Source organism: Arthrobacter ipis (assembly GCF_014694315.1).
In the GTDB taxonomy this organism is placed as follows: domain Bacteria; phylum Actinomycetota; class Actinomycetes; order Actinomycetales; family Micrococcaceae; genus Arthrobacter; species Arthrobacter ipis.
In genome coordinates, this window is record NZ_JAAOXD010000001.1 from 767,222 (window position 1) to 823,105 (window position 55,884).

Annotated in this window: 52 protein-coding genes (2 of these 52 only partly in view); 22 read left to right on the plus strand and 30 right to left on the minus strand. The window is 66.9% G+C overall.

Annotated features, from left to right (window positions below; genetic code table 11):
• A protein-coding gene (locus tag G9E11_RS03680; RefSeq protein ID WP_190602998.1) for an aminotransferase-like domain-containing protein crosses the window boundary here: on the minus strand, positions 1-1,023 show its 5' portion. 273 nt of this gene lie to the left of the window's left edge; 1,023 of the gene's 1,296 nt are visible here — the first part of the coding sequence; its start codon is at positions 1,021-1,023; the stop codon falls past the left edge of the window.
• Between the two features lie 123 nt (positions 1,024-1,146).
• On the opposite strand from G9E11_RS03680, the gene G9E11_RS03685 reads away from it, so the two are divergent.
• A complete protein-coding gene (locus tag G9E11_RS03685; RefSeq protein WP_190603000.1) occupies positions 1,147-2,019 on the plus strand; it encodes an isocitrate lyase/PEP mutase family protein in 873 nt (290 codons plus the stop codon).
• Here G9E11_RS03685 and G9E11_RS20945 read toward each other — a convergent pair.
• Together G9E11_RS20945 and G9E11_RS03695 are read right to left on the minus strand one after the other, a co-directional pair.
• Positions 2,016-2,975: a GerMN domain-containing protein gene (locus tag G9E11_RS20945; protein ID WP_246468665.1), complete on the minus strand. Its 960-nt coding sequence runs from the start codon at positions 2,973-2,975 to the stop codon at positions 2,016-2,018. The genes G9E11_RS03685 and G9E11_RS20945 overlap by 4 nt on opposite strands.
• 213 nt (positions 2,976-3,188) lie before the next feature.
• Positions 3,189-3,755 carry an NAD(P)H-dependent oxidoreductase gene (locus G9E11_RS03695; RefSeq protein ID WP_190603002.1) on the minus strand — a complete coding sequence of 189 codons (567 nt, stop codon included), beginning with the start codon at positions 3,753-3,755 and terminating at the stop codon, positions 3,189-3,191.
• 125 nt (positions 3,756-3,880) lie between these two features.
• Here G9E11_RS03695 and G9E11_RS03700 point away from each other — a divergent pair, with 125 nt between their 5' ends.
• Positions 3,881-4,519, plus strand: a complete 639-nt coding sequence (locus G9E11_RS03700; RefSeq protein WP_190603004.1) for a TetR/AcrR family transcriptional regulator — start codon at positions 3,881-3,883, stop codon at positions 4,517-4,519.
• Positions 4,520-4,590: 71 nt separating this feature from the next.
• On the plus strand, positions 4,591-5,658 hold the full coding sequence (locus G9E11_RS03705; RefSeq protein WP_190603006.1) for a Gfo/Idh/MocA family protein: 1,068 nt from the start codon (positions 4,591-4,593) through the stop codon (positions 5,656-5,658).
• 151 nt (positions 5,659-5,809) lie between these two features.
• Here G9E11_RS03705 and ald read toward each other — a convergent pair whose 3' ends face one another.
• Positions 5,810-6,928 carry an alanine dehydrogenase gene (ald, locus tag G9E11_RS03710; RefSeq protein WP_190603008.1) on the minus strand — a complete coding sequence of 373 codons (1,119 nt, stop codon included), beginning with the start codon at positions 6,926-6,928 and terminating at the stop codon, positions 5,810-5,812.
• Positions 6,929-7,162: 234 nt separating this feature from the next.
• On the opposite strand from ald, the gene G9E11_RS03715 reads away from it, so the two are divergent.
• Positions 7,163-8,380 (plus strand): PucR family transcriptional regulator, encoded by a 1,218-nt coding sequence (locus G9E11_RS03715; protein ID WP_190603010.1) that lies wholly within the window; start codon positions 7,163-7,165, stop codon positions 8,378-8,380.
• Between the two features lie 73 nt (positions 8,381-8,453).
• Here the strand turns inward: G9E11_RS03715 and G9E11_RS03720 are convergent, their stop codons facing one another.
• The 4 genes from G9E11_RS03720 to G9E11_RS03735 all read right to left on the minus strand — a co-directional run bounded on the left by G9E11_RS03720 (position 8,454) and on the right by G9E11_RS03735 (position 10,904).
• Positions 8,454-8,732, minus strand: coding sequence for a hypothetical protein (locus G9E11_RS03720; RefSeq protein ID WP_190603012.1), 279 nt, complete (start codon positions 8,730-8,732; stop codon positions 8,454-8,456).
• Positions 8,733-8,851: 119 nt separating this feature from the next.
• Positions 8,852-9,571 (minus strand): PDC sensor domain-containing protein, encoded by a 720-nt coding sequence (locus tag G9E11_RS03725; protein ID WP_190603014.1) that lies wholly within the window; start codon positions 9,569-9,571, stop codon positions 8,852-8,854.
• A 1-nt stretch (position 9,572) separates the two neighbouring features.
• Entirely contained in the window at positions 9,573-10,349 is a 777-nt protein-coding gene (locus G9E11_RS03730; protein ID WP_190603016.1) for a FadR/GntR family transcriptional regulator, read from the minus strand.
• 129 nt (positions 10,350-10,478) lie between these two features.
• A complete protein-coding gene (locus tag G9E11_RS03735; RefSeq protein ID WP_190603018.1) occupies positions 10,479-10,904 on the minus strand; it encodes a helix-turn-helix domain-containing protein in 426 nt (141 codons plus the stop codon).
• A 48-nt stretch (positions 10,905-10,952) separates the two neighbouring features.
• Between G9E11_RS03735 and G9E11_RS03740 the strand changes: the two genes are divergently transcribed.
• Positions 10,953-11,789 carry an alpha/beta fold hydrolase gene (locus G9E11_RS03740; RefSeq protein WP_194717764.1) on the plus strand — a complete coding sequence of 279 codons (837 nt, stop codon included), beginning with the start codon at positions 10,953-10,955 and terminating at the stop codon, positions 11,787-11,789.
• Between the two features lie 97 nt (positions 11,790-11,886).
• On the opposite strand, the gene ptsP is transcribed toward G9E11_RS03740, so the two are convergent.
• Positions 11,887-13,572, minus strand: a complete 1,686-nt coding sequence (ptsP, locus tag G9E11_RS03745) for a phosphoenolpyruvate--protein phosphotransferase (RefSeq protein WP_190603020.1) — start codon at positions 13,570-13,572, stop codon at positions 11,887-11,889.
• Between the two features lie 163 nt (positions 13,573-13,735).
• On the opposite strand from ptsP, the gene G9E11_RS03750 reads away from it, so the two are divergent.
• Genes G9E11_RS03750 through G9E11_RS03760 form a run of 3 tightly spaced genes read left to right on the plus strand, consistent with a single transcriptional unit; the run spans position 13,736 to position 17,717 of the window.
• Positions 13,736-14,464, plus strand: a complete 729-nt coding sequence (locus tag G9E11_RS03750; protein WP_190603021.1) for a TetR/AcrR family transcriptional regulator — start codon at positions 13,736-13,738, stop codon at positions 14,462-14,464.
• A gap of 53 nt (positions 14,465-14,517) precedes the next feature.
• Positions 14,518-16,554, plus strand: coding sequence for a PTS mannitol transporter subunit IICBA (locus tag G9E11_RS03755; protein WP_190603023.1), 2,037 nt, complete (start codon positions 14,518-14,520; stop codon positions 16,552-16,554).
• The gene (locus G9E11_RS03760) at positions 16,554-17,717 is read left to right on the plus strand and encodes a mannitol-1-phosphate 5-dehydrogenase (protein WP_190603025.1); all 1,164 of its coding nucleotides are present in this window, start codon (positions 16,554-16,556) and stop codon (positions 17,715-17,717) included. The genes G9E11_RS03755 and G9E11_RS03760 overlap by 1 nt, the downstream gene beginning before the upstream one ends.
• Positions 17,718-18,016: 299 nt before the next feature.
• On the opposite strand, the gene G9E11_RS03765 is transcribed toward G9E11_RS03760, so the two are convergent.
• The gene (locus tag G9E11_RS03765; RefSeq protein ID WP_190603027.1) at positions 18,017-18,889 is read right to left on the minus strand and encodes an SDR family oxidoreductase; all 873 of its coding nucleotides are present in this window, start codon (positions 18,887-18,889) and stop codon (positions 18,017-18,019) included.
• A 97-nt stretch (positions 18,890-18,986) separates the two neighbouring features.
• Between G9E11_RS03765 and G9E11_RS03770 the strand changes: the two genes are divergently transcribed.
• The 3 genes from G9E11_RS03770 to G9E11_RS03780 all read left to right on the plus strand — a co-directional run bounded on the left by G9E11_RS03770 (position 18,987) and on the right by G9E11_RS03780 (position 21,226).
• Positions 18,987-19,367: a winged helix-turn-helix transcriptional regulator gene (locus tag G9E11_RS03770; RefSeq protein ID WP_190603029.1), complete on the plus strand. Its 381-nt coding sequence runs from the start codon at positions 18,987-18,989 to the stop codon at positions 19,365-19,367.
• Between the two features lie 131 nt (positions 19,368-19,498).
• Entirely contained in the window at positions 19,499-19,942 is a 444-nt protein-coding gene (locus G9E11_RS03775; protein ID WP_190603031.1) for a MarR family winged helix-turn-helix transcriptional regulator, read from the plus strand.
• Positions 19,943-19,999: 57 nt separating this feature from the next.
• Positions 20,000-21,226, plus strand: a complete 1,227-nt coding sequence (locus G9E11_RS03780) for an MFS transporter (RefSeq protein WP_190603033.1) — start codon at positions 20,000-20,002, stop codon at positions 21,224-21,226.
• 91 nt (positions 21,227-21,317) lie between these two features.
• On the opposite strand, the gene G9E11_RS03785 is transcribed toward G9E11_RS03780, so the two are convergent.
• The 4 genes from G9E11_RS03785 to G9E11_RS03800 form a co-directional block, all read right to left on the minus strand.
• Positions 21,318-22,754, minus strand: a complete 1,437-nt coding sequence (locus G9E11_RS03785) for a sugar porter family MFS transporter (RefSeq protein WP_190603035.1) — start codon at positions 22,752-22,754, stop codon at positions 21,318-21,320.
• A 266-nt stretch (positions 22,755-23,020) separates the two neighbouring features.
• Positions 23,021-24,673, minus strand: coding sequence for an MDR family MFS transporter (locus G9E11_RS03790; protein WP_190603036.1), 1,653 nt, complete (start codon positions 24,671-24,673; stop codon positions 23,021-23,023).
• Between the two features lie 90 nt (positions 24,674-24,763).
• Complete coding sequence (rraA, locus tag G9E11_RS03795; RefSeq protein ID WP_190603037.1) at positions 24,764-25,252, minus strand: ribonuclease E activity regulator RraA; 489 nt, start codon at positions 25,250-25,252, stop codon at positions 24,764-24,766.
• Between the two features lie 40 nt (positions 25,253-25,292).
• Positions 25,293-26,423 carry a thermonuclease family protein gene (locus tag G9E11_RS03800; RefSeq protein ID WP_190603038.1) on the minus strand — a complete coding sequence of 377 codons (1,131 nt, stop codon included), beginning with the start codon at positions 26,421-26,423 and terminating at the stop codon, positions 25,293-25,295.
• A 161-nt stretch (positions 26,424-26,584) separates the two neighbouring features.
• Between G9E11_RS03800 and G9E11_RS03805 the strand changes: the two genes are divergently transcribed.
• The 6 genes from G9E11_RS03805 to G9E11_RS03830 all read left to right on the plus strand — a co-directional run bounded on the left by G9E11_RS03805 (position 26,585) and on the right by G9E11_RS03830 (position 32,170).
• Positions 26,585-27,886, plus strand: a complete 1,302-nt coding sequence (locus G9E11_RS03805) for an MFS transporter (protein ID WP_190603040.1) — start codon at positions 26,585-26,587, stop codon at positions 27,884-27,886.
• A gap of 138 nt (positions 27,887-28,024) precedes the next feature.
• The gene (locus G9E11_RS03810; protein WP_246468667.1) at positions 28,025-28,606 is read left to right on the plus strand and encodes a TetR/AcrR family transcriptional regulator; all 582 of its coding nucleotides are present in this window, start codon (positions 28,025-28,027) and stop codon (positions 28,604-28,606) included.
• 289 nt (positions 28,607-28,895) lie between these two features.
• Positions 28,896-30,101: an NAD(P)-dependent malic enzyme gene (locus tag G9E11_RS03815; protein WP_190603041.1), complete on the plus strand. Its 1,206-nt coding sequence runs from the start codon at positions 28,896-28,898 to the stop codon at positions 30,099-30,101.
• Between the two features lie 155 nt (positions 30,102-30,256).
• The gene (locus tag G9E11_RS03820; protein ID WP_190603043.1) at positions 30,257-30,760 is read left to right on the plus strand and encodes a DUF456 domain-containing protein; all 504 of its coding nucleotides are present in this window, start codon (positions 30,257-30,259) and stop codon (positions 30,758-30,760) included.
• 26 nt (positions 30,761-30,786) lie between these two features.
• A complete protein-coding gene (locus G9E11_RS03825) occupies positions 30,787-31,749 on the plus strand; it encodes a hypothetical protein (RefSeq protein WP_190603044.1) in 963 nt (320 codons plus the stop codon).
• Between the two features lie 61 nt (positions 31,750-31,810).
• Complete coding sequence (locus tag G9E11_RS03830; protein ID WP_190603045.1) at positions 31,811-32,170, plus strand: nuclear transport factor 2 family protein; 360 nt, start codon at positions 31,811-31,813, stop codon at positions 32,168-32,170.
• Positions 32,171-32,222: 52 nt separating this feature from the next.
• Here the strand turns inward: G9E11_RS03830 and G9E11_RS03835 are convergent, their stop codons facing one another.
• Complete coding sequence (locus G9E11_RS03835) at positions 32,223-32,870, minus strand: LysE family translocator (RefSeq protein ID WP_190603046.1); 648 nt, start codon at positions 32,868-32,870, stop codon at positions 32,223-32,225.
• Between the two features lie 105 nt (positions 32,871-32,975).
• Between G9E11_RS03835 and G9E11_RS03840 the strand changes: the two genes are divergently transcribed.
• Positions 32,976-33,431, plus strand: coding sequence for an Lrp/AsnC family transcriptional regulator (locus G9E11_RS03840; protein ID WP_190603047.1), 456 nt, complete (start codon positions 32,976-32,978; stop codon positions 33,429-33,431).
• 120 nt (positions 33,432-33,551) lie between these two features.
• Here G9E11_RS03840 and G9E11_RS03845 read toward each other — a convergent pair whose 3' ends face one another.
• Together G9E11_RS03845 and G9E11_RS03850 are read right to left on the minus strand one after the other, a co-directional pair.
• Positions 33,552-36,269: an FG-GAP-like repeat-containing protein gene (locus G9E11_RS03845; RefSeq protein WP_190603048.1), complete on the minus strand. Its 2,718-nt coding sequence runs from the start codon at positions 36,267-36,269 to the stop codon at positions 33,552-33,554.
• A gap of 185 nt (positions 36,270-36,454) precedes the next feature.
• The gene (locus G9E11_RS03850) at positions 36,455-36,913 is read right to left on the minus strand and encodes an Lrp/AsnC family transcriptional regulator (RefSeq protein ID WP_190243046.1); all 459 of its coding nucleotides are present in this window, start codon (positions 36,911-36,913) and stop codon (positions 36,455-36,457) included.
• Between the two features lie 368 nt (positions 36,914-37,281).
• Between G9E11_RS03850 and gluQRS the strand changes: the two genes are divergently transcribed.
• Positions 37,282-38,163 carry a tRNA glutamyl-Q(34) synthetase GluQRS gene (gene gluQRS, locus G9E11_RS03855; RefSeq protein WP_190603049.1) on the plus strand — a complete coding sequence of 294 codons (882 nt, stop codon included), beginning with the start codon at positions 37,282-37,284 and terminating at the stop codon, positions 38,161-38,163.
• A 9-nt stretch (positions 38,164-38,172) separates the two neighbouring features.
• Here gluQRS and G9E11_RS03860 read toward each other — a convergent pair whose 3' ends face one another.
• The 7 genes from G9E11_RS03860 to G9E11_RS03890 form a co-directional block, all read right to left on the minus strand.
• Positions 38,173-39,423 carry a low temperature requirement protein A gene (locus G9E11_RS03860; RefSeq protein ID WP_190603050.1) on the minus strand — a complete coding sequence of 417 codons (1,251 nt, stop codon included), beginning with the start codon at positions 39,421-39,423 and terminating at the stop codon, positions 38,173-38,175.
• Between the two features lie 3 nt (positions 39,424-39,426).
• Positions 39,427-39,759 carry a hypothetical protein gene (locus G9E11_RS03865; protein ID WP_203219238.1) on the minus strand — a complete coding sequence of 111 codons (333 nt, stop codon included), beginning with the start codon at positions 39,757-39,759 and terminating at the stop codon, positions 39,427-39,429.
• Between the two features lie 138 nt (positions 39,760-39,897).
• Positions 39,898-41,214 (minus strand): ATP-binding protein, encoded by a 1,317-nt coding sequence (locus G9E11_RS03870; RefSeq protein WP_190603051.1) that lies wholly within the window; start codon positions 41,212-41,214, stop codon positions 39,898-39,900.
• Between the two features lie 109 nt (positions 41,215-41,323).
• Positions 41,324-41,848, minus strand: a complete 525-nt coding sequence (locus G9E11_RS03875) for a universal stress protein (RefSeq protein ID WP_190603053.1) — start codon at positions 41,846-41,848, stop codon at positions 41,324-41,326.
• Between the two features lie 66 nt (positions 41,849-41,914).
• Positions 41,915-43,285 carry an MBL fold metallo-hydrolase gene (locus G9E11_RS03880; protein ID WP_190603054.1) on the minus strand — a complete coding sequence of 457 codons (1,371 nt, stop codon included), beginning with the start codon at positions 43,283-43,285 and terminating at the stop codon, positions 41,915-41,917.
• Positions 43,286-43,510: 225 nt separating this feature from the next.
• On the minus strand, positions 43,511-44,887 hold the full coding sequence (locus G9E11_RS03885) for an FAD-binding oxidoreductase (RefSeq protein ID WP_190603055.1): 1,377 nt from the start codon (positions 44,885-44,887) through the stop codon (positions 43,511-43,513).
• 411 nt (positions 44,888-45,298) lie between these two features.
• Positions 45,299-45,544, minus strand: a complete 246-nt coding sequence (locus G9E11_RS03890) for a hypothetical protein (RefSeq protein WP_246468669.1) — start codon at positions 45,542-45,544, stop codon at positions 45,299-45,301.
• 111 nt (positions 45,545-45,655) lie between these two features.
• On the opposite strand from G9E11_RS03890, the gene G9E11_RS03895 reads away from it, so the two are divergent.
• Positions 45,656-46,138, plus strand: coding sequence for a pyridoxamine 5'-phosphate oxidase family protein (locus G9E11_RS03895; RefSeq protein WP_190603056.1), 483 nt, complete (start codon positions 45,656-45,658; stop codon positions 46,136-46,138).
• A 28-nt stretch (positions 46,139-46,166) separates the two neighbouring features.
• On the opposite strand, the gene G9E11_RS03900 is transcribed toward G9E11_RS03895, so the two are convergent.
• The 3 genes from G9E11_RS03900 to G9E11_RS03910 are packed head-to-tail and all read right to left on the minus strand — an operon-like array spanning position 46,167 to position 49,529.
• Positions 46,167-47,018, minus strand: a complete 852-nt coding sequence (locus G9E11_RS03900) for a transglutaminase family protein (RefSeq protein ID WP_190603057.1) — start codon at positions 47,016-47,018, stop codon at positions 46,167-46,169.
• Positions 47,015-47,941, minus strand: a complete 927-nt coding sequence (locus G9E11_RS03905; RefSeq protein ID WP_111904779.1) for an alpha-E domain-containing protein — start codon at positions 47,939-47,941, stop codon at positions 47,015-47,017. The genes G9E11_RS03900 and G9E11_RS03905 overlap by 4 nt, the downstream gene beginning before the upstream one ends.
• Positions 47,934-49,529, minus strand: a complete 1,596-nt coding sequence (locus G9E11_RS03910) for a circularly permuted type 2 ATP-grasp protein (protein WP_190603058.1) — start codon at positions 49,527-49,529, stop codon at positions 47,934-47,936. Before G9E11_RS03910 ends, G9E11_RS03905 begins: the two co-directional genes overlap by 8 nt.
• 156 nt (positions 49,530-49,685) lie before the next feature.
• Here G9E11_RS03910 and G9E11_RS03915 point away from each other — a divergent pair, with 156 nt between their 5' ends.
• Both G9E11_RS03915 and pepN read left to right on the plus strand, forming a co-directional pair.
• Positions 49,686-50,708: a YeiH family protein gene (locus G9E11_RS03915; RefSeq protein WP_190603059.1), complete on the plus strand. Its 1,023-nt coding sequence runs from the start codon at positions 49,686-49,688 to the stop codon at positions 50,706-50,708.
• Positions 50,709-50,783: 75 nt separating this feature from the next.
• Entirely contained in the window at positions 50,784-53,429 is a 2,646-nt protein-coding gene (gene pepN / locus G9E11_RS03920; protein ID WP_190603061.1) for an aminopeptidase N, read from the plus strand.
• A 48-nt stretch (positions 53,430-53,477) separates the two neighbouring features.
• On the opposite strand, the gene G9E11_RS03925 is transcribed toward pepN, so the two are convergent.
• From G9E11_RS03925 to G9E11_RS03935, 3 genes are all read right to left on the minus strand, one after another.
• A complete protein-coding gene (locus G9E11_RS03925; protein ID WP_190603062.1) occupies positions 53,478-54,572 on the minus strand; it encodes a lipoate-protein ligase LplAB in 1,095 nt (364 codons plus the stop codon).
• Positions 54,573-54,654: 82 nt separating this feature from the next.
• Positions 54,655-54,912 (minus strand): type B 50S ribosomal protein L31, encoded by a 258-nt coding sequence (locus G9E11_RS03930; protein WP_102973586.1) that lies wholly within the window; start codon positions 54,910-54,912, stop codon positions 54,655-54,657.
• A gap of 166 nt (positions 54,913-55,078) precedes the next feature.
• On the minus strand, positions 55,079-55,884 hold the 3' portion of the coding sequence (locus tag G9E11_RS03935) for a TrmH family RNA methyltransferase (RefSeq protein WP_190603064.1). It continues 4 nt past the right edge of the window; 806 of the gene's 810 nt are visible here — the last part of the coding sequence; its start codon lies beyond the right edge, outside the window; its stop codon occupies positions 55,079-55,081.

Below are 55,884 nucleotides of genomic sequence, written 5' to 3' on the forward strand. Positions count from 1 at the left end.
CAAAGCCGTGAGCATCGCGTGGCACCGCTCGGCATACAGCCCGCGGTACGTCTCGATCTGGCCCGTCCAGTCGTAGTCCCGGAGGTAGGCCGAGACCAGCATCTGGTTCAGTGTGGGCGGGCAGAGTGTCACTGCCTCGGAGGCCAGGTAGTAACGGCGCTGCAGGTGGGCCGGAACCAGGGCCCAGCCGATGCGCAGTCCCGGGGCAAAGATCTTCGAAAACGATCCCATGTAGATGACGTCGTCAGGGTTTTCTGCGCGCAGCGGGGCCAGCGGCTTGCCGTCGAACCTCAGCAGGCCGTAAGGGTTGTCCTCCAGCACCAAAATGTTGGCGCGGCGGCAGATGTCCACGATCTGCTGCCGGCGCTCCTGGGCCAGCGTGATGCCCGACGGGTTGTTGAAGTTGGGGATGGTGTAGAGGAACTTGATATTTTTCCCGGCGGTCTGGAGCGCCGCGATCCTGGCCTCGAGAAGATCAGGCACCAGGCCGTCGTCGTCCATGGGCACAGCCTCCACCTGGACCTGGTACGCCTCGAAGGTGTTCAGCGCCCCCACATAGGTGGGTTCCTCCACCAGGGCCACGTCGCCAGGGTCGCAGAACACCTTGGTGGCCACGTCCTGGGCGGACTGCGAACCCGCGGTGATCACCACGTTCTCCGGCCGGGCGTCCAGGATGCCTTCGGCGGCCATGACTTCGCAGATCTGCGTGCGCAGTTCCTCAGTTCCCTGGCCCCCGCCGTATTGCAGCGCCGTGAGGCCGTCCTCGGCGATGATCCGCGCGGCCGTCTTGGCAAGCTTCTCGAGGGGCAGGGACTGCAGATAGGGGCTGCCGCCGGCCAGCGAGACCAGCCCCGGCCGCATGGAGATGTCGAAGACATCCCGGACCGCCGACTGCTTGATGTTCGCGGCGCGCTCGGAGAAGAGTTCGTCGTGGCGGTGGGCTGACGTCGCGGCCCGCTCGATGGCGTCGATGGCTTCGGGGGGAAGGACGGCTGCGGCGGCGTCGAGTGTCTCGTGGGTCACAGTCCCAGAGTACAGCCATACGTTGCTGGTTAGGCAACAGCTGTTGACCAGCATTTTGAGGGATTCGGAACTGGGGCCGCGGGGCGCCTTTACCTCCGGCGGACCAGGGCATGGAATGGAGCCATGACGTCACTCGAGCCCCAGCACGCATCGTCCCAGGCCGCCAAGGCCGACGCCTTCCGCCAGCTGCATGGGGGCGGTGCTGTTCCGCTGGTGCTCGTGAACGTGTGGGATGCCGCGTCGGCCCGGCTTGTGGAGAAGGCCGGGGCGCGGGCCATTGCCACCTCGAGTTCGGCCATCTCCTGGAGCCTGGGGTACCCCGATGGCAGCCACGTGCCGCCGGGCCTGGCGTTCGACGCGCTCCGCAGGATCACCGCGGCCACGAGTCTCCCGGTCACGGCGGATATCGAAGCCGGGTATGCGGGTGCGGACGGCGCTTTCGACGACGGGCTGCTCCGGCAGACCGTCACGGCGGTGCTGGAGGCCGGCGCTGTGGGCGTGAACATCGAAGACTCGGGCGGGATGCGTCTCACTGACGCCGATGAGCAGGCCCGCCGGATCAGTCTGGTCCGCAGCATCGCGGCCGGGTCCGGCGTGAACCTGTTCATCAATGCCCGGACGGACACGTACCTTTCCGGGCAGTTCGGGGACGCGGCGTTCGAGGAAACGCTGGAGCGGGCCAAACGCTGTCTTGCCGCAGGGGCCGACGGAATCTTCGTTCCCGGAGTGACGGACCTCCACATCCTGCATGAGCTCAGCAGGCGGATACCGGCGCCTGTGAATGCACTTGCCGGCCTGGGATCGGCGTCGGTCGGCGAACTGCACGACGCCGGTGTGCGGCGGGTCAGCATCGGCGGCAATGCTGCGAAGGCGGCGTACGCAACGGTCTCCCGGGTGGCCGCCGAAATTCTGGGCGACGGCAACTGGTCGGAACTCGCCGGTTCGCCGAGCCACAGTGACATGGACGCGCTGTTCTCGCGGCAAAACGAGGGCTAGCGGAGGCCGAGAACTTCGGCCAGCGGCACGCCGTTGACGTAGATTTCCGCCCGGACGGCACCCACGGCCGTGACGGCTGTATGGGTGAGCTGTGCCTCGATCCGGGGAAGATCGCAGACGCCGCCCGGCTGCACTGCGCCGGTGAGGTTCACCACCACGGTGGTGCCGTCGAGGTAGCCGGACACGTACTGGAGAGAGGATGCTGCCAGCGCGTTGTACAGACCGCTCGCGGGCGGTGCGCCCGGGCCGGACAGCAGCCTGCTCATGGCGGCCTGCAGTGGCTCGCTGACGGATGAGTCGGCCTGGTGCACGGCCACCAGGCTGTCGTTGCAGCCGAAGCGCACGCCGGACGCGCCCCCGTCGTCGAGTGCGACGTAGTAAACCGCAGTGCCGGCGCCTGCGGCCGCGCCGATGCCAGTCCCCGGCGTGGTGGAACCGGGTGCCGTGGAACCGGATGTGGGGTCAGCGGCAGCCGGGCCGGCCGCAGCCCCCGAGGCAGTCGCAGGCTGCTGTCCGGAGCCCGGCAGCTGTGCCTGGGTGTCAGGACCGGCGTCCGGGCCGGCGACGCCGGCGGACGGAAGCCCGCCCGGCCCTGATCTGCCGCCAGCTTGTCCGCCGGTGTTCGATTCTCCGGATGGAGCAGCCGAAGGGGCCGGAGGAGCGGTTTCGGAAACCCCGGCAGCTGCTCCCGGACCTGTTGCGCCGGCACCAGCGGTACCCTGGCCGGAGGCTCCAAGCCCGGGCGCCGCGCCGGATTGGGAGGCGGCGGGCGCGCCGGCCTCCTCGGGCGGGCTCGCCGGAGGAGCCGGGCGGGGTTCGGGTGCCGCGGCGGGGGCAGGGCCGGCGTCGTAAGCATTTTGCTGGAGCGGGGTGCAGCCGCCGAGCCACAAGGGCAGCGAAAGACAGAAGGCGGCGACCGCCGTCGTCAGCGGTCTGACTCCCCAGCTTGACTTCATGACTGCACCGCACTCCCTGCCCCGGCACGTCCCGTACATCAACGTTACGGCGGGGCGGAGGGCCGGGGAACGGTGCCCGGGTGTCAGTTTGGCGGCAGCTCAGTCACGGATTGGTTGCAGCCGCTCGCGGCCGCCCGGTCAGCGCGCCGGGGCCGGGAACGGCGCACGCCCCCGGCTGCTGGTGGGCCGGGGGCGTGTAAAGGGCGGACGTGCCTAGGCGGCTGCGCCGGCGGGCTCGACGGCGGCAAAGGCAACGAAGAGTTCCTTGATCTGCTCAACGACCTCGGCGTCGTCCTTCGGGTGGGTTTCGGCGAAGCGGACCATGGAGCCGGGGACGGCGAGCTTGGCATCCTCCAGGACGCGGGCGCCGGCAATGCCAACGGCCTTGCGGGCCTCGTCCTGGGCCCAGACGCCGCCGAACTGGCCAAAGGCGGTGCCGACGACGGCGGTGGGCTTGCCGGCGAGGGCGCCGGCGCCGTAGGGGCGGGACAGCCAGTCGATGGCGTTCTTCAGGGAGGCGGGCATGGTGCCGTTGTGCTCGGGGGTGACCAGCAGCAGGGCATCAGCCTGGCCGGCTGCCTCGCGCAGGGCGGCGGCGGCGGCCGGAACCTGGCCCTCGACGTCGATGTCCTCGTTGTAGAAGGGGATGTTGCCCAGGCTCTCGTGGATTACGATCTCGAGGCCTTCCGGGGCGTTCAGCTGGATGGCTTCGGCAAGCTTGCGGTTGTGGGAGTCGGCGCGCAGGCTTCCCACCAGGGCGAGTACGGTGCTCTTGGACATGTGAACTCCTTTAGGTCTTGCCCCGGAACGCTCCGAGGCGAATGGTTCTTGGAGGCGTTTGGTGCCTTCATCCAGACTAAACGGACTGCGGTCCGGATATTATTCCCGGGTCTAGAATGCTTGGTGTGAGCCTCATCCCAATCCGTCCCGGATCTTCTCCCGGATCCTCGTCCGGCTCCGCGTCCGGGGCCGGAGCGGAACGCAGCGATGCTGCCCGGAACCGGGAGCTGCTCCTGTGCGCTGCCCGGCAGCTCGTGGAGGAATGCGGTGCCGACGGCGTGACCATGGGCAAGCTGGCGGAGCGTGCAGGTGTGGGCAAGGGAACCGTGTTCCGGCGCTTCGGCAGCCGGGCCGGCCTGATGATGACCCTGCTCAGCGACGCCGAGGCCGAGTTCCAGGGCCGCTTCATGTTCGGGCCGCCGCCGCTTGGCCCCGGGGCGCCACCACTGGACCGGCTGATCGCCTTCGGTGCCGAACGCATCCGGTACGTCATGGAGTACGGCGAGCTCGCGCGGGCCGCAGAAGCGTCCCTGCACAACAGGTTTGAGGCGCCCGCTGCAGTGCTGTGGCACCGCCACATCGAGCACCTGCTGCGTTCGGCAAGCTTCAACGCTGACCCGTGGCTCATGGCCATGTCCCTCAGCGCAACCCTCGAACCCGAACGGTTGCTGCACGCGGTCCGCGTGCAGCACGTTTCGCCAGGGCGGCTGGAGGAGTCCTGGCGTGAGCTGGTCATCCGCGTCGTCGGAAAAGTGGAGGACTGAAGCCCTGACGGCCGGATGCCTTCCGGCTGAACCGGCTGAAGCGGGACCGGACCAGGGGGTAGCGTGGCACCATGAGCACCGATTCCTCCACGCCCTCCGCTCCCATCCGGACCGCCGTAGTGGGCTTTGGCCTGTCCGGCAGGGTCTTCCATGCGCCGCTGGTCGCGGCGGACCCCGGCTACTCGCTGGACGTCATCGCCACCTCTGACCCCGGCCGGCAGGCGGCCGCCGTCGAGCAGTATGCAGGCGTGCGAACAGTGCCCGACGGCGACGCGGTCCTTGCGCTGGCCGCTGACCTTGACTTGGTGGTGCTGGGGACGCCGCCGGCCACCCACTACCCGCTGGCCAAGGCCGCGCTCGAGGCCGGGCTCGACGTCGTCGTCGACAAGCCGTTCGCCGTGACGAGCGGCCAGGGGCAGGAGCTGATCGCGCTCGCAGAGCGGTTGGGGCGGGTGCTGACGGTGTTCCAGAACCGGCGCTGGGACGGGGATTACCTCACGGTCAAGGCACTGCTGGAGCGCGGCGTGCTGGGCGAGGTCACGCGGTTCGAATCACGGTTTGAACGGTGGTCGCCCGAGGTTGCCAAGGCATGGAAAGCCGAGGCCACGGCGGCTGACGGCGGCGGCGTCCTGTTCGACCTCGGCACCCACCTACTGGACCAGGCGCTGCAGCTTTTCGGCCCGGGCGAGGTGGTCCATGCCGAGCTCCTGGCCCGGCGCCCTGGCGAAAAGACGGACGATGACTGCTTCGTGATCGTGCGCCACCAGAACGGCGTGCTCAGCCACCACTGGATGAACATGCTCTGCGCCCAGCAGGGTCCGCGCTACCGGGTCCTCGCGACCGGCGGCGGCTACACCAAGCACGGTGTGGATCCGCAGGAGCCGTACATCGTCGCCGGCGGCAGCCCGCTGGATGCGGAGTACGGCGTGGAGGCCGCCGAATGGGCCGGGCAGCTGGGTCGCGACGGCCACCTGGACCGGCTGCCGACCGAACGCGGGAACTACCCGGAGTTCTACCGCATCCTCGCAGCCAAGATCTCCGACGGCGGCACCGCCTCGTCATTGCCGGTGCCAGTAGACCCGGCCGGCCCCGTCGAGGTTCTGAAATTAATTGAAAAGGCCCGCGAGCTGGCTCGTTGAGCTATAAACGGCTGAACGGCAGCCATCCGGAAGCGTGCTCCCCACCGGCGCCCTAACCTCGCAAGCTCGGCCAGGGAACCCTGCTGGCGTGGGCCCAAGCGACGAAGGAGCAGCACGCGGAGGATGACTGCCGTTCAGGACGGCGTAAGGACTACGCGGAGACCAGCTCGTGCCAGTCCGCCACCAGGGGCAGGTCGTGTGCCTCGGAGACGGAGTGGTGCGCCACGTGGCCTGCGGCGATGTTCAGGCCGGCTGCGAGTGCGGGATCCTTCTCGAAGGCGGCCTTGACGCCGAGGTTTGCCAGGGCCACGCCGTAGCGGAGCGTGACGTTGGTCAGCGCGTAGGTGGAGGTGTTCGGGACGGCGCCGGGCATGTTGGCCACGCAGTAGAAGATCGTGTTGTGGACCTTGTACGTGGGTTCCTGGTGCGTGGTGGGGTGCGTGTCCTCGAAGCAGCCACCCTGGTCCACCGCGATGTCCACGAGAACCGAGCCGGGCTTCATGCGCGCCACGAGTTCGTTGGTCACCAGCTTGGGGGCTTTCGCGCCGGGGATGAGCACGGAGCCGATCACGAGGTCGGCGTCCACCACGCACTTCTCGATCTCGTACTTGTTGGAGGCGACGGTCTTGAGCCGGCCCTGGTACTGGGCGTCGAGTTCGCGCAGCCGGTTGATGTTGATGTCCAGGATGGTGACGTCGGCGCCGAGGCCCAGGGCCATGGCGGCTGCGTTGGTACCAGCGACGCCTGCGCCGAGGACCACGACTTTGGCGGGGCGGACGCCTGGGACGCCGCCGAGCAGCACGCCCTTGCCGCCGGCGGGTGCCATCAGGGACGTCGCACCGACCTGGACGGACAGCCGGCCGGCCACCTCGGACATGGGCGCGAGCAGGGGCAGGGTGCGGCCTTCCTGGACGGTCTCGTAAGCGATGGCGGTGACGCCGGAGTTGATGAGCTCCTGGGTCAGTTCGGGCTCGGCAGCCAGGTGCAGGTAGGTGAAGAGGATCAGGCCCTTGCGGAAGCGGTGGTACTCGGCCTTGATCGGTTCCTTGACCTTCATCACCATGTCCGCCCGGGACCAGACCTCGTCGGCGTCGGCGACGATTTCTGCGCCAGCGATGGCGTACTCCTCGTCAGTGATGCCGGAACCCAGGCCCGCACCGCGCTCCACCAGGACCGTGTGGCCGTGGGTGCGGAATTCGTGAACCCCGGCAGCCGTGATGGCGACGCGGAATTCGTTGTTCTTGATCTCTTTGGGGACACCGATGATCATTTTTTGGGCTCCAGATTCGATGGCTGCAAGGCCGGAATGTGTGGGGAATGTTGTGATTCCAGAATAGATCCGGCTGTGAGGCGCACTACAGGAGGCGGCCGCCCCGTCCGGCGCCAAACCGCTTGTTTCCGGGGTTTTCCAGAACGGGAGCTCGACTGATGTCGACCGCCGGGGCGTCAGGTGTCGCCTAGTGTCCGTTCGCTCACGGCGCCTGGCGGGACGTAGTCTGTCAACATGCAGCAGGATGTGGAACAGCTCGTGGAACGTGTGGCACTAAAACTGGGCCGCGGGCTTTCCCTGGAGGATCTCGACGGTTTGCTGCTCGCATACAGCTCCAACCAGTCGCACGCGGACCGGGTCCGCGTTAACTTCCTGCTCAGCAAACGCGTGCCGCTGGACGTCAAAAACTGGCAGCTCTCGCACGGCATCGCCACTGCCGTGCGGCCGGTGGTGGTGCCCGCCAACGAGGAACTTGGAATGCTGGGGCGCGTCTGCGTCCCGCTGCTGGTCCGCGGGTTCCGGGTGGGTTATCTGTGGGTGCAGCTGGATGTGGATGATCAAAGTGCGACGGCGATCCTCGCCGAACTTCCCGGCGTCCGGGACGAGTTGGACCTGCTGGCCGGACTGCTGCTGGATTCCAACACCGCGGAATCAGAGTTCCGGCGCAGCCGTGAACGGGAGTTCCTGGCCGCCTGTGCGGGGGAAGCCAATGCCGTTGCTGCGGTGGCGGGCTGGAAGGAAGTACAGGACCGCGGGCCCTGGCAGCTGGTGACGATCCTGGACGCGGACGGCTGGATGGCAGGCCCGGATCCCATCGCCTCCACGCTCATCCACCGCGCCGCGGCACTGCAGGCCACCATTGGCGTGGACGCTGTCCTGTTCAGTGCAGGCGCGGAGACCCATTCAGTGGTCCTCTTCCGGGAATCCACAGGGCGCGCCAGCCAGGCGCAGGTTCTGGTGCACTACCAGCTGGAGCTCGCCAAGCGTTCCGGCAGGTCCGTGGAGCGGATCATCTTGGGAACCAGTGAGGGATTCGGCCGCGTCAAAGACTTGGCCGAGGCTTACCGGCAGTCGAAGGTTGCCGCCCTGGCCGCCGCCGTCGATCCCCGGCTCGGTGAGCTGGTGGATTGCAGGGCCACGGGCGTCTACCAGCTCCTGGCCTCGGCCGGCGGCGGGGCCGGGGTCTGGAGCGATGCAAGCTCGGTGAATTTCCGGGCCCTTGAGGACCACGACCGGAACGGCGAGCTGCTGCCCGTGCTGGAACTGCTCTACGACAATGACGGGTCCGTCCAGGATGTTGCCGAAAAATTGCACCTGCACCGCAGCAGCATTTACAACCGGCTGGGCCGCATTCGTCAGCTGCTGGGCGTCGATCCGCTCAAGGGGATGGTGCGGCTGGAGCTGCACGCGGCCCTGAAGGCGCGGCGTTGGGCATCAAGGCCAAGGATCTGAGGCGGTGGTGGGCCCACGCCGCCAGGGTCCCTGGCCGAGCTTGCGAGGCGAGGGAGGTGGTGGGGAGAACCACCTAGGCGGCGTTGCCTTCGCTGCTGGGCAGCTGCTCGGCGGGACGTTCCGTGGTCCGTTCCAGCGTGGCGCCGTCGGGGAGATGATGCTGCGGCAGTCCCTGGAGCTGGGTCCGGAACTTTGCGAGGCGGCTCTGGACGAACAGCGATACAGCCACATAGACCACGCAGCTGGAGGTAAAAACGGCGGTATTGTTCAGGCCCATGATGATTCCCAAGGCAGCCGCCACACCCATGGCGACGATGCCCGCCACGATGTGCAACCCCCTGAATCTCACCACGAATAAAGAGTAACCCCGCGCGCCTGCCGGAAACCTAGGTTGCGGGGGATCGTTGCTTGATCCTTATCACCCCGTCATTTTGCGTGCAGGCCGGGACATCTACTGCCCCACGGAGGACCCTAATCCCGGAGGGTGATCAGCTTCCAGGGCAGACGCGCGGGGTTCTCGGGCGAAACGTCCACCGAGATGTCGGACCGCGCCATGTCCTGCTCCAGGAACAAAGTTCCTGTGGCGATCCGTGCGCTGTTGGACGCGATGACGCGGCCGTTGGGTCCCAGCAGGACCACCACGGGCTCGCGGAGCTGAAGGGCCCGCAGGAAGATTCCCTCGAGGTTCGCCAAGGTCAGGTCGCACCCAAGGATCTGAATCCCCTGCGCGGTGGGCGCCGGCACGCAGAGCGTGATGATGTTGACGTTGATGCCGCCGAAATCAACGTAAGGTCCAACCGCCACGGGCTGCCCGCTGGCGGACGGGATGGTGAACCAGTCGCGGGTTGTGTAGTCGTAGTAGTTCAGCGAGTCCGGGTTGAGGTCATGGGTGACGAAACGGGGTTCGCCCGTCCGCTGCGTCCGCCACCATTCCAGCCAGTGGGTCGCTTCCCGGAGGCTCCCCGGGGCGTAGGCGATGCCGGCTCCGACGATGATGTCCGAGTGCAGCTTGATGAACCTGGCCAGTTCCTGCTTCAGGAACAGGAATTCGCTGCGCCGGGGTACGCCTGACACGGCTGCTGCCGCCGCCGAAACCGTGCCTGCAATCTTCTCCAGATCAACGAAAACGCGGCTGATGCTGGAGGAGAGCACGGCGGCCGTCCGATCAAGGGCTTCTTCTACGGTCTCCACGTCACGCACCTTCTTCGGGCCGCATCGTCAACCTGAGATGCTGCTCTATCAAGTATTCGGTCTCGTTGCGGCTGTGCCGTTCTGCCGCGCTGGCGGCTGCGTCCGAGTCCCTGGCCCGGATTGCATCAACGATTGCGGCGTGTTCTTCCACGGACTTTCCGTCGCTGCCGGCCTGGCCGGAGCGCCCCCACCACAGGGTCATCAGTTCGGCTTCAAGCTGAAGGGCGGCCGAAGTGAGCCTGCTGGACTGCGCGGCAATGCTGACGGCAACGTGGAACCGGCTGTCCATGCGGCGGCGGGCCCGGTCATCGGCCGAGTCCCGGTGGCGCCTCGCCAGATCTTCAAGGTGCTCCACATTCTTGGGATCCGCCCGCCCGGCCGCAAGCCGCGCGGACATTGAAGCGATGGCGGCCCCCAGGTCACCGAGGTCCCTGAGCGCCTCGGTGCTCGTTTCCCGAAGCTTGTCCTGCAACTGCGAATCCGCAAATTCGATCTGCCGGCGAATGACACTGCCGCCGCTGCGTCCCCGGCTGGTTTCGATCAGGCCCTTGGTCCGCAGGGCGGCGAGGGACTGCCGAAGGGTGATCGGGGAGATGCCGAGTTCACCGGCAAGCACGGACTCCGTGGGCAGCCTGTCTCCTTCGGTGAGGATGCCCATCAGGATGGCGGTCTCAATCTGGTAGGAAACCTGGTCCGCCCGGCCCAGCCCCTCCGGCTCACTTCCGCGGAGCAGCAGCAGCAGGTCAAGGGCGGAGGTCGAAATTGCCGCACTTTCCATTTCCAGGCCTCCCGCAGTCCGTGGCTCCGCTGTAGCCGGCGTCCGCGCCCGTAGCCTCAGGCGCTTTTCCGATTACCTTCAATCTTTGCACGTTTAGCTTTCCCGGCCGCCCCCGGGGCCGGTGAGGCTCTACTGTCCGCTCTCGCCGCCGGAAGTCCCGGTGTTAGGCCCTCCGGCCGCTGCCGCCTGCTTCTTTTTCTGCCCCTCCAGCCATGCCATTATGGCGGCCAGCCGGATCCGGCGGTGGGTGCCGCGGTATTCCACCGGAATTTCGCCCCGGTCCGTCATGTTCCGGAGGTAGGTGTGGGAGATGCCGGCCAGCTCGGCTGCCTTTGAGGTGGTGAGCATTTCCTCCACGCTGCTTACGGTCACCGCTTCGCCGCGGCTGAACCTTGCCAGGAGGTCGACGACGGCGTCCCTCGCCTGCGGCGCGAGGCGGTGGACAGTGCCGTCCACGAACACGGTGATGTCAGTGCCGCCGTCGAGCGCACGCTGCAGCGCCAGCGCCTCGTCGGCAGGAAGGGCGGGCGCCACCCTGGGAGCAATCAGAGCCATGGCAGAAGCCTAACCGCTGTGGAACGGTGAGTTGGATATGCTCGGCGGATGAGACTGAGCGATGGAGTAGCAGTGACGGCGAACGGCCTGACGGGCCGCCTGTACACGTCGAACGAGGCGTCGTCCGCCGGACAGCCGGCCTACGTGCTGCTCCACGGCATCGGCGTCTCGCACCGCTACCTCGCGCGGCTGCACGTCGAACTGGCCGGTGGCCCGAAGGAACAGAACCAGCAGGCGGGGCGAGCCGAAGGGGGTGCCGCCGTCTATTCTTTCGACCTGCCGGGTTTCGATGGCACGCCGCGCCCCCGGCGCCAGGTGACGGTCGGTGAATACGCGGCATTCGTCGCGGCGGTCCTGGCTGAGTATGGCGTGGAGTCCTGCATCGTGGTGGGCCATTCGATGGGGGTGCAGTTCGCCGTGGAATTGGCGCTCCTGGCGCCCGGGCTGGTGACCCGGACGGTGCTCATGGGCCCCGTGGTGGATCCCGAACGCAGGAGTGCCGCCTGGCATGGGCTGGCACTGACGCGGGATTCCCTGTTCAGTGAGCCGCCGCTGACGAACGCGGTGGTCTTCACCGACTATTTTCGGACCGGTATTCGGTGGTACCTGACCGAACTGCCCGTGATGATGGAGTATCCGCTCGACTCCCGGATCCGGGGCGTGGCCCAGCCGGTGCTCGTGCTCCGCGGTGGAAGGGATCCGATCGCCCGCCGGCCGTGGTGCCAGCTCCTCGCCGCGCAGGCGCCGGATGGTGCGTTTGCCGAGGTTCCCGGGTGCGGGCACGTTGTTCAGGACACCGCACCCGAAGATGTTGCCCGGATCATCCGGCGCTGGGCCGGCGCCGCGGCCGAGGGCTCAGCGGCAGCCGGCGGCTTCACGGCCTGACCCCTAATCTGACGGCCTGAACCTAATCTGTCGGCCTAAACGACGGGAAGGCAGGCGCCCGGCATGCCGTGCGCCTGCCTTCCGCGAGCAGTTTGAGCTACAGTCCAAGTTCTTCCAAGACCGGCAGCTTTTCCCGGACCCAAGCGCGGGCTTCCACGGCGCTCGGCGCGGACAGGGCCAGCTTGGCCAGCTCCTGGGCCTCCGCCAGCGTGACGGTCTTCAGAACGGCGGCCACCGCCGCCAGAGAGCGGGCGGTCATGGACAGCGTGGTGACGCCCAGACCGGTCAGCACGACCGCGAGGGCCGGGTCAGCCGCGGCCTCGCCGCAGACGCCCACCGGCTTGTTGTGTCCCTCTGCCCTTGAACCCTCAACAGTCAGGCCCACGAGGCGCAGCACGGCAGGCTGCCACGGCGTGTTCAGTCCGGCTAGCGGGCCCAGCTGGCGGTCGGCGGCCATGGCGTACTGGGTGAGGTCGTTGGTTCCCAGGCTGGCAAAGGCCACTTCACGCAGGATGGTGTCGGCGGTGAGGGCGGCGGAAGGAACCTCCACCATCACGCCCGGCGTTTTGATGCCGGCTTCGGCGCACATGGTGGCGAAGCGGGCTGCTTCCTCCGCCGTCGAAATCATTGGGGCCATGACCCAGACGTCAGCCTCGGACTCCTTTTCGGCCTGCGCAATCGCCTCCAGCTGCCGGTCGAGGACGCCCGGCGTGGTGAAGTCGGTGCGGTAGCCGCGAACGCCCAGTGCCGGGTTGGGTTCGGTGGAGTCCGTGAGGAACGGGAGCGGCTTGTCCGCGCCGGCGTCCAGGGTGCGGAGCACCACCTTCTTGCCGGGAAAGGCATCAAACACGCCCTTGTATGCGGCGGCCTGTTCCTCGACGCTGGGTTCGGTGTCACGTTCGAGGAAGCAGAACTCGGTACGGAACAGGCCCACGCCCTGGGCGCCGAGCTTGGCCGCGGCCTGGGCGTCCTTGGCCCCGCCCACGTTGGCGAGGAGGGGCACGAGGTGGCCGTCCGCCGTCGAACCCGTACCGCTGAACTCGGCCAGGAGGGACGCCGTGGCAGCCCAGGCCTCGGCAGCTGCGCGAAGTGAATCGTCCGGGCCGGCGGTGATGGAACCGGCGGCGCCGTCGACGTAAACCTCGGTGCCGTCCGGGAGCTCGTCCACGCCGACGGCAGCCACGACCGCCGGCAGGCCGAGCGAGCGGGCGATGATCGCGGTGTGGGACTGCGGACCGCCGCCGGCGGTGACCAGGGCGAGGACCTTGTTGGGATCGAGGGTGGCGGTGTCGGCGGGGGCCAGGTCCTCGGCCACCAGGATGAACGGCTCGTTAGACGACGGGATGCCCGGCGCCGATACGCCACGGAGTTCGGCCACGATGCGGGCGCGGACATCCAGGACGTCGGTGGCGCGCTCCGCCATGTAACCGCCGAGGTTATGCAGCATTTCCGAAACCGAGGAGCCCGATTCCCAGATGGCCCGCTGCGGCGAGGTGCCGCGGGCGATCAGCTTAGCTGCGCCCTTGATCAGCATGGTGTCCTTGGCCATCAGGGCAGTGGCTTCCAGGACGGCCTTGCCATCGCCGGTGGCGTGGTCCGCGCGGGCCTTCAACTCATCATGGACGGCACCCGCTGCGGCCTTTAGTGCTGCCGTCGCCTCTTCGGGGGTGGTCCCGGCAGCCAGCTGTTCGCCGGCCGGAGGTTCGCTGATGGGCTTGGGCATCTGGCGGATCGTGCCGATGATGCGGCCTGGGCTGACGCCTACTCCTGGGAAGTTCTGCACTGAAGGTCCTCGTTCTCTGCCGGTAGCCAGGCCCGCCGGTATATGCCCGGGCGGGAGCCCGGAAGCTCGGAACGGCTACGTCCGATGCTGCGTTGCGGTGCCTGGAAAAAATTGTATGTGATTCAGTTCATATAGCGTTGCTATAGGTGCTAGGGTAGCGGTTATGAGTTTCGATGGCCAGCTTCCGCCCAAAATGAGGCTGTTGCGTGCGGCAGCCGAGTTGCTGGCCAAATCCGCGGGGGCTGCTGTCTCCACCCGCCAGATCACGCAGCTGGCAGGCGTTACGGCGCCCACCCTCTATCACCACTTCGGTGACAAGGAGGGCCTGTTTGACGCAGTCGTCGCCGCGGGTTTCGAAGAGTACGTGGCGGGCGAGAGGGACTTCGCCCCGTCCGGACAGCCGCTGGTGGACATCCGGCGGATGTGGGACAACCACGTGCAGTTCGGGCTCGCGCAGCCCGAACTTTATCTGGTCATGTTCGGTAACATCCGCCCTGAGAGCCGCCCCGCCATCGTTGCTGATGCGGAGGGACTCCTGGAGGAAATGCTGAACAAGGCTGCTGCGGCCGGCCAGCTGAACGTCCAGCCGCGGGAGGCCGCAAGGAGCATCCTGGCCGCCAACGTGGGCGTGACGCTCATGCTGATCGCAGAACCGGCCGCCGAGCGGAACCTTGAGCTGTCCACGATGACCCGGGACGCCATGATTTTTGCGGTGTCCAGGGACCAGGGGCGGGATGCGGGAGCGGAGGACTCCGGGAAGTCATCCGTGGTGGTGGCGGCCATCGCGCTGAACGCGGCGCTGCAGGCATCCCACTCGGACCAGCTCACCAGCTCGGAACTCAAGCTTTTTCTCGAATGGCTCCACCGGATCTCCACCAGTTCCACCAGCTAGACGAAACTATCGGACCATCCTGCGGTGCCGCAGGGACCACGTTAGGAAATCACATGGCAACAGAGACAGTTGCAAAACCCAAAACCAGTGCGCGGGTGCACGTCCAGAGGTTCGGGACGTTCCTGTCCGGCATGATTATGCCCAACATTGGTGCCTTCATTGCCTGGGGCCTCATCACCGCGCTCTTCATTGAGAAGGGATACATCCCCGTCCCGGCGCTCGGCGGCTTCGGCACCAATGCGGCGGGCGCGCCAAACGTGGGCCTCGTTGGCCCCATGATCACCTACCTGCTGCCGCTCCTGATCGGCTACACCGGCGGCAAGATGGTCTATGACGTCCGCGGTGGCGTCGTCGGTGCCATCGGTACCATGGGCGTGATCGTCGGTGCCGGCATCCCGATGTTCATCGGTGCCATGATCATGGGTCCGTTGGGTGGCTGGACCATCAAGAAGCTCGATGCGATCTGGCACGGCAAGATTCGTCCCGGCTTCGAGATGCTGGTGAACAACTTCTCCGCCGGCATCTGGGGTGCCCTGCTGGCCCTGCTGGGCTTCTACGGGATTGCCCCGCTTGTCGCGGCCTTCAGCGCCGGAGCCGGCAACGTGGTCCAGTTCCTGGTGGACCACGGCCTGCTGCCGCTGACCAGCATTTTCATTGAACCCGCCAAGGTACTGTTCCTGAACAACGCCATCAACCACGGCGTGCTGACCCCGCTGGGTATCCAGCAGTCGCTGGAGCAGGGCAAGTCCATCCTCTTCCTGCTGGAGGCCAACCCCGGCCCGGGCTTCGGTCTCTTGCTTGCCTACATGTTCTTTGGCCGTGGCGCTGCCAAGGCCTCAGCGCCGGGTGCCGCCCTCATCCACTTCTTCGGCGGCATCCACGAAATCTACTTCCCGTACGTGCTGATGAAGCCGATCCTGATCCTCGCCACTATCGCCGGCGGTATGACAGGCATCGCCACCCTGGCTGTCACCAACTCCGGCCTCGTGGCGCCGGCCGCCCCCGGTTCCATCTTCGCGGTGTTCGCCCAGACCGCCCGTGACAGTTACCTCGGAGTGGCTCTCTCGGTTGTGCTCGCAACCGCGGTTTCCTTCCTCGTCGCCTCGGTGATCCTGCGGACGTCCAAGAACCGCGACGACGAGGGCGACCTCGGTGCCGCGACCAGCCGCATGGAGGACATGAAGGGCAGGAAGAGCTCCGTCTCTTCCATGCTTACTGGCGCCGGAGCCGGCGGCACCGCGGTCCTGACCCGTCCCATCGAGAACATTGTGTTCGCGTGCGACGCCGGCATGGGCTCCAGCGCCATGGGCGCATCGGTGCTGCGCAACAAGATCAAGGCGGCCGGGTTCCCGGAGGTCAACGTCACCAACGCGTCCATCGCAAACCTTACTGACACGTACGACGTGGTGGTGACCCACCAGGACCTCACCGAGCGTGCCACGCCGGCTACGTCCAGCGCTGTGCACGTCTCCGTGGACAACTTCATGAACAGCCCGCGCTACGACGAGATCGTGGAGCTGGTCCAGCGCAGCAATGCTGAAGGAACGGCGGCTCCCACTGCCGGGGCAGCTGCGGGAGTGCCCACGGCCGCAGCCGGGACCACCGGGGCCGGCACCACCGCCGAAACTGCCGCTGCCCCCGAAACCGCCGCGGCGCCGTCGGACATCCTGGTACCGGAGAGCGTGGTCCTGAACGGCTCCGCCTCCACCCGGGATGCCGCGATCGACGAGGCGGGCCAGCTGCTGCTGGCGCGCGGCGCCGTGGACAACGACTACATCCTCGCCATGCACGAGCGCGAGGAGTCCGTCTCCACGTACATGGGCAGCTTCCTGGCAATCCCGCACGGCACCAACGCCGCCAAGGACCACATCCGGAAGTCGGCTGTCTCGGTGATCCGCTACCCCGAGGGCATCGACTGGAACGGCAAGCAGGTCAAGTTCGTGGTGGGCGTGGCCGGTGTCAACAATGAGCACCTGCACATCCTGTCCTCGATCGCCAAGGTCTTCACGAACAAAGCGCAGGTGGCGCAGCTTGAGGCGGCAACATCTGTGGACGAAGTCCTGGAACTGTTTGGAAAGGTCAACGCATAGTGAAGGCTGTACATTTTGGGGCCGGCAACATCGGCCGGGGGTTTGTTGGCCTGCTGCTGCACGAGGCCGGGTATGAGGTGGTGTTCGCTGACGTTGCGGATGCCCTGATCTCCCAGCTCGCTGGGGCGGACAGCTACAGCGTGCATGAGGTGGGGGAGAACCCCGCCGTGCGCAAGGTGGATAACTTCCGGGCGCTGAACTCCGGCACCCAGGAGGCGCAGCTCATCGAGGAAATTGCGACGGCGGACATCGTCACCACGGCGGTGGGGCCGCACATCCTGAAGTTCGTGGCCCCCGCGATCGCCAAGGGAATCGCGGCCCGGGCCGCAGGGCTGCCACCGCTGCAGGTGATGGCGTGCGAGAACGCCATCAACGCCACGGACCTCCTGCGCGAGTCAATCGTCTCGTCCTGGGACGAGGCCGCCGGATCCTTGGCGGACTCGGCGGTGTTCGCCAACACGGCTGTGGACCGGATCGTGCCCAACCAGGAACCAGGGCAGGGCTTGGACGTCACGGTGGAGACGTTCTACGAATGGGTCATCGACCGCACGCCGTTCGGGGGTGCCGCTCCGGTGATTCCGGGTGCAACCTTCGTGGACGAGCTCGGGCCGTACATCGAGCGCAAGCTGTTCACGGTGAACACGGGACATGCGTCCGCGGCCTACTTCGGGTTTGAAGCCGGGCTGGAGAAGATTTCCGACGCCATGGCGGACGAGGACGTTGCTGCGGACGTGCGCGCCGTGCTGGACGAGACAAAGCAGCTGCTCGTGTCCAAACACGGTTTCAGCTACGACGAGCAGGAAGCCTACGTCCAGAAGATCCTGGGCCGCTTCACTAACCCGCACCTGCCGGACACCGTGAACCGCGTGGGGCGCGCGCCGCTGCGCAAGCTCAGCCGGCACGAGCGGTTCATCGGCCCGGCGGCGGAACTGGCCGAACGCGGGATCGTCCCGGAGGCCCTGCTCGGCGCGATCGCAGCCGCCCTGCGCTTCAACGACCCAGCCGACACCGAGGCCGTTGAGCTCCGCCAGATCCTGGCCTCGTCCGAACCGGCCGCGGCCACGGAGCGCATCACCGGGCTGGGCCAGGACCACCCGCTCTTCGCCGCGGTCTGCGGACTCGTCGAGGAACGCAAGGCAGAGGACGTCGCCGCCCCGGCCTAGCTGGCACAACTGCGAACGGACGACGCCGGAACTCAACGTGAGTTCCGGCGTCGTGTGTTGAACAGCCCCCATTCAGACGCGTCCTCAGGTCCTGCGGTTTTTCCCCGACGCGTCCTCAGGTCCTGTCGCCTTTGGTGCGACCCTTCCTCACTTGAGACCGGTTCGGGGTAATCCTGCTGACGCCAAGTGCGGAAGCGTTCGCCGGAAACCTGCAGGAGGTGAGGAAGGGTTGCCCTAAGACTTGCAGGAGGTGAGGAAGGGTTTGAAGAAAGCCTGCAGGAGCTGATAGGGCGTTGTGGCTAGTTCGACTGGAGGCCCTCGGCGGCGGCCTGGACCGCTTCGCGCAGCGGCGTGGTGGGCCGGCCGAGCAGGGCGCTGAGGTCTCCGCTGGTGACCAGGAGATCGCCGCGCGCGATGCCGAGGTCGCTGTCAGCCAGGATGGCCGCGTATGGCTCCGGCAGTCCGGCGCCTACCAGGACCTCGGTGTACTGCTCGGCAGGCAGGTCCTTGTACGTCACGGGCTTGCCGGACGCCGCACTGACTTCTCCGGCCAGCTCACTGAGGGTGAAGGCATTGTCGCCGCCCAGCTCGTAGACCTTGCCGCCCTGGTCTTCCTGGAGCAGCACAGCCGCTGCCGCGGCCGCGTAGTCCGCACGGGCGGCGGCGCTCACGCGGCCGTCGCCGGCGCTGCCGAACACGGCACCATGCTGGACCTGGACCGGGAGCTGGCCCGTGTAGTTCTCCAGGTACCAGCCGTTGCGGAGCAGGACGAACGGGACGCCGGAATCCCGGAGTATTTCTTCAGTCGCGATGTGCTCATCGGCCAGCTTCATGGCGGTGGTGTCCGCGTTGGCAACGCTGGTGTAGGCGATCAGGCCGGCACCGGCCTCCTTGGCCGCATCGATCGCGTTCCGGTGCTGCTCGACGCGCTGACCCACCTCACTGCCTGAAACGAGCAGGATCTTGTCCGCGCCGGCAAACGCCTGCCGAAGGGACTCCGGCTGGCTGTAGTCGATGGTGCGGACCTGGACGCCGCGCTCGGCGAGGTCGGCGATCCTGTCCACGGTCCGGCCTGCGGCAACGATCTGTTCCGCCGGCAGGCCGCTTTCAAGCAGCGCTTCGACGACGAGGCGGCCGAGCTGGCCGGTGGCTCCGGTGATGACGATGGTCATGATTGGTCCCTTCTGAGATGACTGTCAGTGGTGCCAACCCCGTTCGTTCCCGGTTACTTCCCAGAAGAGAGTACGCACTTTAAGGTAAGGTACTCTCATGAAGGTAAGTACCCCAGCCGAGGTCCCCGCTTTCCCCTTCGCCGACGGGATCTTCCCCGCGGGCTGCCCCAGCCGGACAGTGCTGGACCATGTCACGAGCAAGTGGGGTGTACTGCTCCTGGTGGCGCTGTCCGAGGGGCCCCAGCGCTGGAGCGAACTACGCCGCCGTGCCCAAGGCATCAGCGAGAAGATGCTCGCCCAGACACTGAAGACCCTCGAAGCCGACGGGTTCGTCCGCCGCGACGCGCAACCGATCATTCCGCCCCGGGTGGACTACAGTCTGACCGCTCGTGGGGACGAGTTGGCCGCCCTGCTGCTGCCGCTTGTCGCCTGGGTGGCCGAGCACGCCGAGGCGATCGTGAACCGTCAGGCGAATTAGGACCCATCCCTGGGTGGCATTACTGCTCGGTGCGGGCCGCTCTGCTATTGAAGGTTCCGGGCCCGCCGCCCTGATCTTCAGGTTCAACTGACTCTTGTATTTAGGTATCCTAACTATTAGGATACCTAAGTATGAACACAAAGAATGCCCCGGCGCTGCACGAGCTTGCGCAGGACTTCCGTGAGGCCCTGCGGCACAGCGTGTACCTGGTCCGCCGCCTCGACGCGGACGGTGACCTGAGCGCCGCCCAGCTGAGCACGCTCAAAATGCTGCTCGACGACGGCGTCCGGGTGGGTGAGATCGCCCGGAACCTGGGCGTCAGGGTGCCCAGCGCCACCGAACAGATCATCAAGCTCGAGCGGGCCGGACTGGCCCGCCGGGAAGCGGATCCGGACGACTCCCGCGCGGTCCGCGTTGTGCTGACCGCGGAAGGCCGCGGCGCCGTCGAATCCGCCAACCAGCGGCGGAACGCCGTCATGGCCGGCATCCTTGAATCCCTCACCGACGATGACAGGCGTGCCCTCGCAGCCGCCCTCCCCGTCATCGAAAAGATCAACAGCACTCTTCAAAACTGACGAGAAAACCTGACAATCCACCCAAAACTGATTCAGCGACACTTAGGAGATCCCTCCATGGACGGCCAGCTCGCAGACACCCTGCCGGCACCACAATCCACCCTCGAGGCAGAGAAGGCCTCATTCCTCAAGCAACCGAAGGCGGTCTGGGCCACGGCGCTCGCAGCCGTGTTCGCCTTCATGGGTATCGGCCTGGTGGACCCCATCCTGCCGGCCATCGCCAAGAACCTGGACGCCAGCCCCAGCCAGGTCTCACTGCTGTTCACCAGCTATTTCCTGATCACGGCCGTTGCAATGCTCCTCACCGGCTTCATCTCGTCGCGGATCGGCGGCAAGCGCACCCTGCTGGCCGGACTGGCTGTGATCGTGGTGTTCTCCTCGCTCTCGGGGCTGTCCGGAAGCGTCGGCGAACTGGTCGGATTCCGGGCCGGATGGGGACTCGGTAATGCACTTTTCGTGGCCACAGCGCTCGCCGTCATTGTGGGGGTGGCCAGCGGCGGTGCGGGGACGGCGATCATCCTCTATGAGGCCGCCCTTGGCCTGGGCATCTCGTTGGGCCCGCTCCTTGGCGCACTCCTCGGAGGCTGGCAGTGGCGCGCCCCCTTCTTCGGGACGGCCGCGCTCATGGCCGCCGCCTTCATCGCGCTCACCGTGCTGCTTCCGAAAACCCCGCTGCCGGCCCGGAAGGTCAGCCTGGCCGATCCGTTGCGGGCCCTGGGCAACAAAGGACTGCGGACGACGGCGGCCAGCGGACTGTTCTACAACTACGGCTTTTTCACCGTGCTCGCCTTCACCCCGTTCATCCTGGGCATGGACGCGTACGGCATCGGCGGGGTGTTCTTTGGCTGGGGCGTCGCCGTCGCCGTCTTCTCGGTCTTCGTGGCCCCGGCGCTGCAGAACCGCTTCGGTGCCACGAAAGTGCTCCTCGGCACGCTGTTCCTGCTGATGCTGGACATGGCGGGCCTGGGGCTGGCCGCGGGCCATTCGGTGCCCGCCGTCGTTACGCTCGTGGTGGTCTCGGGAGCGCTGCTGGGCATCAACAACACCATTTACACCGAGCTGGCCATGGGCGTTTCGGACTCGCCGCGCCCCGTCGCCTCAGCCGGGTACAACTTCGTCCGCTGGATGGGAGGCGCCCTGGCGCCCTTTGCCGCGGCGCAGCTGGGTGAGCACTTCGGGCCGCAGGTTCCGTTCTTCGCGGGAGCGGTGGCGATGATTGCCGCCATGGCAGTGGTGGCCGGTGGGCGGCGTTACCTCGCGGCCCACGAACCTCACGTGGTCTGACCCGCCCACAAAACAAAAGACGCCCACATTCCCAAGACTAGGCAGGGAACATGGGCGTCTTCCGTTTCATGCCGGAGGAGCCAAGAGCCGGTCAGACCTTGACGGACCCCTTCGGAACAAACAGGGTCTCAGCCTGTTCCAGCGACATGCCGTTCGTCTCCGGCACCTTGTACATGACGAAGAAGAATGAAGCTGCGGCGAAGAGTGCGTACATGGCGTACGTCAGGGGCAGCGAGCCGGCGGCCATCACGGGGAAGCTCAGCGTGATGGCAAAGTTGGCGATCCACTGGGCGGCGGCGGCCAGGCCCAGGGCTCGGGCGCGGATCCGGGCCGGGAAGATCTCGCCCAGCAGCACCCAGACCAGCGGTCCCCAGGATGTGCCGAAGCTGATCACGAACACGTTTGCGGCCACGAGGGCAACGGGACCCCATGCGCCCGGCAGCGTAATGTCCGAGCCGGTGCCCGTGGCCGAGGCGAAGGCCAGGGCCATGGCGCCGAGGGAAACGGCCATGCCGATGGAGCCGGCCAGCAGGATGGGGCGGCGGCCGATCCTGTCCACGAGGGCGATGGCCACGAGCGTGACCAGGATGTTGGTGATGGACGTGGCCACCGAGATGGTCAGCGAGTCCTTCTCCTGGAAGCCCACGGCCTTCCAGAGCGTGGTGGAGTAGTAGAAGATCACATTGATGCCCACGAACTGCTGCAGGACGGACAGGGTGATGCCGATCCAGACCACTGCCTGCAGGCCGAACGCCTTGCCACGCAGCGACCCCTTCCTGCCCGCGAGCTGGTCCTCTTCGATCGCCTCGCGGATTTCCCGCAGGTGGCGGTCGGTGTCCTCATCCGGGGCGATGGAGTCGAAGACCTTGCGGGCCTGGTCCTCCTTGCCCTGGACCACCAGGAAGCGCGGGGACTCGGGGAGCGTGTAGGCCACCACGCCGTAGAGCACTGCCGGAAAAGCGGCGGCCAGGAACATCCAGCGCCAGGCCTCGATGCCCAGCCAGAATGGCTGGTGCGCACCCCCGGCGGACGTGGCGAACAGGGCGTCGGACAGCAGGGCCGCGAAGATGCCCGTGGTGATGGCCAGCTGCTGCAGCGACGCGAGACGGCCGCGGACGTGCCGGGGCGAAATTTCGGAGATGTACGCCGGTGCAATCACCGAGGCCAGGCCGATGCCCAGCCCGCCCACCAGGCGCCAGAATATGAGATCCCAGACGCTGAAGCAGAAGCCGGTGCCGATGGCGCTGATGAGGAACAGCAGTGCCCCCAGCTTCATCGCGGGGATGCGGCCATAGCGGTCCGCCACCTTGCCGGCCATGTACGCGCCGGCCGCGCAGCCCAACAGTGCTACGGCCACGGCGAAACCGGTGACGGCCTCGCCGAGCGCGAATTCGTCCTTCATGGCGTCCACGGCGCCGTTGACCACCGAGGAGTCAAAGCCGAACAGGAAGCCGCCCACGGCGCCGGCAAGCGCCAGCCAGATCACCCGCTTGGGGATCTTGGCGGTTGTCTGCTTGTCGGTGGACATGGTTCTCCCTTGGTTCGGGGGTGGGTGGATGCGGTGCAAACGTCGTCGGCTGCGGAAACCGGCCCTGGCGGCCGGCGCACACGCGCCTAACAGTGTGCCACGTCACCGGGCGCTGTTCCACTCCGGGACGGATGACGACGACGGCGGGAAGCCCCGCCGTCGTCGTCCGTTTGGTGCCGCATCCGGCGGATTTCCTGAGAAAACGAAACGGCAGGCACCCGAAGGTGCCTGCCGTAACGCAAATGCGGAATTGGCGTAAGCGGTGCTTAGTGGGCGGCCGCGGGCTCCTTCATCACTGCCTTGGGGTCGGTCAGTTTCTTCTTCGGCAGCGCGAAGCTGATGAGGAAGGCGATGCCGGTGAGGACGGCAGCGGTGAGCATGACGGTGTCGATCGACTGGGCAAAGCCCTCGGTGATGGGCCGGGTGAGCACCGGGTTCGCGGTGTGCAGCCAGCTGGTGTCGTTGAGGGAGTCGTTGCTGGCGCCGTTCTTGAAGAAGTCGTAGAGCTTGGCGTTGGCGGGATCGGCGGCAACGGCGGGGTCCTTCAAGACCTTGAGGTAGTCGGCGTTCTGCACGGCGTCCTTCATGCCGTTGGCGATCTTGTCCGCGGCCAGGCTGAACAGCATGGAGATGAACACGGCCGTTCCGACGGCGCCGCCCATGGAGCGGAAGAACGCGGCCGTGGAGGTGCCCACGCCCATGTCCTTCGAGGGCACCGAGACCTGCATCGCGAGGGTGAGCGGCTGCATGCAGAAGCCCAGGCCCAGGCCGAAGAAGACGGCGATCAGGCCGGGGACCCAGAGCTCGGTGTCCGCGCCGAGGGAAAACCCCATGACGATGGCGGCGGAGGTGAGGATGGCGGTGCCCAGGATGGGGAAGATCCGGAAGGTGCCCGACGACGAGATGGTGCGTCCGGCGGTGATGGAGCCGGTCAGGATGCCGACGGTGAAGGTGATCATCATCAGGCCGGCCTCGGTGGGCGTGAGGCCCTTGACCAGCTGCAGGTACATGGGCAGCATCGCGATGGCGCCGAACATGCCGATGCCGATGATGAAGTTCAGCAGCGAGGACAGCCCGAAGGTGACGTTCCGGAAGAGGCGCAGCGGGATGAGCGCGTAGTCGCCGGCGCGGCGCTCGGCCAGCAGGAAGGCGACGATGCCGAGGACGCCCAGGCCGTAGCAGATGAAGGAATTGGCAGAGGTCCAGCCCCAGCTACGGCCCTGTTCGGCGACGAGCAGCAGCGGGACGATGGCCAGCGTGATGGCTGCGGCGCCCCAGTAGTCGATCCGCTGCTTGACGTGCTTGGCGGGCAGGTGAAGGTAGAGGAACACCACGGCCAGCGCGGACAGGCCGATGGGCAGGTTGATGAAGAAGACCCAGCGCCAGCCGTCGAAGCCCAGGATGCTCTCGGATCCGGCGAAGGCGCCGCCCACCACGGGGCCGAGGACTGAGGAGATGCCGAACACGGACATGAAGTAGCCCTGGAACTTTGCCCGGTCCTTGAGCGGGACGATGTCACCGATGATGGTCAGCGCCAGGGCCAGGAGGCCGCCAGCGCCCATGCCCTGGATGCCGCGGGCGATGGCCAGTTCGGTCATAGAGTGCACCGAGCCGGCATACAGCGAGCCGGCCAGGAAGATGATGATCGCCGCGAGGTAGAGCGGGCGGCGGCCGAAGATGTCGCTGAGCTTGCCGTACAGCGGGGTGGTGACCGTGGAGGTGATCAGGTATGCCGTGGTGGCCCACGCCTGGAGGGAGAGCCCGTCGAGGTCGTTGGCGATGGTGTAGATGGAGGTGGACACGATGGTCTGGTCCAGCGAGGACAGGAACATGCCGAGCATCAGCCCCACCATGACGGTGATGGTCTGCCGCTGCGTCAGGACCTCTCCGGGCGCGGGTCCGGCGGTGGTTTTGGACATGGCTGCTCCAGGGTCAAGAGAAAGGGGGATCGCATTTGATAGTTGCTTTCAGTAACTATGTTACTTGCTGCTTTGTTCCCCATGTATTCCTCAGCGCTCGATGAGGATTCCATCCGGATCGCACCAGATCGTGGCGCCGGTTCGGATGGTCACGCCGTCGATCAGCAGGTCCACGTCAGTCTCGCCCGCTCCCGCCTTGGCACTCTTACGCGGATTACTGCCCAGGGCTTTGACTCCGAGGGGCAGTTCGGCCATGGCCTCACGGTCGCGGATGGCGCCGTTGATTACGACGCCGGCCCAGCCGTTTGCCACGGCGCTCGCGGCGATCAGGTCCCCCATCAGCGCGGTCCGCAGGGACCCGGCGCCGTCCACAACGAGCACGGCGCCGTTCCCGGGTGTGGCGAGGATGGACTTGACGAGGGCGTTGTCCTCGAAGCAGCGCACGGTCCGGACGGGGCCGCTGAAATGCGAGTGGCCGCCCAGGGACTGGAACTGCAGGGAGATGGAGTCCAGCTCGTCGCCGCGCTCATCGTAAAGATCGGCGGTGTTAACGGTGGCATTGGCAGGCGAAGCGGTCATTGGTTCTCCTCGGGATCGTGGTGCGGCTATCAAAGCCTAACTATCCGCAGGGCCTCCACGTCTTACCGCCGGGTGCGTAGCAGCGCGGCCCGGTGTAGCCCGGGTACGGGTCGGTGACCGGTGCGGGAGCTGCCGGCGGTTCATATACGGGCGGAACGTAGACAGGGGGAGCCGGCGGAACATAGACAGGAGGAAGGTTTCTGATGCGTTCGGCCTCCGCGGCGGCGGCCTCAGCTGCAGCCTTGGCCTTGGCTGCTGCGGCCGCCTCAGCCGCCACTTTCGCAGCTGCCGCCTTTGCTGCGGCTTCAGCCTTCACCCGGGCCGCCTTCGCTGCTGCTGCCGCATCGGCGAGGCTTTTCTTCTTACCCTTGATTGCTGCCTGCCGTGCCGTCGCCGCTGACGCTGAAGTGTTCAGCCGTGAAACGAGCTGAGCCAGCGTGGCTGGCTGGTAGGCAGCCCAATGGACCTTGCCCTTAGCTTCCGAGGCCGCCTTCAGCGCTGCGATGGTCGCCAGGGCGGTTACGAGCCCCGCATTTGATTTGTCGAGTGCGGACGCCGATTCTGAGAGTGGAACGGCAGTGATCGCCTCCACTGCTGCGACCGCCTGCTCAACTTGCTGCGCGGGCAGACACGCGAGATCCGGGGAGTTGAGTCCAGCAGCCCGGGTCCGGGCCTCTTCGAAGGCTTCCTCAACCGCGGGGTAAAACTTGCGGTTCGGCTCTATAAGCATCGGCACACCCAAGCCTTGGCGCGCGACCTCGGCGTTGATAAGGGTTCCTGACGAATCAAAAACGCCGGCGAGTGTGCGTCCATACTTGTCGGTCGGCTCTACATCGAGCTCCAGACGTACCACTGACCCGACCGGAAGGAGTTGCTCCAGCGCGGCGGTAGCTTCGGGGCCGAGGCATTCTACGGGGGCGTTCGGGTCCTTGGTTTCCGGGGTATCGACGCTGAGCAGGCGTATGGTCTTCTCGCCTTCACTGGTCGTTGCTACGAAGGTGTCTCCGTCGATGACGCGGCTGACTGTGGCTTCGTCACTTGCAGGGCTCTGGCTGGAGCTGGAGGCCTGTTGGGAGCTGTTGGTGGTACAAGCCGTGAGCGCCAGAGCGGCGGCAATCGCAACAGCGGCGGATTGGAGTAGGGCGCGATGGCCGGGGATTTGTGGCGACAAGATGTATTCCCCCATGGAATGAGCAATAGGTATCTCTGCGGGCGGTACCCCGGTGGCAGGAGGTGTGCAGGCAACGCATTCTATCCCCGCAAAGTACGCCAATCTAAACGTCCTGCGGATAGTCTGATTCCATCATCACGATGTTCCAGGGGGAGACCGCCATGAGCCTGTCCGACATACCCGGTGCGGTACCCGACCCCGGCCTGGTGGGCACGCGGTCATCCGCCGCGCTCGCTGAACCGACGGCACGGGTCAGGTCCCTCTGGGTCACGGGCGTGGTGCTGGTCAACCTCGGCATCAACGCGGCGTTTTTCGGCCCGATCCAGGTGCTCCTCGCGCAGCAGGCGGAGCATTTTGACCCCGGGCAGAAGGAAGCCATCCTCGCCCTCGTCACCGGTGCCGGCGCGGCGGTGTCGCTGGTGGCCAACCCGCTCTTCGGCGCCTTCAGCGACCGCACGGCGTCCCGGTTCGGCCGGCGCGTGCCATGGGTGCTGGCTGGCGCCGTCCTTGGTGCAGTCGGGCTCGTGGGGCTGGCCGGGGCGCCGAACGTGGCGGTGATGACGCTGCTTTGGTGCCTGGTGCAGGCCGGCTGCAACGGTGCCTACGCGGCAATCTTCGCGGCCGTCCCGGACCGCGTCCCCGTCCCCCAGCGCGCCACTGTGGGCGGGCTGGCTGCAATGGGCCAGACAACCGGAATCCTCGTTGGTGCGGTCATTGCCGCCGCTGTCAGCGGAAACTTCGTGCTGGGCTACATCACCTGTGCGGCCGCCCTCGTGGCAGGCGTGGTGATGTACCTGGTCAAGAGCGACGACGCCCCGCTCCCGGCAGCGGCTGCCCGGCCAATGAACTGGGCCGGTTTCCTGCTCGGATTCATCAGGCCGCTGCGTCACCCGGACTTCGCATGGGCCTGGGTTACGCGGCTGCTGGTCAACATCGGCAACCACTTGGTCACCCTGTACCTGCTGTTTTTCCTGGCGGACGCCGTACACCTAAAGGAGACCACGGGGCTCGAACCGGCCTTTGGCGTGCTGGTGCTGACCGGGCTGTACGCCGTGTTCGTGATCATCACCAGCGTGGTGGGTGGCAGGCTTAGCGACAGGACGGGCAAGCGCAAGCCCCTGGTGATCGCATCGTCCGCGATCATTGCGCTGGCATCACTGATCCTGGCCTTCGCCCCCACGTGGGTGGGCTGCATCGTGGGCGCTAGCGTTCTGGGGATCGGATTCGGCGCCTACCTCGCCGTGGACTTCGCACTCATCACCCAGGTGATCCCCGACGCTGCCGACAGGGGCAAGGACCTTGGCGTCTTCAACATCGCCAGTTCCCTCCCGCAGGTCATCGCCCCGGTGATCGCGTGGCCGTTCGTCACCTTGTGGGGCGGCTACGTATCCCTCTATGTAGCCGCCGCCGTCATCGGCCTGCTGGGCGCCGTCTTCGTGGTCAAGATCAAGGGTGTTGCCTAGCGTCGGGACATGTCCGGCTCCCAAGGAGCGCGGAGGCCCGTGCCGTATAGTGGAGTGCGAATTGCGGCAGGACCGGGAATGGGGCTCTCCCTGACTGCACCAGGAATCTCAACCTCCGGACTGATGATGCTTGACTCTATGCCTGATCTTCCGCCCATGGCTGCCCCGCCCTCCCTTCCCCGGCAGCAGCGCCGCTACAACAGGATTCTGGAGGCGGCCGCCGCGTTCGCGCGGAAAGGCCTCCAGTCCGTGACCCTGTCTGAGGTTGCCGACCAGGCCAACGTCCCCCTCGGCACCCTGTACCGCTACTTTCCCTCCGCCACGCACCTGATGCTGGCCCTCTACCGGCACCAGCTCGGTGAGCTCAAGACGGGAGTCGGGCCTGGCGCCGTCCGCATCCATGCGCTCTCCGGTGTGGCCATGGAAATCTTCCACATGCGCGTCATGCAGCCCGCCGTCGAGCAGTGCCTCAGTCAAGGTGTGTACCTCAACGAACGGGACACCACCGGACTGCTGCGGGAGATCGATTCCCTGGCCGAGCGGGCCTTCGCCGCCGTGTGTGGCGACCCTGCTGTCGCCCGGGTCCTGCCGCCTACCATCACCGGTCTAGTCCACTCGGTGCGCTGCCGCAGGCTATCCCTGTTTGAGGCGGAGGAAGATCTGAAGAGGGCGTGCGCATTGCTGGTGCCGGCGCCCCGGCTGGCGCGGAATACCGCGTAACCGGTCTAGACCGACGGGTCACAAAAGGCGCGAAAAGCGGTGAAATGAGCCACAAATCAGGTTTAAATGCGTTCCGATCGGCCCTGCCGGCCCGAAATGGCAAAAGTGGGCCTTTGTCCTGTCTAACATGGCAGTACCGGAGCGGCCAGCACCCCCAGCTCCACTGGCTTTCTGACGGGACCCGCCACCCTGGGGCCGTCAGCGGAAGCGCGTATCTGACCATCTTGAGCCTCGACTGCTTGAGCCATACTGTGCCGTGCGCCCACGGCTAGCCACAGGAGACAACGACGTGTCCACTGAAACCATCGCTACCAATGACACCAGCGCAGCCGCAGAGCTGACTGACCAGGAGATTTTCGCTGCCCACGAGGGCGGCAAGCTCTCCATCGCCAGCACCGTTCCCCTCAGCAACAAGCGGGACCTCTCCATCGCCTACACGCCGGGCGTCGCCCAGGTCAGCCGCGCCATCCACGCTGACCCGGAACTCGCGAAGAGCCACACCTGGGCCCAGCGCCTCGTGGCCGTCGTCAGCGACGGCACGGCCGTCCTCGGCCTGGGAAACATCGGCCCCAGCGCTTCCCTGCCCGTCATGGAAGGCAAGTCCGCCCTCTTCAAGGCCTTCGGCGAGCTGGACTCCATCCCGCTGGTCCTCAACACCACCGACGTGGACGAGATCGTGGAAACCCTCGTCCGGCTGCGCCCCAGCTTCGGTGCCGTCAACCTCGAGGACATCGCCGCCCCGCGCTGCTTCGAGCTGGAAGAAAAGCTCATCGAAGCACTGGACTGCCCCGTCATGCACGATGACCAGCACGGCACCGCCGTCGTGGTCCTCGCCGCGCTGACCGGTGCCGCCAAGGTCACCGGCCGCGGGCTCGAGGAACTCCGCGTGGTGATCTCCGGCGCAGGCGCCGCAGGCATCGCCATCGCCGAAATCCTGCTCACCGCGGGCATCGAGGACGTGGTGCTGCTGGATTCCCGCGGCGTGATCAACTCCGAGCGTGCCGACATCGCCGCTGATCCCGCCAGCAAGAAGGCCCAGATGGCGCAGCGCAGCAACCCGCGCGGCATTTCAGGCGGCCCCGGGGAAGCCCTGCTGGGCGCTGACGTCTTCGTCGGCGTTTCCTCCTCCAAGCTGGCCGAGGAGCACCTGAAGCTGATGAACCACAGCTCCATCGTGTTCGCACTGTCCAACCCGGACCCCGAAGTCCTGCCCGAGGTCGCTTCCAAGTACGCCGCAGTGGTGGCCACCGGCCGCAGCGACTTCCCCAACCAGATCAACAACGTCCTGGCGTTCCCCGGCATCTTCCGCGGCGCCCTGGACGCCGGTGCGCGCCGCATCACGCCGGCGATGAAGGTTGCCGCGGCCCGCGCCATTGCCGAACTGGCCGATGACAAGCTGTCCGCGTCCTACATTGTGCCCAGCCCGCTGGACCCGCGTGTTGCGCCGGCCGTCACGGCCGCTGTTGCCGCGGCGGTCGAAGCGGACGCAGTCTGACACCAAAGGCAGACTGAAAAGGGCTGACTGAAGCCCGATGGCGGTTCCTCCCGTGCTGGGGAGGCGCCGCCGTCGTCGTTCCCGGCAAAGTCCGCGCTCCGCGGCGTGCGGGCGTACGGACAAAGCCCCGGGCTGTCCCGCCCTAGACTGGGGGCATGAACGCCCAAACCCTCGTGACCGTCCTGTGCGGCCTGGCCATCCTGGTTGGCGTTGCCGGCACCGTCATCCCTGTCCTGCCCGGCAGTTTCCTGATCGGCCTGAGCCTGTTGGCGTGGGCAATCTGGGGCGGCGAGGGCGTGACCGGCTGGGTGGTTTTCGCCGTGGGCATGGTGTTTGTGCTGGCAGGCATGGCGGCCAGCGCCGTCCTCGCCGGCCGCAAACTGAAGGAGCACCGGATTCCCAACCGGAGCGTCGCCGTCGGGGTTGTGCTGGGCATTGCCGGCATGTTCGTCATTCCCGTGGTGGGCCTGTTCGTGGGCTTTGCCGCCGGGCTGCTGCTCAGCGAAGTCCTGCGCACGCGCAACTTCCGGGCCGCCCTGACCTCCAGCTGGGCCGCCCTGAAGGCCACGGGCCTGGGAATGCTCGCTGAGTTCGGCCTGGCCTGCCTCGCCGCCAGCACCTGGGTGGTGGGCGTCTGGGTGGGTGCCGCTTCGGCTTAGTTCCGTCCGGCTATTAGCATGGTGGAATGAGCGCGGGGGAGTTTTCAGGACCGATCTACCGCGACACGCGCGACCTCACACCCTTCGGCGGCGGCAAGGTCCGCACCCCGGTGCGCGAAATAGCCGAGGGCATGGGCGGGCTGATCCATGGGGTCCTCGGGGGAGGGGACTCCCGGATCAGCGTGGACGGCAGCGTTCCGCGGCTCAAGCTGCTGCCCGGCAAAGCGGCCAGGACCGTGTACGACGCCATCTTCTCCAACACCGACCCCAACAGGCTCATCGCCGCCGGCCGCGCCTATCCCGGCTGGGCCGGGCTCTGCTGCGTGATGGCCGGTCTGCTTGCCTACAAGCAGGGCGGTTACCTGAGGGCCGCGGAGCTCCTGCAGCGCGGCCTTTCCATCAGGAACGACGACGAGGCGAACCAGTTCGCCGCCAGTTACCTCACGCACGTGGTCACCCGGGTGGAGGTGGCCGAACGCGTCGTGGTGCCGGTGCTGTTCAGCGAGGAGTCGGTTTTCCTTGCGCTCTCCCATTCCCTTCGGGAAACGGGACAGACCGAGGCGGCCCTTGAAACGCTGGTAAGGCTGCCGCCATCCTTGCCCACCGCGCTGGCGAGGTGCGCGCTCGCCGCAGCCCTGGGCAGGGACCAAGAGGTGGTGGTCTGGACCGAGGGCCTGCTGAACGCCGACGACCTGTCGGCGGCGCTGCTTCTGATCCGGGCCCGTTCGCTCCGACGGCTCGGTGCCCACAGCCAGGCCCAGCAGGCACTCAAGGAAGTCCTGCGGCGGCAGAAGACCAGCCTGTCCCTGCGCAACGACGCCCTGACCGACCGCGCCCTGATACTGCTGGACAACGGGCGGAAGTCACTCAACCCGCGGGACTGGCAGCGAAGCAAACAGGCGCAGCTCGAAACCTTCGAGGTCATCCGCAAGGACATCGAAGCTCGCCGGGCGTGGGAACAGAAGTGGAAGCAGTTCGGCGGGGACTGAAGCTTGCTCCTGTGCGTGGCGGGCTCTTGTGGGTAGTACAGGGCCGCGATACAACGGACCCATGACTGACGCAATCAGGCAGTGGATGGAAAAGTACGTCGCAGCATGGACCACGAACGACCCCAACGACATCGGGGCGCTCTTCACCGAGGAGGCCGTGTACGCCACGCGGCCCTACGACCCCGACCCGTGGCGCGGCCGCGAACAGATCGTGGACCACTGGATCGGGTCGGCCGACAAGCCGGAGGACTGGACATTCGAATGGTCCCTGCTGGGGTCCGACGGCGACCTCGCGTTCGTACAGGGCCGCACCTCGTACCTTGATGACCGCCCGAACTACGAGAACCTGTGGGTGATCCGGCTCGGTTCCGACGGGCGGGCATCAAGCTTCACTGAGTGGTTTATGGAGCAGAAGGTCTGAGTCTTCAGCCGGCCCGGCTTCCGGGCGGGTTGGGTCCTACACGAAACTGCCTCTATACGAGTCTGCCCAGGGCCGGCAGCAGCTGCTCCGAGAGCAGCGCGGCGCCCAGGAGCACCATGATGATGCCGCTGGTCAGCGTCACGCGGCGGGCCGAGTTCGGCCGGGACTGCAGCAGTTTCCGCGACAGCAGGGCCACGCAGGTGTACACGAGGGCCGCGAGCACCACGAATGTCAGCCCCAGCAGTCCGGACTGTACCGGCACGGGCAGCGGCGCGTCGGAGCTGACGAACTGCGGCACGAGGGCCAGGAAGAACAGCAGGCCCTTGGGATTGATGCCGCTGGTCCCCATGCCCTGGAGGAAGGACCGGAGCTGGTTCTGCCCCGGATTCCCGACGGCGGCAGCTGCCGTGAAGCTCGCACCGCGCCACGACCTGATGGTGATGGTCCCCAGCCACAGCAGGTAGACGGCACCGGCCACAGTGATCCAGCCCAGCAGGCCCGGCATGCTTGCCAGGACTGCTGCGAGTCCGGCGACCATCAGCACGGTGTGCAGCACGTAACCGCTGCACAGCCCCGCCACGGCGGGCACGAAACTGCTGCGGCCCAGGCCTGCGGTGATGGAGTAGGCCCAGTCCACCCCCGGGGTGCAGGCGAGGGCGGCTGCGACCACGATAAACGCGAGGAAAAGCTGGGGATTCATGGGCGGGCTCCTACATGGTGGGCTGTAAGAAAAGCCTAGGCAAAACGCAGCCAGAAGTGCTCTCCCTTTTCGCCCGGACCGCGGCCCTTGGGGTAAGATTCTTGCGTGATTGACCATATTGACAGAAGTATTTTGCGCCACCTCAAAGAGGACGGCAGAATTACTGCCACGGCGCTGGCCGCCAAGGTGGGGCTCACCGTGGCACCCTGCCACCGCCGGCTCCGCGACCTCGAGCAGTCCGGCGTGATCCGCGGCTATAAAGCAGACATTGACCCGGCCGCCGTCGGGCTTGGTTTTGAGGCGATTGTGTTCGTGACGCTCCGGCAGGTGGACCGCCCCACCATGGAGATCTTCGAGAGCCGGGTGGCAGAGAACCCGAACATCGTGGAGGCGCAGCGGCTGTTCGGTTCCCCGGACTACCTGCTCAAGGTGATCGCTGCGGACCTGCCCTCCTACCAGCGTTTCTACGACAGTGAGCTGACGGTCCTTCCGGGCGTCGAACGGCTGACCTCAACCCTGGTGATGAAGAACCTGAAATCCAACGCAGGCCCGCCCGTCTGAGCAGGCCCGGGGCCTTTCCCGAACGCGAACGTTCCACTGGCGCGAACGGACACTTGAGGCCCCGAATCCGAGAGGATCTGGGGCCCCAAATATCCGTTCGCGCCTAACTGTCTCCCGTGCTCAGCGGGGGTTCAGCACGACGTTCTGGAAGCCGCCCTGCCCGGTGCCGGTGTGGAGCCAGAGTGCCCCGTCGGCCGACACGGAGACGACATTCGGGTTACCGGTTCCGGCGAAGCGGCCCACGCTGGCGAAGGTGGTGAAGGAATTCCAGCCGGTGCCGAGCTGCGTGGGGGCGAGGAAGCCGGAGGCGCCGCTGCCGGGGTAGAGCCAGAGCGTGCCGTCCGATGCACGCGCCATCAGGTCGGCCTTGCCGTCGCCGTTGAAGTCGTTGCCCGCAACGACTTGGCTGAAGCCTGACCAGCCGGAGCCGATCTGCTTCCGCGGGAGGAAGCCGCCCGTCCCACTGCCGGGGTAGAGCCACAGCCTGCCGTCCGGGGACTGGGCGATGATGTCCGTCCTTCCGTCACCGGAGAAGTCGCCGGGAGCAACGATCCGCGAGAAGGCCTGCCAGCCGCTGCCGATCCTCTTCGGTGCCTGGAAGAGACCGGTTCCGTTGGAGGGATAGAGCCAGAGCGAGCCGTCCGGTTTCCGGGCCACGAGGTCAGGGCCGCCAGCGCCGTTGAAGTTTCCGGCGGAGACCACCTGGTCGAAGGTCTGCCAGCCGGTGCCGATCTGCCGGGAGGTGCGGAACCCGCCCGAGCCGTTGCCGGGGTAGAGCCGCAGGGCGCTCTGAACCGTGCGGGCCAGGATGTCGGGCTTGCCGTCGCCGTCGAAATCGCCGGCTTCCCAGACCTGGCTGAGGCCGCCCCAGCCGGTGCCGATCTTCAGCTTGGTCGCGAAGCCACCGCTGCCGCTGCCGGCGTACGCGGTGATCGCCCCACTGGCGCTGGCCGACAGGACGTCCGTTTGACCGTCAGAGGTGAAGTCCTGGCCCGCGATCAGCTCCGTGCTGGCCCATCCGGTGGCCAGCGTCCGCCGTGCCAGGAAACCTCCGGTTCCGTTGCCCGGGTACAGGTAGACGGTCCCGGTGCTGCTGCGGGCGAGCAGGCCGGGGCCGGTGGCGAGCCCTCCTGCTGCCGTCACGGCGGTGAAACTCTGCCAGCCGGAGCCAATCTGCCTGGACGGCAGGAACCCGCCCGTACCGTTTCCGGGGTACAGCCACAGGGTTCCGTCGGAGCGCATGGCCAGCAGGTCGCGGCGCTGGTCGCCGTCGAAATCACCGGGTGCGATGATGCGCTTGAAGCCCGCCCAACCGGAACCGATCTGCTGGCGGGCCAGGAACCCTCCCATTCCGTTTCCGGGATACAGCCACAGTGCTCCGTCGGACGTCCGGGCAACGAGGTCCGTTTTGCCGTCCCCGTTGAAGTCGCCGTTGCCGAGGACCAGGTTGAAGGCATCCCAGCCGGAACCGATTCTGGCCGGGGTGCCGATCTTGTTTCCACCCAGGCCGGGCAGCAGCAGCAGCGAACCGTCGGCTTCGCGGGACATGACATCTGCCTGGCCGTCCCCGTTGAAATCACCAGCGGAGAACTGGATCTTGGTGTGCAGGGCGGGGTCGGCGTCGATGGTGACGGTGGCGGACGTAGATGTCACGGATTTGATGCTGACGCGTGTTCCCGCGTGCGTCACAAAAGTCTGGCCGGCCTGCCAGGTGTGGTTGGTGGCGTAGTACCCGCTGAACGGAACGGTGGACGGCATCAGGGCCAGCGAGGACGAGGGGGTGGCGCCGCCCCGCTGGACCACCTTCACGCCCCGGTTGCCGGCGGGCCCGCTGGCCAGGTAGTCGTCGTAGCCGACCGGCTGGCGGAGCTCCAGGTAGTAGACCTCCCGGCTGACCGGATCTGTGAACTTCACGGCGCGGTAGGCCAGCTTCGTGTCACCCCAGGGCTTCAGTGTGTAGCTCTTCACGCCGGAAGCCACACCGATGTCGCGGACGTCCGTGCCATTGCCCAGGCCCCTGGCTTCCCAGAACGGCGAACTGATCACCGGCATGCTGTAGCTGGACAGTCCCATCAGGTCGGTGCTGTCGCCATATTCGCGGATATAGCAGGAGGAGTCGGTGAACTGCCCGGTGCTGGTGACGCCCACATCCGAAACGCCGCTGCCGCACTGCAGGGCGTCGGCATGCATGGACCCCAGGACGTGCCCGAACTCGTGCGCGATCACGCTGCTGGTGAAGCCGCTGATCTTCGGCATCAGCACCCGCCCGCTGTTGCCGTTGCTGCTGAAGCCGGCGCCAAGGGCGCCGCCGGAGAGCGTGGCGCTGGGCACAAAGATCACCAGCGCCTTGTTGGCGCTGTAGGTCCACTTCAGCTCGCTCGTGATCTTGTTGATCATGTCGTAGTACGAGTCGGTCGACCTCGCCGTCTTGGAGTCCCAAGTGGCCCGCTCGGTAACGGTCATGGAGATGCGGCCGGCGGACATCGCCTTCCAGTAGTTGCTGGAGGCCGTCACGGCCGTTTCGGCCTGGGCCATCGGAACGACGGACTTGTTATCGAGGAGGGTCGCCACGACGAGTTTGACCGTGATTGGAACGGGAGCGGTCACCCCCGCCTCGGTCTGCAGCGCCAGTCCGGCAGGCGGCCCGTCCGCCGGCACGCCCGGCGCGGATTCGTATCCGTGGTGCTCCTGTTCCGTCGGGGACTCCACCGGCAGTGCAGTGCTGCCCGCGGCAGGATCTGTGGCAGCCACCGAGGCGGCGGCGGGAAGTGAGACGAAGCCCGCGGCGAGAACCAGCAAGCCGGTGACCGACGCGATTGAACGGGTAAAAGAGCGCATTGAGTTCCTTATTGAGACCGACCCCCCGGCGGAGACCCCGAGTGAACAACGCACCCGCTGCGTGCCCAGTGCTGCGGCAGATGCGGAATCAGGCTACAGTCGCCACCGCAGGACAGCCGCCGGAATATCCGCAGTTTTCGCCAATGATTTGCGCAGTATCGGAGCGCCAGTCCAAGGGGGGTTAGTCAGTGCTCTAGGAGGCCCGTAGTCCGGTACGGAATCACCTCGCGCAGGAACATGCTGGTGGACGTTCGCACGATTCCCGGGCACAGCCGGATCTCCTCGGAGACCCGGTAAAGGTCATCAGGGCTGGTGGCCACCACCCGGATCAGCAGGTCCGTGTCGCCGGCAGGGGCGTGGCATTCCAGTACTTCCGGGATTTCGCGCAGCGCAGCAATGGCCTCATTGAGGTGACTCTGGTCCAGTTCGGCGCTGACCGCGGCGGCAACGCCGCGGCCCAACGCTGCAGGCAGTACACGGCTGCTGTTGGGCCGGAGAGCGCCCGACGCCGTCATCCGCTCCAGGCGCGACTGTACAGTTCCGCGGGCCAGGCCCAGCCTCTGGGACAGGACCATGATGGGCAGCCGCGGATCCTCGTCCAAGGCCGAAAGGATCCTCCGGTCGGTGGCGTCGAGCTCCTGCAATCTGATCACTCCCTGTCCTGTTCGGGCGCTACAACTGGTCAGATTGACCAGTCGGTTCAGCCTCCGTTGCGCCAACTGTAAGTCTTCTGCTCAGATAGTGGCAACGCAGGCAACGGTTACCCCCGCAGCCAGCAGGCTACAGGCTTCCGGCACACCACCCGGCCCCCTGGACCACGCTTCCCGCGAGGAGGCAGCCGCTGATTGACACTTGTTCACGCATTCGTCTTTCCGCAGGAGTGCCTCGAATTCCGGAACGCAGTTCCCTTCAGGACAGGCACGGCAAGAGCCCCTGAGCCACCGATCCCCGGCCAACGCCCGGAGCGCGGTAGCTGAGGGGCTCTTGTGGTGTTCGGCATAGGGTGGATGGCATGACTTGCGCTGGCCGCTTCGCACCGAGCCCGTCCGGTGAGCTCCATGTGGGAAACCTCCGGACGGCAATCCTTGCCTGGCTCTTTGCCCGTTCCACAGGACGGCGGTTTCTGCTGCGCGTTGAGGACCTCGACCGCGCGCGGGCAGGGGCTGAGGCAGTGCAACTGCGCGACCTGGCGGCCGTCGGAGTGACCTGGGACGGTGCGGTGGTGCGCCAGACGGACCGCGAACCGCTGTACACGGCGGCCATCGGACGGCTGGCCGCCGCCGGACTGACGTACGAATGCTTCTGCACCCGCCGTGAGATCCAAGAGGCACCCTCGGCGCCGCACGCACCGCAGGGAGCCTATCCCGGCACATGCAGAAGATTGTCAGCGGCGGAGCTCGAGTTCAAGCGGTCCACCCGTCCGGCAGCGATCCGGCTGCGTTCCTCTGTGGACGAGTGGACGGTGGAGGACGTGCTGCACGGGACGTTCACGGGAGTGGTGGACGACTTTGTCCTGCGCCGGAACGACGGTGTGACCGCATACAACTTGGCCGTCGTCGTGGATGATGCCGAGCAAGGCATAGACCAGGTGGTCCGCGGCGATGACCTCTTGCCGTCCACCCCGCGGCAGGCATACCTGGCCTCACTGCTATCTATGCCCGTTCCGGAATATGCGCACGTGCCGCTGGTGGTGAACGCCCACGGCGCCCGACTGGCCAAACGCGATGGCGCGGTGACCCTGGGCGACCTGGCCGCCGTCGGAGTCCACGCGGAAGCCGCGCAGCGCATCATTTTGGAGTCGCTGGGCCTCCCCGGCGCATCCCTGGAAGCGGCTCTCAAAGAGTTTTCTGGCGCCAGCCTGCCGCGTGGTCCGTGGGTTTGGCCGGGGGTGTAGCGGAGCGCATCAGCCGGTCTTGGCCCGCTGTTCCAGCCGCTCCAGTGCCGAGTGGAGCAGGTCTGTGCTCCGGCGCTCATCGATGACGATCGACGCCCCGAGCGCCGCAACAATGACAAGCAGGCAGACGGGAACCGGGACGCCCGTGCCCGCCAGTGCCACGCTTCCCGCGAGCAGAACCACCACCCCGGTGGTGACGGCGATGAGGGTGCGGTCCACGCACGTCATGACGCTGAAGAGTGCCGTGAGCGAGACCTTGAACAGGGCCACGGGAACGGCGATGCTGGCGACGGCGACGGCGGCGCTGATGTGGGCGGCGTGGTCGATGTAGTACGCGGCGACGTGCAGGCCAGCGCCCGTGGCGGCGATTGCGGCAAAGACAGGGATGTGGCCGTAGCCGAAGAAGTAGGAACGGTGCCGCTGCAGGTGCAGCGCCCGGCCGGCGGGCAGGATGAAGTAAATCCACCACATGCTGAAGGCCAGCGCGGTGCCGCCGAAACCCACCAAGGCGGCATCAACCGACCAGCCATGGTTGGCCACGATGGCCCGGAGTGTCTCGACGGCGCCGATGAGGCATTCGCCGAGCGCGATGATGGCCAGCAGGCCGTAGCGTTCGGCGATGTGGTGGGCGTGCCAGGGCGTGGTGGCGTTCCGCTCGGCGGCGTACGGAGTGGCCAGCTCCAAGACATACAGCGGTGCAATCATCAGGAAGGTGGTGGCGACGTCCGCCTGGATGAACAGCACAGCGATCCACCCAAGCTGGACCACTGCCAGGTATCCCGCATAGCGCAAGCACGTCTGCCTGCGGGCTGGATCCTGCCGGGCAGCACGCAGCCACTGGAAGACCAGGGCAAGCCTCATGATGACGTAGCCGCCGACGATGGCCGTGTTCTCCACGTGCCTCCCCTCCCCCAGGGAGTGGAACATGGGCTCGATGCCCATCGCCAGGATCAGGACACCGAGCAACTGAACCATGGTGACCACCCGGAACACCCAGTCGTCGGTGTCGTAGGCGCTGGCGAACCATGTGAAATTGATCCACGCCCAGATCACGGCAAACATCGCGAAGGAAAAGCCGAGTAGCCCGGCGCCGAAGTGTCCCTCCGCGATCTCGTGGGCGAACTGGCTGCCGGCCACCCCGAAGGCGATCACGAAGGTCAGGTCGAAAAAGAGTTCCAGTGGGGTGGCTGTCCGGTGCGGCTGGTGCGGATCCCGGCCTCCCATGCGGGCCACGGCGTGCCGAAGCGGATTAGAGGGCATGAATCAAACAGTAGCGCGTCCACGCGCCCGCCAGAGCAGGGCGATGTATGCCAGGTCGAAAACGCTGCACAGACCGCCGAGGCCAAGAATCAGGGGCGAATTTCCGTACCCGCCGTAGACGATGGTGGGGGCAAGGGTGCCGATCCACTTGGCCACGGCGATGACGAGCAACTGGCCGCGGCCACTGCCGCGCGAGGCTAACATCGCGATGAACAAACCGGACATCAGAAGGTTCTGCAGGAATGCGGCGTACTTGGTGGCGTCGTCCCAGCCGAACTCGGCCACGAACAGCAGCTGCACCGCGAACGATGTGCCCAGCCTGACCGCCTCCGACATACACGACGGTTCAGGCCACTCCGCTGACAATGGTGAGAAACAGGATCACGTTGCTCCTCTCCCAGTGGCCATTTCGACGGTTCCCTGCATGCTAGACGTTTGCCGCGGTCGATTCGGCAGGGAACCGTCTAAACGGCGCTAGACGCGGCCGAGGGCGTCGATGTCCTCCAGGAACTCCTGGTGCACCTCATCGCTGACGGTGGTGCGGGTGTCCGCGATGGCGTCGAGGTAGTCCTGGGTGGCGGGACCCTTCCGGACCGCCTCACGGACGGACACGCCGCCCCCGGAAGCCAGCCCGCCGTCGTCGTACACTGCCTTTTCCAGCGCACGCTGGGATGCGCTGCGCGCGGCAAACTCGATGTCCGCGGGGGAAAAGCCCTTGGTCCGGTCCACGAGCTGCTCCACGTCCACGTCGTCCACGACGGCGGCGGGGATGAAGCGCTGCCACATTGCTTCGCGCGCCTGCCGGTCGGGGAGGCCGATGGGGATCACGTAGTCGAACCGGCCGTGCCGCAGGAATGCGGAGTCGAGGGAGCGGATGAAGTTGGTGGCGCAGACCAGGATGCGGCCGGGCTGTTCGCGGAAGGCCGGGATGATCTTGAGCAGTTCGTTGGTGACGCCCTGCAGCGGTGACGGCGGGTCCCCGGCGCGCTGGGAGGCGATCTCCTCCACCTCGTCGATGAACACGACGGCGTGCTCGAGTTCCGCGATCTCCAGGAACGTCTCCCGCAGTGCGCCTGCCAGTCCCTTGGGGTCGGAGGCCAGCCGGGAGGGAAAGACTTCGACAAAGGGCCACTCCAACCGGGAGGCGATGGCCTTGGCGAAGGTGGTCTTGCCGGTCCCTGGGGGCCCGAACAGCACCACGGCCCGCGGCGGCACCACACCGAACTCGTCGGCGAGGTCCGCCTCGGCCAGCGGGAGGACCAGGCGGCGCTCCAGGAGCTCTTTCTCCCGGCGCATCCCGGCCACGTTCTCCCACAGGTCCCGGGCCAGGATGCGGCCGCCCAGCAGGCCCAGCGGCTCGAGTTCCTGCCGCTGCACGGGGATGGTGCGCTCGAAGTAGCGCAGGTTTTTCTTGAGCACGAAGCCGCGGCTCAGGAAGGCCTCCACCCGGGTCTCCGACTCGGGCATCAGGGCCGAAAGCTTGTTCAGCCCGTGCGGCGCCATCCGGTTTTCGACGGCGGCCAGCAGGGAAGTGCCGATGCCCCGGCCGCGGAATTCCGGCAGCGTGGCCAGGAAAACGACCCAGCCCTGGTCATGGGCGGCACGGCCGACGGCGGCACCCACCACCTGGTCGCCGAGGACGGCCACCACGGCATGGTCCTTCTCGCACGATGCCAGCACCTCGGAGAGCGCGTAGACAGGCTCGACGTTGGTGGCCTTCAGCGACTCCCAGAGGTGCAGGATGCCGTCCAGGTCCGCGGAGTGGAAGTCCCGGATCCGCCAGTTGGTCATGAGGTTCTCTCCCGTGGTTCGACGTTGAGCCAGTTGTGAGCTGCTCAGCCGAGCATAGGCGATGGCGCGCCGGCACGGGGTTGCAGGTGCGTTGCGTTACGCGGAGGGGTCATTGGTTCGCTGCGTCCACGGACGCGTCCCTGTGTGCGTCCCTGTGTGCGTCCTTGGACGCGGCGCCCCTGCGGAAATGGTGGGTGCGCTCGTGGTCATCCGTGGTGTGCACCACCAGGACCGGGCACTCGGTGTGCGCGACGCAGGCGGTGCTCACCGAGCCGAGGTGCAGGCCCATGAATCCGCCGTGGCCCCTGCGCCCGACCACCAGCATCGCGGCTCCGGCGGCCGCGTCCACCAGCGTGGCCGGTGCCGGACCGCGCACCAGCTCACTGGTCAGGGTCTCCGGGACGTCCGGACCGAATGCCTTGTCGATGGACTGGGCCAGGACCTTGGCAGCCGAGGCTTCGAACGCCTCGAAATCCGGGGGGATGTACCCGGCATACATTTCCGGGAAGTGCCAGCAGGCCACGGCATGGACGCGGGCACCCAGGCCCGGTGCCAACCGTGCCGCCAGGCGGAGGGCCTCAACCGAGGAGTCCGAGCCGTCCACGCCAACAACCACTTTGCCTTCAGCATCCATCGTTGTTCTCCTTTGCAACCTCGACTTCGCAACTCCGGCCGGATGCCCCGGTCGCGGATAGGCCGGTCACTGCCGCTGCAGCGGCTGTATCTGCAGGGGGACCCCGGCGGCCGCGGCGTCCCGGAAATGGGCATCGATCTGCACCACGTCCTTCCCCGCCCGCTGCAGCAGGCTGGCAGCGACGCCTGCGCGGTAGCCGGTGGCGCAGTGCACCCAGAGGCACCCCGCAGGCAGTTCGCCGAGGCGGTCCAGCAGCTCGTGCAGCGGCACGTTAAGGGCGCCTGCCACGTGCGAGGCGGCAAACTCGTCGCTGCGCCGCACGTCCAGTACGGGGTCGCCGTCGGGCTTTTCATGAACGACGGCGGGCCAGCCGGCCCGGGGATAAGAGGCGACGGGGGCTCCCGGCGCCAGTTCGCCGGGTTCTGTTCCCACCGCGGCCGCCGGGCGGTCGATGCCGATGCGGGAAAGGTCGCGGATGGCGTCCTGCAGATCCTCCCGGCTGCCGACGAGCGTCAGCTTTTCGCCCCAGGGGAGAACCCAGCCGAGGTAGGAACTGAAGCTTCGTCCCGAGCCGTATTCGAAGCTGACGGTGCCCCGCAGGTGGTTGCTGGCGAACAGCACGCGGTGGCGCAGGTCAACCACCCATTCGCCGTTCGCCAGCCGCTCCGTCAGCTCAGCGGCGCCGAGTGACTCCCGCAGGCTCAGGTCCGCGGGCTCGGGGCCGGTCATGTTGATGGGGGCCATGTGAGCGTAATAGGAAGGGTACGCGGAGAGATTGGCCATGAGCTCGGCCGCGAAGTGTTCGGGATCCGGGTCCGCCAATGCGTGGTTGGCGTCGCGCTGCTCCGCAATGGTCGACGTCTCAGCATGCGCGGCGGGTCCGACCGAGCAGAACGAGCCGAATCCGTGGGTGGGGTAGAGGGCAGCATCGGGTCCGGCCTCGTCGGCGAGCCGGTGGACGGATGTGTACTGGTCCCGTGTCAGCCCCGCGGTGTCTCCGGGACCGAGAAGATCGGTGCGGCCCACGGAGCCGAAGAGCAGGCTGCCGCCGGAAAACACGGCCCGGCCCGGACCGTCCGTGACGATGTAGGACAGGTGCGTGTGGGTATGCCCGGGAGTGGCCACTGCCCGGAGTGTGAGCCCGCCGATCTGGATCGTTTGGCCGTCCTCAACAGGCTCCCGTTCATACGCCACCTGGTCCGCGGCGTTCACCAGGTATTTGGCACCGTGGGCGCGGGCGAGGATCAGGCCGCCGGTGAGGTAGTCGTTGTGGACATGGGTTTCGGCGACGTGGGTGATCCGCACGCCGGCATTCCTCGCGGCCTCCTCGATGCGGTCCGTGTCCCGCTGGGCATCAACCACCAGCGCCACGCGGCCGTCATGAACCAAGTAGCTACGGTCCCCGAGCTGCGGGGTTTCGATGACAACGACGTCCATTCGTCCGGCCCTTCGACGCACCGCGGAGGCGCCACTCATCGCGGGCCTCGCCCCGGATGCCTCCATGGTAGGCCGAATGGCGGCAGAAGGAACCTGCCCGCCGTAGGGCGCTTGGCATTTCTGCACCACTTTCACCGTACCCCCGAGTGTGCGCGCCCGCGTTGCCGCGGCCGAAGGTTCAGCCGGCACGGGAAAGCGGTGCAAAAATGCGTGGACTTGGCAGGATTATCCGGCCGGCCTGATGTTTTGGTTGATGTGAAACAGGTTGCCGGGGTCGTACTTGGCCTTCACTTGGGCGAGCCGGGAGTAGTTCCCTGCGTACGTGTCCTCGATGTGCGGCTGGTCGTCGGCATCGAGGAAGTTCACGTAGCCTGCACCGGATCCGAGGGGGTGGAGCTCGGCATAGTACTCGCGCACCCACTTCGTGTTGGCTTCGTTGTGGGCCGGATCCTCCCAATGGCAGGCGATGTCCACGGCGAAGTTGACGTCCCGGTACGGGAATGCGGTCTCGTCCCGCCCGACCCGCTGGACGGCACCGTTCATCGGGTAGAAGTGGTTTGCCGTCTGGACGCTGGGAATGCCCTCCCCGAACTTCTTGGCGACACTGACAACGTCATCGGTTATGGCGGGCAGGAACTCGGACTTCCAGTAGGCTTGCAGGCCCTTCGGATACATGGGGTCGAAGAGCGTGTTGAGAACCGTGTAGGGAAGGGGACCTAGAAAGGAGCCGGCGACGGGAGCAACATCAAGGAACGGCTGCCATTGACGCTCACCCTCGTTGTGAGGGCCTGCCCAGCCGCCCACCAGCACAACCACGGGCTTTCCGTGATACTCCTCAGGCAGGAACGGGACCGGCGGACCCTGGTGGAAGCCGAGGAACACGCCCATTTCCTCCGGTGCCGTGGCGATGTACTCCCTGAAGAGCCCGGCCACTGCTTCGGCATGTTCCAGCAGGTAAATAATCACTCCGCCGTAGAGAACATCAACGGGGTGCACGTTGAACTCAAAGGAAGTCACGACGCCGAAGTTGCCCGTCCCGCCGCGCAGAGCCCAGAAGAGGTCCTCATTTTCCGTGGCGCTGGCGACCACAAATTTCCCGTCGGCAGTCACCACGTCCGCGGATTTCAGGTTGTCACACGACAGCCCGTACTTCCGCGCGAGATAGCCGATGCCTCCGCCCAGAGTCAGTCCCGCAACGCCCGTGGATCCGATGATGCCACCCGTGGTGGCCAGCCCAAAAGCGCTGGTGGCGTGGTTAAAGTCTGCCCACGTCGTACCCGCTTCAGCCCGGGCCGTGGAATCCACAGGGTTGACCCGCACCCCCCGGCAGCCTGCGAAGTCGATGACGAGGGCGCCGTCATGTGTCCCGAAACCGGGCGCGCTGTGGCCGCCGCCGCGTAGCGCCAGATCCAAGCCTGCGTCGCGCGCAAAATTCACGCCCGCAATGACGTCCGCGACCTGCGACACACGCAGGATGGCCGCAGGGCGTCTGTCGATCATTCCGTTGAAAACCGCCCGCGCGGCGTCATAGTCTGCGTGGTCGCTCGTGATGACTTGGCCCCGTACTTTTTCCTGCAAGGCCTGGAAGGAGTTGTTGTCCATGGAGTGCTCCGATTCGTCCGAGGGCCGTACGCCCGGACACTGGGCGCGGCAGTGGTACGGCCGCGCTGGCGGCTGGTTTTGCAGCCGGTGCGGGCGGCCCTCCTGCAGGGGCAACGGGCCCGGCGGGGGGCGTCCACAGCGGCGGAGACCGGATGCACCTTGGCAGGGTGGCAGCGTCGTGCGGTCTGCCGTGGCGTGATTCAGATACGAGGCTGGCCCCCGTGTCGACGGGTTAGGGCCGGCGCCCGAGGTTTGGCGCGGCTAGTCGTAAGCTACTCCCGCCCCAAACAGCGGTCAACAGCCGAAAACTAGGCACGCTTAAGTGCGAACGGACACTTGGGGCCGTCGGGTTGGGGCCTCAAGTGTCCGTTCGCGCTCAGGCCGGGCTGAGCTGCAGGGGTGGGTTGCGGGTTAGATCCGGTCAGCGGAGCCCGGGGTGGGGCGGTTGGCTATGACGGGGGACATGCCGGTGAAGCCTTCGCGGGCTTCGGCGATCTCGTGGATGCGTTTGCGGCAGGCGTACCAGCCGGCGACCATGAGGGCGATGGCGATGAGGGTGACCATGAGGGTCAGGGGTGAGTCGATGAAGACCATGATGAGTACGCCGACGAGGAAGAGCAGGGAGAGGTAGCCGGCGCTGCCAACACCCTCAACCACGCCGCTACGCGGAGGTTTTCAAACGAGGCAACGTATCCGGCTACGCGGAGGTTTTCTATGAGTCAACGCGGACTCTGGCAGGACAGCTGGCTCCGGCGTAGGCTCTGGTGCATGGCAGCTGACGCGTCACCCGGCCCCTCGCCGGAGCCGGTGGAACATCTCGAATCCCGGCAGTGCTGGGACCTGCTGAGGCAGGTTTCGGTGGGCCGCCTCGCCGTGTGGGTGGAAGACCACCCGGACATCTTCCCGCTCAACTACACGGTGGACCACGGAACGCTGGTGTTCCGGACAGGCACGGGAACCAAGCTTGGCGGCGCGCTGGGCGAAGCCCCGGTGGCGCTGGAGGCCGACGGCGTGGATGCCGTTTCGGGGCTGGCCTGGAGCGTCGTGGTCAAGGGCAAGGCCGCACCCGTCACCGGAATAGAGGAAGTGCTGGATTCCGCCTCGCTCTACCTCTTCCCGTGGCAGGCGGGACAGAAGGACCACTTCATCCGCATCACGCCGTACTCGATCACCGGCAGGCGTTTCAAGGTTACCGCGCCGCTCACCTGGTGGACCCAGCTCAGCGGCGCGGTGAAGTCTTCGCCGGAGTGACTCTCGAGTAGAGCCCCGGACCGTGCGCCTAGGCCAGGCGGGTGATCTCCACGCTCACGCTCAGGTTCGAGCCCCCGCCGCCGGACAGGATGCCCTTCAGCGGGGGCACGTCCCGGTAGTCGCGGCCGCGGGCCACCGTCACGTGGAAGTCGCCGGCCGGCTTGTGGTTGGTGGGGTCCCAGCTGCGCCATTCGCCGTCCCACCATTCCAGCCACGCGTGGGACTGGCCGGCCACCGTCTCGCCGATGTCCGCCGTCGACCGCGGGTGCAGGTAACCGGAGACGTACCGGGCCGGGATGCCGCAGCTGCGCAGGGCGCCGATGGCAAGGTGGGCAAGGTCCTGGCACACGCCCTGGCGCTGGGTCCAGGCTTCCTCGGCGTTGGTGGTGACGCCGGTGGTGCCCTTCATATAGGTCATCTCGCCGCGCATCCAGGCGAAGATGGCAAGGGCTGCCTCATGCGGATTCTTGACCTTGACTACACCCGGAATGATGGCCAGGACTTCTTCCCCCGGTCCGGTCAGCTGGGACTGCGGCGCCCAGTCGCTGAACTGGTTGAGCGTCTCCGGGGAGGCGAGGTCGTCCCACCCCACGATGTCGGCCTCAGACGGGACACGCACGGCCCGGTGGACCTCAACGGTGGTGGTGGCCAGGACTTCCAGGTGCTCGTGCGGCATCTGCATGTCGAACGCGGTGACGCGGGTTCCCCAGTAGTCGCGGTAGCTGCTGACCGCAGCCTGCGACGGCGTGACCTTCATGGAGGACTCCAGCACCACCTGCTGCGGGTCCGTCAGCGGGGTCATGCGGGCCTCGTTGTAGGACAGGGTGACGCGCTGCTTGTACTTGTAGCCTGTCCTGTGGACGATGCTCAGCCGGGTCATGAAACTTCTCCCACCCAGGCCAGTTCATCCGCCTGATTGAAGTACTTACGGGAAATGGCGTCCGACGCCTGCGCGACTGCCTTCTGGACGCGCTCCATGTGCTCCGGAAGCTCGGACATGAGGTCATCCGTGCGGTGGAACTCCAGGAACGTGCGGGCCTGGCCCACAATCCGGCGGGCGTCGTTGATGAAGCCGACGCGCTGGGCCGAGGGGTCCAGCTTGGCTAGGCACTCGTCGGCGTCACTCAGGGCGTAAACGATGGACCGTGGAAACAGCCGGTCCAGCAGGAGGAACTCGGCCGCGTGCTGGTCGCCGAAGGCCGCGCGGCGGGTCCGCAGGAAGGATTCGTAGGCGCCGGCACAGCGGAGCATGTTCACCCAGGACATTCCTGCGGAGAGGACGTCGCGGGTGGACAGCATCCGGGCGGTCATGTCGGCCCGCTCCAGCGAACGGCCCAGCGCCAGGAAGAGCCAGCTGTCGTCGTGGCTGACGGTGGTGTCGGCGAGGCCGCTGACCATGGCGGTGCGCTCGAGCACCCAGTGGCAGAAGCGGTAGGTGCCCACCACGTCCTTGCGGTGCTGGTTCAGCCCGTAGTAAGTGGTGTTCAGGCTTTCCCAGAGGCCGGACGAGACCGTCTCGCGGGCGCGCCTGGCGTTCTCGCGGGCGGCGCCGAGGGACCCCGCAATCGACGTGGCGCTGTGCTTGTCGTAGGCGAGGGCGTGGAGCAGTTCCTCCAGGCCGAAGTCCTCGCTCTGCGGGCGCGCCCCCATGACCCCGAGCAGCTCGCGGGCAACGCTGCGCCGCTCCTCCGTGGGCAGATGGTTCAGGCGCTCCAGGTGGACGTCGAGGATGCGGGCCGTGCCATCGGCCCGTTCAACGTAGCGGCCGATCCAGAACAGAGACTCGGCAATTCGGCTAAGCATTCGCGGTTACCTCCTGCGCGTCAGAAATCTGCTGCTGCTGCTGCTCCGACTGCCGATCGCGCCAGTTGCTCTCGACCGGCCACACGGAAACCCGCTCACGGACGGTGATCGATTGCTGCGGCAGCCGTTCAACCGGTACCTGCGGGGAACCTGCCAGCACCCAGGTGTCCTTCGACCCGCCGCCCTGGCTGGAATTCACGATCAGCGATCCTTCCTTCAGGGCCACGCGGGTGAGCCCGCCGGGCAGCACCCAGACGTCGTCGCCGTCGTTGACCGCGAACGGGCGGAGGTCCACGTGCCGGGGCCCGAACTTGTCGCCGCTGAGCGTGGGCACGGTGGACAGCTGCAGCACCGGCTGCGCGATCCAGCCGCGCGGGTCGGCGATGACGCGTTTGCGCAGCGCCTCAAGCTCTTCCTTGGACGCGTCCGGGCCGATCACCAGGCCCTTGCCGCCGGAGCCGTCAACCGGCTTGACCACGAGTTCGTCGAGGCGGTCCAGGACGTGCTCGCGGGCTTCCTTCTCCTCCAGCCGGAAGGTGTCGACGTTGGCGATCACCGGTTCCTCGCCGAGGTAGTAGCGGATCAGGTCCGGGACGTAGCTGTAGACGAGCTTGTCGTCCGCTACGCCGTTGCCCACCGCATTGGCGATGGTGACGCCGCCGGCGCGGGCGGCGTTGACCAGGCCGGGGCAGCCGAGCATGGAGTCGGAGCGGAACTGCAGGGGGTCGAGGAAGTCGTCGTCGATGCGCTTGTAGATCACGTCCACGCGCTGTTCGCCGGCGGTGGTGCGCATGTACACCCGGTTGCCGCGGCAGATAAGGTCGCGGCCCTCCACGAGTTCCACGCCCATCAGGCCTGCCAGGAGGGTGTGCTCGAAGTACGCGCTGTTGAACACGCCGGGGGTCAGCACCACCACTGTGGGGTCGTCCACGCCCGACGGCGCCGTCTTGCGCAGCGCCGAAAGCAGCCGGCGCGGGTATTCCTCCACCGGGCGGATGAGCTGCTGGCCGAAGGCCTCCGGCAGGCCCTTTGCCATGGCACGCCGGTTCTCCAGCACGTAGCTCACGCCCGAGGGCACGCGGACGTTGTCCTCCAGGACCCGGAACGTTCCGGCGGCGTCACGCACCACGTCGATGCCGGAGATGTGCACCCGCACCCCGCCGGCCGGTTCGAAACCATGCACGGCGCGGTGGAAGTGCGCGCTGGTGGTGATCAGCTGCCTCGGGATCACGCCGTCGGACACTACTGTCATCTTGCCGTAGACGTCGTTCAGGAACGCCTCGAGGGCGCGCACGCGCTGGGCGACGCCGCGTTCCAGCACGTCCCATTCGTCGGCAGGGATGACGCGCGGCACGATGTCCAGCGGAAACGGGCGCTCCTCCCCCGCGAAGTCAAAGGTCACACCGCGGTCCAGGAACGTCCTCGCCATCGAGTCCGCCCGCGCGCTGACGTCTGCCAGGGACAGCTCCCGCAGGGCACCCGCCACCTGGCCATACGACTGGCGTGCCTTTTGCCCGGGGGCAAACATCTCGTCGTAGGCGCCGGTGCGGCCGGCAGCCTCAGAGTAATCCTGGAATAGGTCAGACATGGTCAATAGCCAACCACCTTTTTGTTGCGAATTCATTTCCCGTCCCGCCCTGGCGTGTTGGCGGGCTTCCGGTTGGTCTTTGGCGGCGGCGTCCGGCAAGGTTGGGAGGTGCCAGACTTCCGACTCCCGCCGCCGCTGCTGTCGCAGTTGCGCGGGATGACGCATCAGAACTTTACCCGGATTCTGCCCGGCCTGCTGACCGCCGTCGTCGCCCTGGCCTTCGCCTTCGCAATACACGCCGCCGTGCCCGCGCTTCCGGCCATGACCCTGGCCGTGGTGCTTGGCCTGCTGGCAGCAAACCTTCCCGGCACGGCCGTGTGGACGGCCGGCCGCGCCCGGCCGGGGCTGGACTTCGCCGGCAAGCACCTGATGCGCGGCGGCATCGTGCTCCTGGGACTGAAAGTGAGCCTCTCGGACGTGCTGGGCCTCGGCTGGCTGGCCCTCCTGCTCATCACGGCGGTGGTGGTGGCCAGCTTCGCAGGCACCTACGGGATCTCCCGGCTGTTCCGGCTGCCCGCCGACACGGCGCTGCTGATCGCAACCGGGTTTTCCATCTGCGGTGCATCGGCGATCGGCGCGATGGCCGCGGTAAGGCGGATCAGCCACCGGGACACGGTTCTGCCCGTGGCGCTCGTGACGCTGTGCGGCACGCTGGCCATCGGCGTGCTCCCGTTGCTGGTCCACCCGCTGCAGCTGAGCCCCGAGGCCTTCGGCGCGTGGACCGGAGCCTCGGTCCACGACGTCGGGCAGGTGGTGGCCACGGCGCAAACCGCGGGTCCGGCGGCGCTGGCCCTCGCCGTCGTCGTCAAACTCACCCGCGTGATCCTCCTGGCGCCGATGGTGGCCATGGCAGGGGCAGAGCAGCGGATCGGGCACCGCCGGAAGGCAGGCGGCCGGGACGGCGCTCCGGCGGGCAGGCCGCCGCTTGTCCCGCTGTTCGTCGTCGGGTTCATCGTGATGGTGGCGCTGCGCTCCAGCGGCTGGCTCTCCAGCGGCTGGCTGGAGGCAGCGGCCGGCCTGCAGGACGTGCTGCTGGGCGCTGCCCTGTTTGGCCTCGGCTCGGCGGTGCGGATCCGCACCCTGCTGCACACCGGGGCCCGCGCCGTGCTGGCCGCTTTGGCGGCATGGCTGCTGATCGCGGTCCTGGGGCTGGCCGCCGCGCTGCTCATAGTGCAGTAACCGCTTATGGTGCAGGAGCCGCTCATGCTGCAATAGCTGCTCTTGGTGCAGGAGCCCCCGTGATTCAATAGCGTGGTGTCGAATCAGAACCTCCAGCGCAACGAAGCGGCAGAGCGGTCCGCCCTGGTCACCACCCACAGCTACGACGTCTCGCTCGACGTCCGCAGCGCACCGGATCCGGACATGGCGGGGTACGCCAGCAGCAGCACCATCGCCTTCTCGGCAGCGAGGCCGGGAGCATCCACCTTCCTGGACTTCATTGCCGGTGACGTCCACAGCGTGGTCCTGAACGGCGTCGAGCTGCCGGTTCCCGACGTGGTGGACGGCGCACGGATCCGGCTGGACAACCTGCAGGCCGAGAACAAGGTGACGGTCACCGGAACTGCCCTCTACAGCAGCTCGGGCGAGGGCATGCACCGGTTCTTCGACCCCGCCGACAACCAGTGCTACCTGTACACGCAGTACGAACCAGCCGATGCCCGCCGGGTCTTCGCGAACTTCGAACAGCCTGACCTGAAGGCCCGGTTCACCTTCTCCGTCACTGCCCCGGCCGGCTGGGAGGTGGCGTCCAACGGCGCCGAGGCAGCACGCCTGCCGCTGGCGGAGGACGCCGCGGCGTCCCGCTGGGACTTCGCCCCCACCCTGCCCATGTCCACCTACATCACCTCGGTGCTGGCCGGTCCCTACTTCAAGGCCGAGGACCACTGGAGCAGGACGGACGACGGCGGGACCCGCCTTGACGTGCCGCTGGCCCTTTACTGCCGGGCCTCCATGGCGCCCTCGTTCGACACAGCCGAGCTGTTCAGGCTCACCAAGCAGGGTTTGGACTTCTTCAACCAGCTGTTTGACTACCCTTATCCGTGGGGCAAGTACGACCAGGCCTTCGTGCCCGAATACAACCTCGGAGCCATGGAAAATCCGGGCCTGGTCACCTTCACGGAAAACTACGTGTTTACCTCACGGGCCGCCGATTCCCAGTACCAGGGCCGGGCGAACACCCTGCTGCACGAGATGGCGCACATGTGGTTCGGCGACCTCGTGACCATGCAGTGGTGGGACGACCTGTGGCTGAAGGAATCATTCGCGGACTACATGGGCACCCTCGGCGTGGACCGCGCCACAGACTGGGACACCGCCTGGGTCAACTTCGCGAACAACCGCAAGGCCTGGGCCTACGTCCAGGACCAGCTGCCCACCACCCACCCCATCGTGGCCGACATCCCGGACCTCGAGGCGGCCAAGCAGAATTTCGACGGCATCACGTACGCGAAGGGCGCCTCCGTCCTGAAGCAGCTCGTGGCCTACGTCGGCTTCGATGCCTTCATTGCGGGCTCCCGGCGGTACTTCAGGGGCCACGAGTACGGCAACACCACACTGGCGGACCTGCTCGGCGCACTGGCAGCTTCCTCGGGACGCGACCTCACCACGTGGGCCCGGCAGTGGCTCCAGACCTCGGGCATTTCCACGCTGGGCGCCGAGCTGGAGACGGCTGAAACGGCTGACGGAACTGAGACCCTGGAGCGGGTCACCCTCCTGCAGGACGCGCCTGATCCGGTGACCGGCCGGCAGGAGCCGCGCCCGCACCGGCTGCGCATCGGGCTCTACAACTTCGACGCCGCCGGCATGCTGGTCCGGGCTGACTCCGTGGAGACTGACCTGGCCGGCGATGCCCAGGAGGTCAACGCCCTGTCCGGGATGCGCCGACCGGCCCTGCTCCTGATCAATGACGAGGACCTGAGCTATGCCAAGGTGCGGCTGGATCCCGTCTCGGAGGCCACCGTCCGTTCCTCCCTGGACCGGATCAGCGACCCCATGGCCCGTGCCCTGTGCTGGTCCGCGCTGTGGAATTCGGCCCGGGACGGCATTTCACCGGCTTCGCAGTACGTGGACGCCGTCCTCCGCTTCGCTGCCGCCGAGTCCGGAATCGGCGTCCTGCTGAACATCCTGGGCAACGCCACCATGGCCCTTGAACAGTACATGCCGGCCGGGGAACGCGAAGCCATGCGGAAGTCCTTTTCCGAGGGCGCGGCACGGGAGTTGCGGGCGGCGGAGCCGGGTTCCGACCAGCAGCTTGCCTGGGCCAGGACACTTGCCACGGTCAGCCGCACAGAGGGCAGCCAGGCGTCACTGCTTCGCGGGCTGCTGGACGGCAGCGAGCGGGTTCCCGGGCTGTCCGTCGACGCGGAGCTCCGCTGGAGCCTGTGGCACGCCCTGGCGGCCCGTGGCCTGGCCACGAAGCAGGAGTTCGACGCCGAGCTGGCCAGGGACACCACGGCCTCCGGACGGGCAGGCCATGCCACGGCGCTGGCAGCCCGGCCTGAGGCGGCGGTCAAGGCCGCGGCCTGGGAGGCAGCGGTCCGCGGGACGCAGCTCTCCAACCAGCTGCTCAGCGCGACCATTGCCGGGTTCAACACCGCCGCCGAGGAACTCCTGGACCCGTTTGTGGAGCCCTACTTCGAGTGTCTGGAAACTGTGTGGGCGAAGCGGAGCATCGAAATTGCGAGCCGGATCGTCCGCGGCCTCTACCCTGCCGTCCGGGATCTGGGCCCGGCAGGTACCCCGGAGGACCATCCGGTGGTGGCACGCACCGACCGCTGGCTTTCAGAGCACCAGGATGCGCCGCGTGCCCTGCGCCGGATCATCATCGAGCAGCGGAGCCACCTGCACCGCTCGCTGGCCGCGCAGGCACTGTCGGTGAAAACCCCATCGAGTGCTCCGTAACCGCCCTTATGACGGCCCAAAAGGGCACCTACGGAGCAGCCGATGGGGTCAGGGGACCCGGTGCAGCCATGTGTCCGTGCCGAACTTGGATGCGACGCGTTCTCGCGCGGTTTCCAGCTCCTGCGCCGTGATTTGCGACGGTGTGGCCCCGTAGCGTTCGGCGAACACCTCCATCATGGCCGCAACGATCTCCGCCCGGGCCAGGCCGGTCTGGCGGCGCAGCGGGTCCACGCGTTTCTTCGCGCTGGTGGTTCCCTTGTCCGAGAGCTTTTCCTTGCCGATCCGGAGCACGTCCACCATTTTGTCGGCGTCGATGTCGTAACTCATGGTCACGTGGTGGAGCATGCCGCCGTTGGCGAGCCGCTTCTGCGCCGCCCCGCCGATCTTGCCCTGGCCGGTGGCGATGTCGTTCAGCGGGACGTAGAACGCGTCAATGCCGAGCTTTTTCAGGGCGGCCATGACCCACGCGTCGAGGAACGCGTAGGAGTCGGCGAAGCTGATCCCGTCCACGAGCGTCTGCGGCAGGTAGAGCGAATAGGTGATGCAGTTGCCCGCCTCCATGAACATCGCTCCCCCGCCGCTGATGCGGCGGACCACCGTGATGCCGTGCCGGGTCACGCCGTCGGGATGCACCTCGTTGCGGTAGGACTGGAAGCTGCCGATCACCACCGACGGTTCCTCCCAGTCCCAGAAACGGATGGTGGGGTTGCGGCGGCCGGCGCCGACCTCCTCGGTCAGTACCTCGTCCAGGGCCACGTTCAGGTGCGTGGGCAGCACGCTGGGCGCGATGATGTGCCAGTGGTGGTCCGTCCACGCGGTGGCCTTGGCCAGCGCCCTGCGGACGGCGATGGCGACGGCGTCAGCCGAGAACCCGAACAGCACGGCGTCCTCTGGGAGAGAGGCCTCCACGGCGGTGGCGATGTCGGCCGCCGTCGAACTTTCCGGCAGTCCTCCCAAGGCGCCGTTAATGGCCAGGAGGGCCTCGTCCGGTTCGAGGAAGAAGTCGCCGCTGAGGGAAACGTCCGTCAAGGCGCCGTCTACGACGTCGAGGTCCACCACCACGAGCTTGCCGCCCGGGACCTTGTACTCACCGTGCAGCCCGGGGGCCGTCTCTCCCCCTGCAGATATTGGCGTGGCAGTCATGCCTCCCATCCTGCCCCACAAACGCGAAAAGCCCGCACCGTTGCCGGTGCGGGCTTTCCAAAGAACCTTGGGGAGAAGTGAATTACTTCTTGCCGCCGAAGCCCTTGAAGCGAGCGTTGAAGCGCTCGACGCGGCCAGCGGAGTCCATGATGCGCTGCTTGCCCGTGTAGAACGGGTGGGACTCGGAGGAGATTTCGACGTCGATGACCGGGTAGGTGTTGCCGTCTTCCCACTCGATGGTCTTCGAGGAAGACACGGTGGAGCGGGTCAGGAACTTCGTGCCGGAGGCCAGGTCGTTGAAAACAACAGCTTCGTACTTCGGGTGGGTGTTCGACTTCATAATGGGGCCTTTGTTCACGCAACTGGATTTTGCCAGCTGCCAGGTATGAATGGGATGGCTTCCGTTCGTGCATTGACCATCCGGAAGGATGGTGGAAAACACAGGGGAACCAGCTATCAATCATAGCCGATGCTGAAGGTACTAACGAACCGCCGTTCTGGCGAGTTTAGGCCCGCGGCCGCAGCTCCCAGAAGGCGACGGCGGACGCCGCCGCGACGTTGAGCGAGTCCACGCCCGCGCGCATCGGGATCTTCACGGCGAGTTCGACGGCGGCCAGCGTCTCTGCGCTCATGCCGGCACCTTCCGTGCCCAGCACCAGGGCGAGCCGCTGTGGGTTGCTTGCTGCCAGCTCGTCCAGGTCGACAGCGTCGTCGGTGAGCTCCATGGCTGCCACCGTGAAGCCCTGTTCCTTGAGGAGGGTCAGGTCCTGCGGCCAGCTGTCCAGTCGGGCCCAGGGCACCTGAAAGACAGTGCCCATGCTGACGCGGACGCTGCGGCGGTACAGCGGGTCGCCGCAGCGGGGCGAGACCAGGACGGCGTCGACGTCCAGCGCAGCGGCCGACCGGAAGATGGCCCCCACATTGGTGTGGTCCACGATGTCCTCCAGTACGGCCACCCGCCGGGCGCCGGCCAACAGTTCCGGCAGCGGGACCGGCGCCGGGCGGTGCATGGCCGCCATGGCTCCGCGGTGCAGGTGGAATCCGGTGATTTCCTCCAGGAGGCCGGCGCTGCCGATGTAGGCGGGAACGTCAGGGTACTGCTCGAAGATGTCCTCGAGGTCCGGAAGCCATTTCTCGGCGAGGAAGAAGGACCGCGGCCGGTGCCCGGCGGCGAGGGCGCGCCGCAGGACGCGGGAGGATTCGGCGATGTACATGCCCTCGGCGGGTTCGCGGAGTTTCCGCAGGTGGACATCCGTCAGCTGGGTGTAGTCGGCAACCCGTGGATCCGCGGCCGACCCTAGATAGTGGAAAG

Coding starts and splice junctions, on each gene's coding strand:
- G9E11_RS03685 (WP_190603000.1), top strand. CDS start 1,147: ATGACGTCACTCGAGCCCCAGCACGCATCGTCCCAGGCCGCCAAGGCC.
- G9E11_RS20945 (WP_246468665.1), bottom strand. CDS start 2,975: ATGAAGTCAAGCTGGGGAGTCAGACCGCTGACGACGGCGGTCGCCGCC.
- G9E11_RS03695 (WP_190603002.1), bottom strand. CDS start 3,755: ATGTCCAAGAGCACCGTACTCGCCCTGGTGGGAAGCCTGCGCGCCGAC.
- G9E11_RS03705 (WP_190603006.1), top strand. CDS start 4,591: ATGAGCACCGATTCCTCCACGCCCTCCGCTCCCATCCGGACCGCCGTA.
- ald (WP_190603008.1), bottom strand. CDS start 6,928: ATGATCATCGGTGTCCCCAAAGAGATCAAGAACAACGAATTCCGCGTC.
- G9E11_RS03715 (WP_190603010.1), top strand. CDS start 7,163: ATGCAGCAGGATGTGGAACAGCTCGTGGAACGTGTGGCACTAAAACTG.
- G9E11_RS03730 (WP_190603016.1), bottom strand. CDS start 10,349: ATGGAAAGTGCGGCAATTTCGACCTCCGCCCTTGACCTGCTGCTGCTG.
- G9E11_RS03735 (WP_190603018.1), bottom strand. CDS start 10,904: ATGGCTCTGATTGCTCCCAGGGTGGCGCCCGCCCTTCCTGCCGACGAG.
- G9E11_RS03740 (WP_194717764.1), top strand. CDS start 10,953: ATGAGACTGAGCGATGGAGTAGCAGTGACGGCGAACGGCCTGACGGGC.
- G9E11_RS03750 (WP_190603021.1), top strand. CDS start 13,736: ATGAGTTTCGATGGCCAGCTTCCGCCCAAAATGAGGCTGTTGCGTGCG.
- G9E11_RS03755 (WP_190603023.1), top strand. CDS start 14,518: ATGGCAACAGAGACAGTTGCAAAACCCAAAACCAGTGCGCGGGTGCAC.
- G9E11_RS03765 (WP_190603027.1), bottom strand. CDS start 18,889: ATGACCATCGTCATCACCGGAGCCACCGGCCAGCTCGGCCGCCTCGTC.
- G9E11_RS03770 (WP_190603029.1), top strand. CDS start 18,987: ATGAAGGTAAGTACCCCAGCCGAGGTCCCCGCTTTCCCCTTCGCCGAC.
- G9E11_RS03775 (WP_190603031.1), top strand. CDS start 19,499: ATGAACACAAAGAATGCCCCGGCGCTGCACGAGCTTGCGCAGGACTTC.
- G9E11_RS03780 (WP_190603033.1), top strand. CDS start 20,000: ATGGACGGCCAGCTCGCAGACACCCTGCCGGCACCACAATCCACCCTC.
- G9E11_RS03785 (WP_190603035.1), bottom strand. CDS start 22,754: ATGTCCACCGACAAGCAGACAACCGCCAAGATCCCCAAGCGGGTGATC.
- G9E11_RS03790 (WP_190603036.1), bottom strand. CDS start 24,673: ATGTCCAAAACCACCGCCGGACCCGCGCCCGGAGAGGTCCTGACGCAG.
- rraA (WP_190603037.1), bottom strand. CDS start 25,252: ATGACCGCTTCGCCTGCCAATGCCACCGTTAACACCGCCGATCTTTAC.
- G9E11_RS03805 (WP_190603040.1), top strand. CDS start 26,585: ATGAGCCTGTCCGACATACCCGGTGCGGTACCCGACCCCGGCCTGGTG.
- G9E11_RS03810 (WP_246468667.1), top strand. CDS start 28,025: ATGCCTGATCTTCCGCCCATGGCTGCCCCGCCCTCCCTTCCCCGGCAG.
- G9E11_RS03820 (WP_190603043.1), top strand. CDS start 30,257: ATGAACGCCCAAACCCTCGTGACCGTCCTGTGCGGCCTGGCCATCCTG.
- G9E11_RS03825 (WP_190603044.1), top strand. CDS start 30,787: ATGAGCGCGGGGGAGTTTTCAGGACCGATCTACCGCGACACGCGCGAC.
- G9E11_RS03830 (WP_190603045.1), top strand. CDS start 31,811: ATGACTGACGCAATCAGGCAGTGGATGGAAAAGTACGTCGCAGCATGG.
- G9E11_RS03835 (WP_190603046.1), bottom strand. CDS start 32,870: ATGAATCCCCAGCTTTTCCTCGCGTTTATCGTGGTCGCAGCCGCCCTC.
- G9E11_RS03845 (WP_190603048.1), bottom strand. CDS start 36,269: ATGCGCTCTTTTACCCGTTCAATCGCGTCGGTCACCGGCTTGCTGGTT.
- gluQRS (WP_190603049.1), top strand. CDS start 37,282: ATGACTTGCGCTGGCCGCTTCGCACCGAGCCCGTCCGGTGAGCTCCAT.
- G9E11_RS03860 (WP_190603050.1), bottom strand. CDS start 39,423: ATGCCCTCTAATCCGCTTCGGCACGCCGTGGCCCGCATGGGAGGCCGG.
- G9E11_RS03865 (WP_203219238.1), bottom strand. CDS start 39,759: ATGTCGGAGGCGGTCAGGCTGGGCACATCGTTCGCGGTGCAGCTGCTG.
- G9E11_RS03870 (WP_190603051.1), bottom strand. CDS start 41,214: ATGACCAACTGGCGGATCCGGGACTTCCACTCCGCGGACCTGGACGGC.
- G9E11_RS03875 (WP_190603053.1), bottom strand. CDS start 41,848: ATGGATGCTGAAGGCAAAGTGGTTGTTGGCGTGGACGGCTCGGACTCC.
- G9E11_RS03880 (WP_190603054.1), bottom strand. CDS start 43,285: ATGGACGTCGTTGTCATCGAAACCCCGCAGCTCGGGGACCGTAGCTAC.
- G9E11_RS03885 (WP_190603055.1), bottom strand. CDS start 44,887: ATGGACAACAACTCCTTCCAGGCCTTGCAGGAAAAAGTACGGGGCCAA.
- G9E11_RS03895 (WP_190603056.1), top strand. CDS start 45,656: ATGGCAGCTGACGCGTCACCCGGCCCCTCGCCGGAGCCGGTGGAACAT.
- G9E11_RS03900 (WP_190603057.1), bottom strand. CDS start 47,018: ATGACCCGGCTGAGCATCGTCCACAGGACAGGCTACAAGTACAAGCAG.
- G9E11_RS03905 (WP_111904779.1), bottom strand. CDS start 47,941: ATGCTTAGCCGAATTGCCGAGTCTCTGTTCTGGATCGGCCGCTACGTT.
- G9E11_RS03910 (WP_190603058.1), bottom strand. CDS start 49,529: ATGTCTGACCTATTCCAGGATTACTCTGAGGCTGCCGGCCGCACCGGC.
- G9E11_RS03915 (WP_190603059.1), top strand. CDS start 49,686: ATGACGCATCAGAACTTTACCCGGATTCTGCCCGGCCTGCTGACCGCC.
- G9E11_RS03925 (WP_190603062.1), bottom strand. CDS start 54,572: ATGACTGCCACGCCAATATCTGCAGGGGGAGAGACGGCCCCCGGGCTG.
- G9E11_RS03930 (WP_102973586.1), bottom strand. CDS start 54,912: ATGAAGTCGAACACCCACCCGAAGTACGAAGCTGTTGTTTTCAACGAC.